The organism is Mesorhizobium sp. B2-4-6 (assembly GCF_006442775.1).
Lineage (GTDB): Bacteria > Pseudomonadota > Alphaproteobacteria > Rhizobiales > Rhizobiaceae > Mesorhizobium.
Genome location: NZ_VFVI01000009.1, coordinates 57495 through 114443 on the forward strand (window position 1 = coordinate 57495; position 56949 = coordinate 114443).

The 56949-nt window shown below is 61.1% G+C and carries 54 protein-coding genes and 1 pseudogene (2 of these 55 running past the window's edge); 38 read left to right on the forward strand and 17 right to left on the reverse strand.

The annotated features are described in order from the left end of the window. The 14 genes from FJ957_RS21590 to FJ957_RS21655 all read left to right on the forward strand — a co-directional run. Positions 1-18, forward strand: partial view of a zinc-binding alcohol dehydrogenase family protein gene (locus tag FJ957_RS21590; protein WP_140834870.1) — the final stretch only. The gene continues 1008 nt to the left of window position 1, outside the view; only the last 18 of its 1026 coding nucleotides appear in the window; the start codon falls outside the window, past its left edge; it ends in the stop codon at positions 16-18. Between the two features lie 4 nt (positions 19-22). Continuing rightward, a complete protein-coding gene (locus FJ957_RS21595; RefSeq protein ID WP_140834871.1) occupies positions 23-376 on the forward strand; it encodes a cupin domain-containing protein in 354 nt (117 codons plus the stop codon). Positions 377-490: 114 nt separating this feature from the next. Further along, complete coding sequence (locus FJ957_RS21600) at positions 491-1861, forward strand: dicarboxylate/amino acid:cation symporter (RefSeq protein WP_140834872.1); 1371 nt, start codon at positions 491-493, stop codon at positions 1859-1861. Between the two features lie 85 nt (positions 1862-1946). Then, a complete protein-coding gene (locus FJ957_RS21605; protein WP_140834873.1) occupies positions 1947-2522 on the forward strand; it encodes a gamma carbonic anhydrase family protein in 576 nt (191 codons plus the stop codon). After that, positions 2519-3226: a CoA transferase subunit A gene (locus tag FJ957_RS21610; protein WP_140834874.1), complete on the forward strand. Its 708-nt coding sequence runs from the start codon at positions 2519-2521 to the stop codon at positions 3224-3226. Before FJ957_RS21605 ends, FJ957_RS21610 begins: the two co-directional genes overlap by 4 nt. 12 nt (positions 3227-3238) lie before the next feature. Continuing rightward, entirely contained in the window at positions 3239-3889 is a 651-nt protein-coding gene (locus FJ957_RS21615; RefSeq protein ID WP_140834875.1) for a 3-oxoacid CoA-transferase subunit B, read from the forward strand. A 147-nt stretch (positions 3890-4036) separates the two neighbouring features. Further along, a complete protein-coding gene (locus FJ957_RS21620; RefSeq protein ID WP_140834876.1) occupies positions 4037-4309 on the forward strand; it encodes a XapX domain-containing protein in 273 nt (90 codons plus the stop codon). A gap of 50 nt (positions 4310-4359) precedes the next feature. Then, on the forward strand, positions 4360-6285 hold the full coding sequence (locus tag FJ957_RS21625) for an amidohydrolase (protein WP_246685926.1): 1926 nt from the start codon (positions 4360-4362) through the stop codon (positions 6283-6285). A gap of 157 nt (positions 6286-6442) precedes the next feature. Then, positions 6443-6871 carry a DoxX family protein gene (locus tag FJ957_RS21630; protein ID WP_246685927.1) on the forward strand — a complete coding sequence of 143 codons (429 nt, stop codon included), beginning with the start codon at positions 6443-6445 and terminating at the stop codon, positions 6869-6871. Then, entirely contained in the window at positions 6868-8499 is a 1632-nt protein-coding gene (locus tag FJ957_RS21635; RefSeq protein WP_140834879.1) for an MFS transporter, read from the forward strand. Before FJ957_RS21630 ends, FJ957_RS21635 begins: the two co-directional genes overlap by 4 nt. Before the next feature lie 154 nt (positions 8500-8653). Beyond that, entirely contained in the window at positions 8654-10261 is a 1608-nt protein-coding gene (locus tag FJ957_RS21640; RefSeq protein WP_140835028.1) for an FAD-dependent oxidoreductase, read from the forward strand. Then, positions 10258-10560 (forward strand): UBP-type zinc finger domain-containing protein, encoded by a 303-nt coding sequence (locus FJ957_RS21645; protein ID WP_140834880.1) that lies wholly within the window; start codon positions 10258-10260, stop codon positions 10558-10560. The genes FJ957_RS21640 and FJ957_RS21645 overlap by 4 nt, the downstream gene beginning before the upstream one ends. 385 nt (positions 10561-10945) lie before the next feature. Then, complete coding sequence (locus tag FJ957_RS21650) at positions 10946-11635, forward strand: hydrolase (RefSeq protein WP_140834881.1); 690 nt, start codon at positions 10946-10948, stop codon at positions 11633-11635. Positions 11636-11757: 122 nt separating this feature from the next. Next, the gene (locus FJ957_RS21655) at positions 11758-12381 is read left to right on the forward strand and encodes a hydrolase (protein WP_181180658.1); all 624 of its coding nucleotides are present in this window, start codon (positions 11758-11760) and stop codon (positions 12379-12381) included. A gap of 57 nt (positions 12382-12438) precedes the next feature. Here the strand turns inward: FJ957_RS21655 and lhgO are convergent, their stop codons facing one another. Genes lhgO through FJ957_RS21680 form a run of 5 tightly spaced genes read right to left on the reverse strand, consistent with a single transcriptional unit; the run spans position 12439 to position 18448 of the window. Continuing rightward, the gene (lhgO, locus tag FJ957_RS21660) at positions 12439-13656 is read right to left on the reverse strand and encodes an L-2-hydroxyglutarate oxidase (RefSeq protein ID WP_140834883.1); all 1218 of its coding nucleotides are present in this window, start codon (positions 13654-13656) and stop codon (positions 12439-12441) included. Positions 13657-13716: 60 nt separating this feature from the next. Continuing rightward, positions 13717-14634: a polysaccharide deacetylase family protein gene (locus tag FJ957_RS21665; protein WP_140779513.1), complete on the reverse strand. Its 918-nt coding sequence runs from the start codon at positions 14632-14634 to the stop codon at positions 13717-13719. A gap of 55 nt (positions 14635-14689) precedes the next feature. Then, positions 14690-15811, reverse strand: coding sequence for a substrate-binding domain-containing protein (locus tag FJ957_RS21670; protein WP_140834884.1), 1122 nt, complete (start codon positions 15809-15811; stop codon positions 14690-14692). 49 nt (positions 15812-15860) lie between these two features. After that, the gene (locus FJ957_RS21675; protein ID WP_140834885.1) at positions 15861-16907 is read right to left on the reverse strand and encodes an ABC transporter permease; all 1047 of its coding nucleotides are present in this window, start codon (positions 16905-16907) and stop codon (positions 15861-15863) included. A 47-nt stretch (positions 16908-16954) separates the two neighbouring features. Beyond that, the gene (locus tag FJ957_RS21680) at positions 16955-18448 is read right to left on the reverse strand and encodes a sugar ABC transporter ATP-binding protein (protein WP_210243256.1); all 1494 of its coding nucleotides are present in this window, start codon (positions 18446-18448) and stop codon (positions 16955-16957) included. 168 nt (positions 18449-18616) lie between these two features. Between FJ957_RS21680 and FJ957_RS21685 the strand changes: the two genes are divergently transcribed. Further along, the gene (locus tag FJ957_RS21685; protein ID WP_140834887.1) at positions 18617-19519 is read left to right on the forward strand and encodes a helix-turn-helix transcriptional regulator; all 903 of its coding nucleotides are present in this window, start codon (positions 18617-18619) and stop codon (positions 19517-19519) included. A gap of 61 nt (positions 19520-19580) precedes the next feature. On the opposite strand, the gene FJ957_RS21690 is transcribed toward FJ957_RS21685, so the two are convergent. Then, entirely contained in the window at positions 19581-20249 is a 669-nt protein-coding gene (locus FJ957_RS21690; RefSeq protein WP_140834888.1) for a DsbA family oxidoreductase, read from the reverse strand. Between the two features lie 97 nt (positions 20250-20346). Between FJ957_RS21690 and FJ957_RS21695 the strand changes: the two genes are divergently transcribed. The 17 genes and pseudogenes from FJ957_RS21695 (at position 20347) to FJ957_RS21770 (ending at position 38889) form a co-directional block, all read left to right on the forward strand. Then, the gene (locus FJ957_RS21695) at positions 20347-21273 is read left to right on the forward strand and encodes a LysR family transcriptional regulator (protein ID WP_140834889.1); all 927 of its coding nucleotides are present in this window, start codon (positions 20347-20349) and stop codon (positions 21271-21273) included. A gap of 131 nt (positions 21274-21404) precedes the next feature. After that, positions 21405-22595: an FAD binding domain-containing protein gene (locus tag FJ957_RS21700; protein WP_140834890.1), complete on the forward strand. Its 1191-nt coding sequence runs from the start codon at positions 21405-21407 to the stop codon at positions 22593-22595. Between the two features lie 253 nt (positions 22596-22848). Next, positions 22849-23277, forward strand: a complete 429-nt coding sequence (locus tag FJ957_RS21705; RefSeq protein ID WP_246685910.1) for a MarR family transcriptional regulator — start codon at positions 22849-22851, stop codon at positions 23275-23277. Positions 23278-23376: 99 nt separating this feature from the next. Next, positions 23377-24306 carry an AraC family transcriptional regulator gene (locus FJ957_RS21710; protein ID WP_140834892.1) on the forward strand — a complete coding sequence of 310 codons (930 nt, stop codon included), beginning with the start codon at positions 23377-23379 and terminating at the stop codon, positions 24304-24306. A gap of 295 nt (positions 24307-24601) precedes the next feature. Then, positions 24602-25528: a VOC family protein gene (locus FJ957_RS21715; RefSeq protein WP_140834893.1), complete on the forward strand. Its 927-nt coding sequence runs from the start codon at positions 24602-24604 to the stop codon at positions 25526-25528. Between the two features lie 222 nt (positions 25529-25750). After that, entirely contained in the window at positions 25751-26950 is a 1200-nt protein-coding gene (locus FJ957_RS21720; RefSeq protein ID WP_140834894.1) for an MFS transporter, read from the forward strand. 33 nt (positions 26951-26983) lie between these two features. Further along, the gene (locus FJ957_RS21725; protein WP_140834895.1) at positions 26984-28300 is read left to right on the forward strand and encodes a cytochrome c; all 1317 of its coding nucleotides are present in this window, start codon (positions 26984-26986) and stop codon (positions 28298-28300) included. A 10-nt stretch (positions 28301-28310) separates the two neighbouring features. Continuing rightward, entirely contained in the window at positions 28311-28805 is a 495-nt protein-coding gene (locus FJ957_RS21730; protein ID WP_140834896.1) for a (2Fe-2S)-binding protein, read from the forward strand. After that, on the forward strand, positions 28802-31030 hold the full coding sequence (locus FJ957_RS21735; RefSeq protein ID WP_140834897.1) for a molybdopterin cofactor-binding domain-containing protein: 2229 nt from the start codon (positions 28802-28804) through the stop codon (positions 31028-31030). Before FJ957_RS21730 ends, FJ957_RS21735 begins: the two co-directional genes overlap by 4 nt. A gap of 220 nt (positions 31031-31250) precedes the next feature. Then, positions 31251-32435 carry a PLP-dependent transferase gene (locus FJ957_RS21740; protein ID WP_140835029.1) on the forward strand — a complete coding sequence of 395 codons (1185 nt, stop codon included), beginning with the start codon at positions 31251-31253 and terminating at the stop codon, positions 32433-32435. 115 nt (positions 32436-32550) lie between these two features. Next, a complete protein-coding gene (locus FJ957_RS32325) occupies positions 32551-32703 on the forward strand; it encodes a LysR family transcriptional regulator (protein ID WP_246685911.1) in 153 nt (50 codons plus the stop codon). Positions 32704-32864: 161 nt separating this feature from the next. Then, positions 32865-33424 (forward strand): annotated as a pseudogene (locus FJ957_RS32330) (LysR substrate-binding domain-containing protein). A 158-nt stretch (positions 33425-33582) separates the two neighbouring features. Further along, positions 33583-34488, forward strand: a complete 906-nt coding sequence (locus FJ957_RS21750) for an ABC transporter substrate-binding protein (protein WP_181180659.1) — start codon at positions 33583-33585, stop codon at positions 34486-34488. Positions 34489-34564: 76 nt separating this feature from the next. Beyond that, positions 34565-35452 carry an amino acid ABC transporter permease gene (locus FJ957_RS21755; protein ID WP_140834899.1) on the forward strand — a complete coding sequence of 296 codons (888 nt, stop codon included), beginning with the start codon at positions 34565-34567 and terminating at the stop codon, positions 35450-35452. Then, positions 35449-36234, forward strand: coding sequence for an amino acid ABC transporter ATP-binding protein (locus tag FJ957_RS21760; protein ID WP_140834900.1), 786 nt, complete (start codon positions 35449-35451; stop codon positions 36232-36234). Before FJ957_RS21755 ends, FJ957_RS21760 begins: the two co-directional genes overlap by 4 nt. Before the next feature lie 72 nt (positions 36235-36306). After that, a complete protein-coding gene (locus FJ957_RS21765) occupies positions 36307-37641 on the forward strand; it encodes a M20/M25/M40 family metallo-hydrolase (RefSeq protein WP_140834901.1) in 1335 nt (444 codons plus the stop codon). A gap of 36 nt (positions 37642-37677) precedes the next feature. After that, positions 37678-38889, forward strand: a complete 1212-nt coding sequence (locus FJ957_RS21770; RefSeq protein ID WP_140834902.1) for an MFS transporter — start codon at positions 37678-37680, stop codon at positions 38887-38889. Positions 38890-39055: 166 nt separating this feature from the next. Here the strand turns inward: FJ957_RS21770 and FJ957_RS21775 are convergent, their stop codons facing one another. From FJ957_RS21775 to FJ957_RS21805, 7 genes are all read right to left on the reverse strand, one after another. Further along, on the reverse strand, positions 39056-39571 hold the full coding sequence (locus FJ957_RS21775; protein WP_140834903.1) for a DNA starvation/stationary phase protection protein: 516 nt from the start codon (positions 39569-39571) through the stop codon (positions 39056-39058). A gap of 139 nt (positions 39572-39710) precedes the next feature. Continuing rightward, positions 39711-40427: a DUF1275 family protein gene (locus FJ957_RS21780; RefSeq protein ID WP_140834904.1), complete on the reverse strand. Its 717-nt coding sequence runs from the start codon at positions 40425-40427 to the stop codon at positions 39711-39713. A gap of 108 nt (positions 40428-40535) precedes the next feature. Continuing rightward, on the reverse strand, positions 40536-41513 hold the full coding sequence (locus FJ957_RS21785) for an alpha/beta hydrolase (RefSeq protein ID WP_140834905.1): 978 nt from the start codon (positions 41511-41513) through the stop codon (positions 40536-40538). A 252-nt stretch (positions 41514-41765) separates the two neighbouring features. Next, a complete protein-coding gene (locus FJ957_RS21790; protein ID WP_140834906.1) occupies positions 41766-42671 on the reverse strand; it encodes an AraC family transcriptional regulator in 906 nt (301 codons plus the stop codon). A gap of 328 nt (positions 42672-42999) precedes the next feature. Next, positions 43000-43866 (reverse strand): AraC family transcriptional regulator, encoded by an 867-nt coding sequence (locus FJ957_RS32525; protein WP_140834907.1) that lies wholly within the window; start codon positions 43864-43866, stop codon positions 43000-43002. Between the two features lie 184 nt (positions 43867-44050). Continuing rightward, entirely contained in the window at positions 44051-44524 is a 474-nt protein-coding gene (locus FJ957_RS32345) for an AraC family transcriptional regulator (protein WP_246685914.1), read from the reverse strand. Between the two features lie 808 nt (positions 44525-45332). Further along, complete coding sequence (locus FJ957_RS21805; protein ID WP_246685915.1) at positions 45333-46625, reverse strand: LacI family DNA-binding transcriptional regulator; 1293 nt, start codon at positions 46623-46625, stop codon at positions 45333-45335. A gap of 135 nt (positions 46626-46760) precedes the next feature. On the opposite strand from FJ957_RS21805, the gene FJ957_RS21810 reads away from it, so the two are divergent. The 6 genes from FJ957_RS21810 (at position 46761) to FJ957_RS21840 (ending at position 50428) form a co-directional block, all read left to right on the forward strand. Then, positions 46761-46997: a GNAT family N-acetyltransferase gene (locus FJ957_RS21810; protein WP_246685916.1), complete on the forward strand. Its 237-nt coding sequence runs from the start codon at positions 46761-46763 to the stop codon at positions 46995-46997. A 532-nt stretch (positions 46998-47529) separates the two neighbouring features. Then, on the forward strand, positions 47530-48360 hold the full coding sequence (locus FJ957_RS21820) for a hypothetical protein (protein ID WP_140834909.1): 831 nt from the start codon (positions 47530-47532) through the stop codon (positions 48358-48360). Between the two features lie 30 nt (positions 48361-48390). Beyond that, entirely contained in the window at positions 48391-48813 is a 423-nt protein-coding gene (locus tag FJ957_RS21825) for a hypothetical protein (RefSeq protein WP_140834910.1), read from the forward strand. A gap of 125 nt (positions 48814-48938) precedes the next feature. Continuing rightward, the gene (locus FJ957_RS21830; protein WP_246685917.1) at positions 48939-49526 is read left to right on the forward strand and encodes a type IV toxin-antitoxin system AbiEi family antitoxin domain-containing protein; all 588 of its coding nucleotides are present in this window, start codon (positions 48939-48941) and stop codon (positions 49524-49526) included. Next, a complete protein-coding gene (locus FJ957_RS21835) occupies positions 49516-50025 on the forward strand; it encodes a nucleotidyl transferase AbiEii/AbiGii toxin family protein (protein ID WP_181180660.1) in 510 nt (169 codons plus the stop codon). The genes FJ957_RS21830 and FJ957_RS21835 overlap by 11 nt, the downstream gene beginning before the upstream one ends. A gap of 34 nt (positions 50026-50059) precedes the next feature. Next, the gene (locus FJ957_RS21840; protein ID WP_348642568.1) at positions 50060-50428 is read left to right on the forward strand and encodes a nucleotidyl transferase AbiEii/AbiGii toxin family protein; all 369 of its coding nucleotides are present in this window, start codon (positions 50060-50062) and stop codon (positions 50426-50428) included. A gap of 341 nt (positions 50429-50769) precedes the next feature. On the opposite strand, the gene FJ957_RS21845 is transcribed toward FJ957_RS21840, so the two are convergent. From FJ957_RS21845 to FJ957_RS21855, 4 genes are all read right to left on the reverse strand, one after another. Further along, a complete protein-coding gene (locus tag FJ957_RS21845; RefSeq protein ID WP_181180661.1) occupies positions 50770-51327 on the reverse strand; it encodes a hypothetical protein in 558 nt (185 codons plus the stop codon). Continuing rightward, the gene (locus FJ957_RS31885) at positions 51324-51629 is read right to left on the reverse strand and encodes a hypothetical protein (RefSeq protein ID WP_181180662.1); all 306 of its coding nucleotides are present in this window, start codon (positions 51627-51629) and stop codon (positions 51324-51326) included. Before FJ957_RS31885 ends, FJ957_RS21845 begins: the two co-directional genes overlap by 4 nt. An 83-nt stretch (positions 51630-51712) precedes the next feature. Next, positions 51713-56047 (reverse strand): hypothetical protein, encoded by a 4335-nt coding sequence (locus FJ957_RS21850; protein WP_140834915.1) that lies wholly within the window; start codon positions 56045-56047, stop codon positions 51713-51715. Positions 56048-56395: 348 nt separating this feature from the next. Continuing rightward, on the reverse strand, positions 56396-56949 hold the 3' portion of the coding sequence (locus tag FJ957_RS21855; RefSeq protein WP_140834916.1) for a DUF3883 domain-containing protein. It continues 295 nt past the right edge of the window; the window shows 554 of its 849 coding nt (coding positions 296-849); its start codon lies off the right edge, out of view; it ends in the stop codon at positions 56396-56398.

Sequence of the window (56949 nt, forward strand, 5' to 3'; positions counted from 1 at the left end):
CTGGTGCCGGGAGGCTGATGCCATGCATGTCGTCCGTTTCGCCGAAGCTCCCGCTTACGATGCACCCGGCCATCGCGACATGCATATGGCGCGGCTGCAAGGACGCGAGGCCGGGCCAGCCGACACGGTCTGGCTCGGCGCGTCAACCCTTGCGTCAGGTGGCGGCACGACGCTCGACGCTTCGGACGTCGAGAAGATCTACGTCGTACTCGACGGCGAAGTGACGGTATCGAATGGGCGCGAGGAAGTGCGCCTGCGGCGCTGGGACTCCTGCCGCATCGGGCCGGACGAGGCCCGCCGGCTGCACAACCATACCCCGGAACCCGCCACCATCTTGCTGGTGATGCCATTGCAGGCGACCGGACCGCCGCGCTGACGGCGACTGCGACGCCCTCCCGTCGGGCTCAGCGACCTAGCATGCCAACCATCAACCCCCGCGACGGGTGTTGCCCGTCGTCGCGATGTCATTCGTCCCAAAGGGAGGAACCCAATGGCTCATGTGCATTCCCAACGTCCGCGTAAACCCTGGTACCAGATCCTTTATCTGCAGGTGCTGATCGGCATCGCCGCGGCAATCGTGCTCGGCCACTTCTGGCCGCAAGCCGGTATCGACATGAAGCCGCTGGGCGACGCCTTCATCAAGCTCATCAAGATGGTGATCGCACTGGTCATCTTCTGCACCGTCGTGTCCGGCATCACCGGGATGAACGATCTGAAGAAGGTCGGCAGGGTTGGCGGCAAGGCGCTCATCTATTTCGAGGTCGTGTCCACGGTTGCTCTGATCATCGGTTTGATCGTCGGCAATCTGGTCAAGCCCGGCGCCGGCTTCAACGCCGACCCGGCGACGCTCGATGCAGGCGCGGTCGCGGCCTATGCCGGCAAGGCCGCCGAACAGTCGGTCAGCGACTTCCTGATAAACATCATTCCGACCACGATTGTCGATGCTTTCGCCAAAGGCGATATCCTCCCGGTCGTTCTGATATCGGTCCTGTTCGGCTATGTGCTGTCACATCTCGGCGACCGCGCCAAGCCGGTCAGGGACGTGATCGATGCCGGCTCGCACCTGGTGTTCGGCGCCATCAACGTCATCATGCGGCTGGCGCCGATCGGCGCCTTTGGGGCAATGGCCTTTACCGTCGGCAAATACGGCGTTTCCGCGCTTGGCCCGCTCGTATTCCTGATCGGCACGTTTTATCTCACCAGCATCATATTCGTGTTCGGCGTGCTCGGCCTCATCGGTTGGTGGGCAGGCTTCAGCATCTTCAAGTTCCTGCTCTACATCAAGGAAGAGATCCTGCTCGTGCTCGGCACGTCGTCGTCGGACTCGGCCTTGCCCAGCCTGATGGAAAAGCTGGAGCGCGCGGGCGTCTCCAAGCCTGTCGTCGGCCTGGTCGTGCCGACCGGCTATGTCTTCAACACGGACGGCACCTCGATCTACATGACGTTGGCGGCACTGTTCGTGGCGCAGGCCACCAACACCGACCTGTCGCTGCATCAGCAATTCGCCATCTTCGCCGTCGCCATGCTCACGTCAAAGGGTGCGTCCGGCGTCACCGGCGCCTCCTTCATCGCCCTGGTCGGAACTCTTTCGGTGGTTCCCGCCATTCCTGTTGCCGGCATGGCGCTCATCCTCGGCATCGACCGTTTCATGAGTGAAGCTCGGGCGCTGGTGAACATGGTCGGCAACGGGGTCGCGACGGTTGTCATGGCACGCTGGGAAGGCGAACTCGACTACGCGCGGCTCGACGCCGCGCTGTCGGGCCGGCCGCTCGCCGATCCCTACACGCTTGACGTCGAAGCTGGCCGTGAGGCTGTCGTCGGCGCGACCGATGGTGGACCGCTTGCCACCGCGCCGCGTTGATCTCCGCTTGCCCGGGGTCGCGCGGCCCCGGGAATCCCGGTCCGTCTTTTTGGCTTTGCGCATTGCTCCAGGCGAGAGGCGTCTCATGTCCCGTTACACACTTGACGGCCACCGGCCTGTCCAGCCCCCGGATGGCGACTGCTGGATCGCACCCGGTGCGCATGTCGTCGGCAAGGTCAGACTCGCCGAAGGGACCAGCATATGGTTCGGCGCGGTGTTGCGCGGCGACAATGAAGTCATCGCGGTCGGCGCTCGCAGCAACATCCAGGACGGCGCCATCCTCCACACCGACCCCGGTTTTCCACTGACGATCGGGCCGGATTGCACGGTCGGACACCGCACGATCCTGCATGGCTGCGCGATCGGCGCCGGTTCATTGATCGGCATGGGTGCCATCGTGATGAACGGCGCGGTCATCGGCGAAGGCTCGCTGGTTGGTGCCGGCGCGCTGGTGACGGAAGGCAAGCAATTCCCGCCTCGCTCGCTGATCCTCGGCGCTCCGGCTCGCCTGGCCAAGGTGCTGTCGGCGGAAGAGGCCGATCGGCTGAAGGCGCCGGCGCAACGCTACGTCGCCAACGGACGGCGCTATCGTGATGGGCTCCGCGCCCTTGCCGACGCAGCCGCGAGCGCGGCCAGTCAGCATGATGGAGTCGATCCATGAACAAGGTATTTTCCAGCGCGGCGGAAGCGCTCGCGGGCCACATGCGTGATGGCATGACGATCATGTCGGGAGGTTTCGGGCTCAGCGGCATACCGGAAGCGCTGATCTTGGCGATCCGGGAAGCGGGCGTGCGTGACTTGACGATCATCTCCAACAACGCCGGCATCGACGGCGTCGGGCTGGGAGTCCTCTTGGAGACGCGTCAAGTGCGAAAGATGGTGTCGTCCTATGTCGGTGAAAACAAGACCTTCGCCGAGCAATATCTCGCCGGCGAACTCGAGCTCGAATTCACGCCACAGGGCACGCTGGCCGAGCGCATCCGCGCCGGTGGTGCCGGCATTCCGGCCTTCTTCACTCGCACCGGCGTTGGCACTCTGGTCGCCGAGGGCAAGGAAGCGCGGGTGTTTGATGGCAACACCTATGTGATGGAGAGGGCGCTCTCCGCCGATCTCGCGCTCGTACACGCCTTCCGCGGCGACACCGAAGGCAATCTCGTCTACCGGTTCACCGCACGCAACTTCAATCCGATGATGGCCACGGCGGCGGCGTTCGTGGTGGCCGAGGTGGAACATCTCGTCGACGCCGGTGAGATCGATCCGGACGGCATCCATACGCCGGGCATCTTCATCGACCGCATCGTCCATGTCGCCAACCCGGTGAAACGCATCGAACAACGCACGATCCGGCCGCGTGTGGCCGCTTGAAGGAGGTTTTCCATGCCCTGGACCCGCGACCAGATGGCGGCGCGCGCCGCCAGGGAATTGCAGGACGGCTTTTATGTCAATCTCGGCATCGGCATTCCGACGCTGGTGGCCAATCACATTCCGACCGGAATGAGCGTCCAACTGCAATCCGAAAACGGCATGCTCGGCATGGGCCCCTATCCGCTTGAAGGCGACGAGGACGCCGACCTGATCAACGCCGGCAAGCAGACCGTCACATTGCTGCCGACAACCAGCTTCTTCTCTTCGGCCGACAGCTTTGCCATGATCCGCCGCGGCCATATCGACCTGTCCATCCTCGGCGCCATGCAGGTGGCGGCCAATGGCGACCTCGCCAACTGGATGATCCCCGGCAAGATGGTCAAAGGCATGGGCGGCGCGATGGACCTGGTGGCCGGCGTCAAGCGCGTTGTGGTGGTGATGGAGCACACCGCCAGGGACAAGGAAGGGCGGCCTCAACCGAAGCTCGTGCGGCAATGCGCGCTCCCACTGACGGGCGCCGCAGTGGTCGATCTCGTGATCACCGATCTCGGTGTGTTCGAGCCAGCAGCCGAGCAGAGCGGCTTCCGTCTGCTGGAGCTCGCCGACGGCGTGACCGGGGACGAGGTGCGGGCGAAAACAGACGCTGCGATCGTGGTCTCCTGAGGCTTGTCCGCAACGCCCTCGCGAAATCAGACAAAGAACCGTCCAATTCGACAAGACGCAGGCACCCACGTTTCGCACCCTGTCGTGACATGGCGCCCTTCCATCGGGATAGGTGGTCGGCTTCCTCTTCAGGCACTGGGTACGCGGATGAAAGTCTATTTGTTTTCCCTCGGCGCAGGCCTGCTTGTCGGCGTCATTTACAGCATCATCAACGTTCGCTCGCCAGCGCCCCCGGTCGTGGCGCTCGTGGGTCTCCTCGGCATTTTGATCGGTGAGCAGTTGCCGCCGCTGGTGAGGAGTCTGTGGGCCAAGGAGCCGGCGCTGCAATCCTGGGAAGATCAGGTCCGGCCACATGTCTTCGGTCACCTGCCGCGCGGCAAGCCGGCCCGGGACCAGACGGAAGAAAAGGAGAGCGCATAGTGCCGACGCGTCGCGCCGTGCTGGGCGGGCTTGCTCTCCCCGGTCTCGCCCTGTCCGCTTTCGCCCAAGGCCAATCCCAACAACCCGGAGACAAGTCGGTGACAGCAGACCTTATCCTGCACAGCGGCCAAATAACCACGCTCGACCGGACCAAGCCGTCGGCAAGCGCCGTCGCGATCAAGGATGGCGTGTTCCTCGCGGTTGGCAACGAGTCCGACGTTATGGCGCATGCCGGCCAGCAGACGAAGATCATCGACCTCAAGGGACGCCGCGCGCTGCCGGGGCTGATCGACAACCATCTGCATATCATCCGCGGCGGATTGAACTTCAACATGGAGCTGCGCTGGGACGGCGTGCGTTCGCTGGCGGACGCCATGAACATGCTCAAGCGCCAGGTCGCGGTGACGCCGCCGCCGCAATGGGTGCGCGTCGTCGGCGGCTTCACCGAACATCAGTTCGCCGAAAAGCGCCTGCCGACGATCGAGGAACTCAATGCCGTCGCGCCCGACACCCCGGTCTTCATTCTGCACCTCTACGACCGCGCCCTGCTGAACGCTGCGGCGTTGCGTGCCGTCGGCTACGGCAAGGACACGCCCAACCCGCCAGGCGGCGAGATCACGCGCGACGCCAACGGCAATCCGACCGGGCTGCTGCTGGCCAAGCCCAATGCCGGCATCCTCTATGCGACGCTCGCCAAGGGGCCGAAGCTGCCCTTCGATTACCAGCTCAATTCGACGCGCCATTTCATGCGCGAGCTCAACCGGCTCGGCGTGACGGGGGCGATCGATGCCGGCGGCGGCTTCCAGAACTATCCGGATGATTACGCCGTCATCCAGAAACTTGCCGATGACGGGCAATTGACCATCCGCCTTGCCTACAACCTGTTCACACAGAAGCCGAAGCAGGAGAAGGAAGACTTCCTCAACTGGACCAAAACCTCCAAATACAAGCAGGGAACGGATTATTTCCGCCACAACGGCGCCGGTGAGATGCTGGTTTTTTCGGCCGCCGATTTCGAGGATTTCCGTGAGCCGCGTCCCGACATGCCGCCCGAGATGGAAGGCGACCTCGAGGCCGTCGTACGTATCCTGGCCGAGAACCGCTGGCCCTGGCGCCTGCACGCCACCTATGACGAGACGATCTCACGCGCGCTCGACGTCTTTGAGAAGGTGAACCAGGACGTCCCCCTCAAGGGGCTGCACTGGTTCTTCGATCATGCCGAGACGATCTCGGAGCGCTCGATAGACCGCATCGCGGCACTTGGCGGCGGCATCGCCGTACAGCACCGCATGGCCTATCAGGGCGAGTATTTCGTCGAGCGCTACGGCCCGGGCGCGGCCGAGGCCACCCCGCCGGTGGCACGCATGCTGGAAAAAGGAGTGAAGACCTCGGCCGGCACCGACGCCACCCGCGTCGCCTCCTACAATCCCTGGGTTTCGCTTTCCTGGCTCGTCACCGGCCGCACGGTCGGCGGCCTGCGCATCACGCCGCAGCGCAACTGCCTCGATCGCCAGACGGCGCTGAGGATGTGGACCGAGAACGTCACCTGGTTCTCCAACGAGGAAGGCAAGAAGGGCCGGATCGCGGTCGGCCAGTTCGCCGATCTGATCGTGCCGGACCGCGACTTCTTCTCGTGTCCGGAAGACGAGATCTCGCACATCGCGGCCGACCTGACGATGGTTGGCGGCAAGATTGTCTACGGCGCGGGAGACTTCGCCAGCGCCGACGAGAGCGCACCCCCTCCGGCGATGCCCGACTGGTCGCCGGTTCGGACCTTCAAGGGCTATGCGGCCTGGGGCGAGCCCGAGGGTGCCGGCAAGAACTCGTTGCGGCGTACGGCGATGACCAACTGCGGCTGCGCCAACAATTGCGGCGTCCATGGCCACGACCATGCCGGGGCTTGGTCGAGTAAGTTGCCGGTATCCGATCTCAAGAGCTTCTGGGGTGCGCTCGGTTGCGCCTGCTGGGCGGTGTGATGCGCGATACGAGCCTTCCAGCGGCTTGCGGCGGGAATGTCCGCCTCGACGCCGAGACCGTGCGGTCCGTCCATCTCCAACCGCGGCCGGGCCCGGCTTGCTGCCTTGCCGGAGGCGGCGCCGGCTGCTTCACCCTGTCACGAAACGAGAGACCATGATGTCGATATCCGCTTCCACGACCTCGCCCGCGAGCAAGGCTCCAGCGCTGCGTTGGTTTGCCATGCTCCTGCTGTGCGCCGCATACATCCAGGGGCCGGTGACCAAGATCCTCGATTTCGGCAGCGCTATCGCCGAGATGAACCATTTCGGGCTGTCGCCGGCACCCCTGTTCGCCGTTCTGGTGATCGTCTTCGAGCTCGTGACAAGCGCGATGATCCTGACCGGCCGCTGGCGCTGGCTCGCCGCGCTTTGCCTTGCCGGCTTCACGCTGGTCGCCACGTTCATCGCCCTGCGTTTCTGGGAGCTGCCGCCCGGACAGGACCGGATGATGGCGACAAACGCCTTCTTCGAACATCTCGGCCTGATCGGCGGCTTCCTCCTGGTCGCGCTCGATGACCTTGCACGGCCAAGAGGAGCGGACAGTTGAGCGCAGAGGCTCCACAGCCCCCCGCTTCCAGCTTCGCGCCACTGCGACAGAAGGTCTTCGCCGTCCTGTGGGCGGCGACGATCATCGGCAATGTGGGCAGCTTCATGCGCGATGTCGCCAGCGCGTGGCTCGTCACCGATCTCTCCGGCGCCCCGGCCGCGGTCGCCATGGTGCAAGCGGCGGCAACGCTGCCGGTCTTTCTCCTTGCGATCCCCGCTGGCGTACTCTCCGACATCCTCGATCGCCGGAGGTTCCTGATCGCCGTCCAGCTTATGCTCGGGGTGGTGAGCTTGTCGCTGATGTCGTTGTCGCTGAGTGGACTTCTCAGCGTGAGTTCGCTAGTGGCATTGACCTTTCTCGGTGGCGTCGGCGCCGCGCTGATGGCCCCTACCTGGCAGGCGATCGTACCCGAGCTTGTGGCCAAGGCGGATCTCAAGAGCGCGGTCGCGCTGAACTCGCTCGGCATCAATATTGCGCGTGCGATCGGACCCGCTTTAGGTGGCCTGATCCTGGCGGCATTCGGAGCCGGCATCACTTATGGCGCCGACGTGGCGAGCTATATCGTCGTCGTTGGCACGCTGATCTGGTGGCGACGAGCGCCTGATAACGACGATGCGTTGAGCGAGCGCTTTGGCGGTGCCTTCCGTGCCGGACTTCGCTACGCGAGGGCCAGTCGCGAGTTGCACCTGGTGCTGTTGCGCGCCGCGATCTTTTTCGCCTGCGCAAGCGCGGTCTGGGCGCTGCTGCCGCTCGTCGCGCGCAACCTGCTCGGCGGCGGCGCCAGCTTTTACGGCGTGCTGTTGGGTGCGGTCGGAGCTGGCGCCATCATCGGCGCGATCGTACTGCCGCGCTTGCGAGGCAGCTTGGACGCCGACACGCTGCTCCTGCTGTCGGCAGTCGTGACAGCGGCTGTGATGGCGGCGCTCTCCTTCAGCCCACCGCAATGGCATGCGGTCGTAATACTGCTCCTGCTCGGCATGGCCTGGATCGTCGCCCTCACAACACTCAACGGTGTCGCCCAGGCGATCCTGCCCAACTGGGTGCGCGGGCGCGCATTGGCGGTCTACCTGACAGTCTTCAATGGCGCGATGACCGTCGGCAGTCTCGGCTGGGGTGCAGTCGCGGAAGCCGCTGGCATCCAGGGCACCCTGCTGATCGGGGCGGCCGTGCTGTTCGTTGCCGGCCTGATCATGTACCGCGTCAAACTGCCAAAAGGCGAGGCCGATCTTGCTCCCTCCAACCACTGGCCCGAACCGCTCGTCGCTGCTCCGGTCGAAAACGACCGCGGGCCGGTTATGGTCCTGATCGAGTATCGCGTTCCGAAGACCGAGCGGGAAGCGTTCTTAAAAGTGATTCGCGCGCTCTCCGCCGAGCGGCGGCGCGATGGGGCCTATGGCTGGGGCATCACCGAGGATTCGGCCGACCCGGAAAAGCTGGTCGAGTGGTTTGTGGTGTCGTCGTGGGCGGAGCATCTGCGCCAGCATCGCCGTGTATCGAAAGCCGATGCCGATCTGCAGAGCGAAGTCGCGCGTTTCCATGCCGGACCGGGCGCCCCGGTCGTGCGGCATTTCATCCATCTGGATTCGCCGCATCGGCCCGGAACTCCCAGACAAGGGGCAGAGGTATGACAGGAGTGAAGCCCGGCCGGGCCGGCAGGTTCTGCTATTCCTGGCTTTCTCCGAGGGCGAGCCGATAATACCCGCGCCGCCGCCCGCCGACCATGAGGAGACTATTCGGGTGACCAATCAGCAGGCAAACGTTCCCGACGCGCGGGGGCACCAGATGTTCCCTGTCCTTACCCGAATCCAGGTCGAGGCCACGCGTCGTTTCGCGAGCGGCCCGGCCAAAGACTTTGCCGCAGGCGCTACGGTTTTCGGCACGGGGGAGCGGGATGTGCCGGTCTGGCTCGTACTCGATGGCTCGATCGATGTCTTTCGACGCGACGGCCTTGACCAGGAAACACCAATCATTACTCACGATGCAGGACAATTCACCGGCGAAGTCAGCCAGATCGACGGTCGCGCTACGATCGCTTCGGCGCGGGCAGGCCCCGATGGCGCGACCTTGCTTCCGTTCGATGCGCCGCATCTGCGCGCGCTGATGATCGGGTCGGCGGAAGTGGGTGAAATCGTCATGCGCGCGCTCATTCTGCGCCGCGTCAGGCTGATTGAGCAGGGCGGCTCCGGCACGATCTTGATCGGCGCACCGGACGACGCCCATCTCCTGCGCCTTCAGGGCTTTCTGACCCGGAGCGGCTACCCCAATCTTGTCATGGACTCCAAAGTCGACGGCGTGGGCCACGACTTCGTCGAGCGCATGACGTTTCCTCCCGCCGACCTGCCGCTTGTGGTCTGCCCCAGCGGCAAGTTGCTGAAGCGGCCCACCGAGCGCGAGCTGGCCGCCTGTCTCGGCATCATCCCCAAGATAGATCCGCGGAAGATCTACGACGTCGCCATCGTCGGCGCGGGTCCGGCCGGGCTGGCCGCGGCGGTCTATGGCGCCTCGGAAGGCCTCTCGACCATCGTCCTCGACGAGCGGGCGATGGGCGGCCAGGCCGGCGCGTCGGCGCGGATCGAGAATTATCTTGGCTTTCCCACGGGCATATCGGGACAGGCGCTCGCCGGCCGCGCCTTCAACCAGGCCCTCAAATTCGGGGCGGAAGTGGCCATCCCGGTCGCCGTGGAACGGCTCGAACGGGTCGGCGACCGGATTGCCATCAGCCTTTCGGGCGACACCATCATTGCGGCGCGCACCGTCGTGATCGCTTCGGGCGCGACATATCAACGGCCCGCCATCCCCGATCTTTCCCGGTTCGAAGGGGCAGGGGTTTCCTATTGGGCATCGCCGGTGGAAGCGCGTTTGTGTGCCGGAAGGGATGTCGCCCTTGTCGGCGGCGGCAATTCGGCCGGCCAGGCAATCGTCTACCTCGCGTCGCACGTGAACCGGCTTCACGTATTCGTCCGGCGCGCCCTGTCGGAGACGATGTCGCGCTACCTGATCGACCGCGTCTCGGCGCTTTCCAACGTGGAGATCCATGTCGGCGCGGAGGTGGCCGAACTAGAGGCCGATGGCGACGTGCTTGTCGGGGCGGTCGTTCGTGACCGCGCCACCGGCGCCGCCGCGCGATACGATATCAGTCACCTTTTCCTGTTCATCGGCGCGACGCCTCATACAGACTGGCTGCGCGGCACGGTCGCCACGGACGACAGGGGTTTCATCTCTACCGGTGCACCGGCCCTGCCCCTCGAAACCAGCATGCCGGGGGTCTTTGCAATCGGGGATGTCCGCGCGGGCTCCACCAAACGGGTCGCGGCCGCGGTCGGCGACGGAGCCGCCGCCATCGCCCAGATCCATGGCTATCTCAGCAGATTGCCGAAGGAGGTCCAATGAGAGCCTGCGAGCACGTCAGCGCAATCCGGGATGTCGTGCCGAGCGCACGCGGCTGCGAAGAATGTCTCAAGCTGGGCAGCCCCTGGGTGCATCTCCGCTTGTGCCGAACCTGCGGCCATGTCGGCTGCTGCGACGATTCCCCTCTCCGGCATGCCAGCGCGCATTTCGAGCAAAGCGGGCATCCGATCATCGAAGGATATGACCCGCCCGAGGGTTGGGGATGGTGCTACATCGATGAGGAAGTGGTGAGACTTCCCAATCAGACGCCGCAACGGGGACCCATTCCACGCTTCGTTTGACGAGCGGGCATCTACGGTGGCGACAGATCGTAGCCGGAGGTTGGCCGCGCCCGTTCTGTATGGGTGATGATCAGGGCTGCGGTTTGGCACGTTGGCGGATATCCAGATTTGCCGACTCCCGGACGGCCCGTCGAGACGCCGCCGGCGACCACAATTTGTGTTTATTGCAGAGGTCGCCGGGAAGGCTGATGGCACCTCCTTCGCTCTGGCTGGGTGACCGTCTGATTTTCTCATTCGGTGCAAACAAACTTTGCACAAATCGACAATCCGCGATGCGGATATGCAAGCCGAGAACCGCATCTCCTCCGACAATGCAGTCGCCCGGATTGATGCCAGATACAGCATCCAGCATTTCTGATCAGAATATTTTCATTCGGAGAGGGCCATGTCGAAATACTTGGAAGTCCTGACGCCTCAAAACAGCCAGCTCATCATCATCGACCAGCAGCCTCAGATGGCATTCAGCGTACAGTCGATCGACCGGCAGACGCTGAAGAACAACGTAGTCGGCCTGGCGAAAGCCGCGAAGGTGTTCAATATCCCGACGACGATCACCACGGTCGAAACCGAGAGCTTCTCGGGTTATGTGTTCCCTGAACTCATGGCGGTGTATCCCGAGCACAAGATCCTTGAGCGAAGTTCAATGAACTCCTGGGACGATCAGAACGTTCGCGACGCCCTGGCCGCGAACGGGCGCAAGAAGGTCGTCGTGGCGGGTCTTTGGATCGAAGTCTGCAACCTGACCTTCGCGCTTGGTGCGATGCTCGAGGGTGATTACGAGATCTACATGGTCGCCGATGCTTCCGGCGGCACCTCGCAGGACGCTCACAAATACGCCATGGACCGAGTGGTGCAGGCCGGCGCCGTTCCGGTGACCTGGCTGCAGGTGCTGCTTGAATGGCAGCGCGACTGGGCGCGCAAGGAAACCTACGAAGCCGTGACAGCGGTCATAAAGGAGCACTGTGGCGCCTATGGCATGGGCGTCGACTACGCCGTCACAATGGTTCACAAGGGCCCCGAGCGCGTCGCCCACGGCGAGCGCATCGGGCCAAACCCGGCCAAAGTCTCCTCCTGAGCCGCACCGCCCCTGCGAGCGCGTCCAACACGCTCGCAGGGGCGACGAACGTCAAACCATTCTGTGGCCACCGGCGATCGCACGGGAGCCATGCGGATCGGCAGCCCGAAGGAATCATGATCATGATAAAGTCTCTTCTCGACGGCGGTAACTGTGCACTCGTCCTTGTCGATCAGCAGGCTGGGCTGGCCTTTGGCGTCGGCTCCGGCGATCGCCAGAAGCTCCTCAACAACGCGGTGGCGCTGGCGAAGACGGCGAAAGTGTTCGCACTGCCGATCATTGCTTCGACCTCGGCCACCAAGGTCTACAGCGGTCCGATGATGCCGGTGCTGCAGCGCGCTATCCCGGACGTCGTGCCGTTCGACCGACGCAGCATGAATGCCTGGGAGGACGAGGCGGTCCGCAACGCCATCGTCGCGACGGGCCGCAAGCGGCTCCTGATCTCGGGGCTGCTGACCGAGGCGTGTGTCAGCTTCACCGCGTTATCCGCCGCCGAAGAGGGCTATGAGGTCTACGTCGTGGGCGACGCCTGCGGAGGGCTCACGCCCGAGAGCCACGACTTTGCGTTGCGGCGCATGCAGTCGTCCGGCATCCGGACGACCAGCTGGATCCAGGTGCTGCTGGAACTGCAGCGCGACTGGACACGCCACGAGACCTATGACGGTGCGCGCGCGGTCGTAGAGGAGTTTGGAGGCGGCTACGGCATTGGCCTGGCCTATGCTCGCGACATGATCAAGCCAGTCTGACGGCGGCGCATTGGGACCGCTGAGTTTGGATCGGCGGTCCTTGGATTGGTCCGAGGGTCAGGCGCGCACCGCATCGCGCCAGCGGAAGTGTTTCGCCGCGCGGTCAATGAGTTCACGGGCAATCGGAATGGCGGACGTGGCTGCGGGCGAGGGCGCGTTGCAGACATGGATGCTGCGGGCCGTCTCCCGGATCAGGAAATCATGAGCCAGCGTGCCATCGGCGAGTACGGCCTGAGCACGGATGCCGGGTCGGTGGGGCTGGAGATCGCGCACGGTCAGTTCCGGACAGTATCGCTGACAAAGGGCGAGATAGGCGTGCTTGTTCAATGAGTTCCACATTTCCGACAGGCCGGAGCTCAGGTTTTTGCCGACGAGGCGGCGGAAGCCGCGATAGGTCAGCGTTTCGGCTAGGTCGCGCAAGCTGACATCGCCGAAGCGATAGCCGTCGCGGGCAAAGGCGAGCACCGCATTGGGTCCGACGGTAACATAGCCGCCTATCATTTTCGTCAGATGGATGCCGAGGAAGGGCAGATCAGGATCGGGGATCGGATAGATCAAGTGGCTGACGATATCGTTTCTGTCGGCGCCCAGTCGATAGTATTCGCCGCGGAAGGGCACGATCCGGAAGTCGAGATCGAGGCCGCCGAGACGCGCTATGCGGTCGGCCATGATACCGGCGCAGGCGATCATGTTGCGCGCCTTGATCAACTGCATCCCGGCGCCAATCGTCAGACCTGGAGGTTCCTCGCTGATGCGGTCGACCGTTGCGCCGAACAGGATCTCGACACCGCGCTCCTTAAGCTCCTTGGCCATGGTACGCGCAAGGAGGCCGTAGTCGACAATGCCCGTCGTCGAGACGAAGAGGGCGCCGACCCCTTGTATATGCGGTTCGCGCGCGCGCAGTTCCGCGGAGCTGAGACGCTCGACAGGCAGGCCGCTGGCGAGGCCGCGCTCATGAAGTGCGGCCATGCGGTCAAGCTCGCTGGCTTGCGTCGCAACCAGCATCTTGCCGCATTGCTCGTAAGGCAGGTCATGATCCTTGCAGAAACGAATCGTTGCCTCGACGCCTTCCTTGCACAAGCGCGCCTTCAGGCTTCCAGGCTGGTAATAGATACCAGAATGGATGACGCCGCTGTTGCGGCCAGTCTGATGCAGGGCAACGTCGTCCTCGCGCTCGAGGATGACAATCGAAAGGCCAGGAAAACGACGCGTCACCTCACGCGCAGTCGCTAGCCCGACGATGCCTCCGCCGATGATTGCAAGATCATGGCTCATGGATGAATTCCGCGCGTTCGAGGATGGCCCGGCCGGGTGCTTTCTGCCGGCCCGTCGATGTCACACGATAGGCGCGATCTTCTGCTTACCGTGCTTGCGCTCCCATTCGGCCCAGGCATCGTGCTCGTTGACGTCGCGCAACGGTTGAGGATCGGAATAGATGATCTCGGCGATTTGATCCTTGCGCAAGAAGGTCACTCCTTCGTGCTTGCTTGCATATTCCAGGAACCTGGCTAGCGACCGGACGCGGTAAGGGCGGCCCTGGATGCGGTCGTGGGTGGAGATCGCCATCATGCGCCGGCGCATGGCGCCTTCTTCGTAAAGCTGGTCGAATTCGTCCTTCAACTGCTGTTCGTATTCTCCGGTCGAGAATTTGTAGGCCTCGAACTGGATGATGTCGTTGAGGTTCAGCGAATAGGGCACGATCGCCATGTCCTTTTCACGCACCTTGATGAGGAACGGTTCGTCGCGGCTGACATCGTCGATGAAATATCTGAATCCCAGCTCCTGGAGGATCTTCAGTGTGTTGATCGTGCCCCGCATCGCAGCGCCGTTGTAGCCGACCGGCACCTTGCCCGTCGCGCGCCTGACGCTGTCGATATTGTCTTGGATGAATCTCTTCTCGGCTTCGTAGTCGAGGTCGTATTGTTGTACCCAATCGCGGCCGTGTGCAGCGGCCTCGTGACCTCGCTCGACGATTTCCTTCGCGACTTCGGGCGCACGGTCGACGGCCGACCCGACCATATGCGACGTCACCTTGATCCCGAAGCGGTCCCAAAGATCCAGCATGCGCTGGATGCCTTCACGATATCCGTACTTGTACCAGGACTTCGTTGGAAAATCGGGATAGCTGGGGTCCATATCGATGAAGCCGGAAAAGGGTCCGCCCGGTCCGTATGGGGCTTCGCCACCGGCTTCCATTTGCATCGAGATGGAAATGACAAGGCGGCTTCCATCGGGCCAATAGGCTTTGCTCATGATCTAACTCCATATTTTGGGAAATGCGGAGGCCAAAATCGGCCTCCGCGAGGTCTCACTTTCCGGTCCAGATTCTCTTGTAGGCATCGCGATAGCCATTGTCGGGATCGTAGAGGTTCTTGGGTCCGCCATCCGATCCGATGTTGGCTGCAGTCACCAAGTGGACCGGGGCGACGAAGCCGGATGCCGCTTGTCCGGCAAAGGCGCGGTTGAGCTCGTCGACAGCCTGCCAGCCGTGCAGATGAAGCGGTTCGGCCACCGTTCCTGACTGATAGAAGCTGGTGCGGATGCGTTGAAAGGCGGCCTCGCTGCCGTCGCCAGCAGAGATACTTCTGGGGTGGCCATCCTGCGCCACACCAGCCGAGGCCAAAGAGGCCGACATGAAATCGAAGGTCAAATCGTTGATGCTGAGTGCATAGGTCCATTGATCGCCAAAGCGCTGCAACAGCGACGTGGTAAGCTGCGGGATACGTGTAGCGGCTTCAGCAAGCGGCGTGTCTTCGACGCTGAGAACCTTGCATCCGCCGCAGTCCTTGACGACCTCGGCCATCGCGTCCGACTTCGCGATGGCAATCGCGTAGGTGGAGTCGGTGAAGATCACGACTCCGGCTTTGCCCTCCGAGTCCGCGACCGCGAAGGAAGCGGCGGCCTTGGCGACATCAAGCGGATCGGTGGCGATGTTGGTGAAGAGCTTGTATTCTTGTGAAGGGCCAGGGTTGGTCGCCGAATGCCAGCCGACGATCTTGATGCCGGCACCCACGGCTTGACTGATCAGCTCGGCCTGCTCTTTGGCATCCACAGTCCCGAGCACGATGCCGTCCGGGTTCAGTGCGATCGCTTGTTGCAATGCGGAGGATCGACCTGACACCGTTCCCTGACCGTCGATGACACGCACCGACCACCCGATTGCCTTGCCTGCTTCTTCTACGCCTTCGGCGACGCCAAGTGCGCCGCCATTGCGCTGGTCGGCAGAGACGTAGACGATGGTCTTGTCCTTCTGGGCGCTGGGGCCGGAGGTTGGGCCGCTCCAAGGCGGATTACTTTTCGTGACTGAGACGATGTAATCCTGAGCGGCTTTGACATTGCTGTCCTGAGCATAGGCGCCAGCGGCTGTTGCCAGCACGCCGGCAAGTCCAAGGACAAGGAGACGGGTGTTCTTCCGACGGATCGTTGTCATGCGGTTTCCTCCTGATATGACGTGTTGCAAGCTGGTAAGCTCGGCGGCCTCAACTGCCGCTCTTCTGAAGAGGCTTGGTTCGGCCGATGGACCGATTTCGTTGCGAGTAGCCGGCGATGCCGATGGCAACGAGAAGTGTCATGCCGTTAAAGAGCGGCTCGACGTAGAAGGCACCGCCGAATTGCTGGATGCCGGAGATCCCGACGGCGAGGATCGCCACCCCGACGACTGTCCCCCAGACATTGACGCGCCCAGGCTTGATGGTCGTCGAACCAAGGAACGCGCCAACCAGCGCCGGCAGCAGAAATTCAAGGCCGACGCTTGCCTGCCCGATCCGCAGCTTCGCGGCAAGGACGATGCCCGCGAAGGCACCGAGCACGCCAGACGTGACGAAGGCGCCGATGACGAAGCGTCGTGTGCGGATACCGTTCAGTGAGGCGGCACGCTGATTGGCGCCGATCGCATAGAGCATTCGACCGATGGGCAGATATTCGGCGACGATCCAGAGGACGACGCTGATCGCCAGCACATAAATGGCCGCAATCGGCAAACCGAAGAGGTTTGTCGCGTATATGCCGGTGAATTCTTTCGGGAGTGCACCGATGACCTGACGACCGCCGGTATGCCACAATGTCAGTGCGTAGAGGACGGTCCCCGTGCCGAGGGTCGCAATGAAAGAGTCGATCCGGGCAATCTCGACGAGCAGCCCGTTTACCAGCCCTAGCACCGCGCCGAGTGCAAGCACGACCAATACGGCCGCAAACCAGTTGAGGCCGTATTGCGTTTGCAGGCTGATCGCAAGCACGTGCCACATGACGATGCCGTAGCCGACGGTCAAATCAACGCGGCCGGCCATCATCGGTACCATGGCGGCGAGGGCCAGGATGCAGATGATCGATTTGTCCCCGAGCACCGAACGGAGATTGAGCATCGTCGGAAAGGTTGTCGGCAGTGTAACGCTGAACAGGATTATCAGCGCGACAGTCAAAATCGGCAGACCGTAGACCGGCAGCAACCGAATGCTGCGCTGCAGGCGGGAAAGCCCCGCCAGTTCCCGTAGCGTCGGCTCCAGGGCAGTCGATCGAATGGATTCCATGACGTTCTTCCTCTCCGCCCCATTTTTATGCGATTGACGTGGTTCCGTTAGGCAGCAGGTGACAGCGACGCAGCGCCAAGCAGGTTGGCGATCGACAGTTTGTCTTCGGATAGTTCCGCGACGATCCTCCCAGCTCGGAAGATGAAAGCACGGTGGCAGATGGCGGTGACCTCCTCGAAGTCGGTGGAAATCAGCAGCACGCTGAGACCATTCGCCAATGCATCCGCCAGCAGGCGATAGATTTCAGCCTTGGCGCCCACGTCGACTCCAGCGGTCGGATCCTCAAGCACGAGCACTCTGCCGCCGATCCGCATCCAGCGAGCCATTACAACTTTCTGCTGGTTGCCGCCGGAGAGTGTTTCAATCGGTGCCGAGGGAGCGTTTGGCCGCAAACTCACCCGCGCGCCGAGTCCTTCGGCTTCCTCGTTCTCCAACGCTGGGAATCGCGGACTGAAGAGCCCCCGACCGGCGGCGACCGGATTGAGGAACATGTTTTCGCGCACGCTCATCCCCTGAGCGATGGAGTCGGTATTCCTGTCTCCAGCCACCATCAACACGCCCTTGACGATGGCGTCGAACGGATCGCGTGGCACATAAGCCTCGCCGAAAAGCCGGATCGTGCCGGCAGCGATAGGTTCGATTCCGAACAGCGCCTTGCCGATGGCGTCTTGGCCCGCCCCGCGCAGACCGACAAGGCCGACGATCTCACCGGACCCCAGTTTCAGGTCGACTGGGCCGACGGTCCCGATTTCTGTTGCCTCAAGGCTTATGACGGTCTGCGGTTCCTGCGGTTTTGGTGGACGAATGAAGACCTGATCGTGTGGTCGGCCGATGATCGCCTGAACAAGAGATTCCGGGTTGATTTCGGCGGCCCGAGCTGTCGCGGCAACGATACCGTCACGCAGGACAACGACGCGGTCGCATAAAGCATAGACCTCGTCGAGGCGGTGGGAGACGTAAACCATGCCGACTCCCCGCGAGCGCAACTGCCGTAGGACATCATGCAATCTTTCGACCTCGGCTTGCGGCAGGCTTGCAGTCGGTTCATCCAGAACGATCAACTCGGCGTTGCTCGCCAGCGCCCTGGCGATGGCGACAAGCGACTTGTCGGCGCGGCTCAACGTCTCGATACGATCGTCAGGGTCGATTTCACCGCCGATCTCGATGAGTGCCAGTCGTGCCCGCTCTCGGCTCGCCCGCCAATCAATCAGGCCCAGCCGACGCGGATAGCGGCCGCCGAGCATCATATTCTCGGCGACCGTCATCCAGGGAATGAGGCCAAGATCCTGATGGATGAAGGCGATGCGGCCCGCTTTGGCGGCCGACTGAAGCGAACCGCCTTTGAAGCTCAGCGAGCCGGTATCGGCTTGAAATACGCCTGCCATGATCTTGATCAGCGTCGATTTCCCTGCGCCGTTCTCGCCCAGCAGGGCAATGATCTCGCCGGCGGCGACGGAAAATGAAACGTCCCGCACCGCGACCGTTCCGCCGAACCGCTTTCCGATACCCGAGATGTCGAGCAGACAGGTCTCAGCGCGTATTCCCGGGCCGCCCAAAGGAGCGGATTCATTCTCGGATTTGGACATGCTCCTCCGGTGGCGTCTTCCTGGGCGCTTACACGCAACCTCTTGCAGCGTTCACGATTGCACTTTACGAAGAGGCCGTCATTCGAAAATAGGCCATATTTTTTCTAAAACCGGACAGAGGTCATGAATCTAATTCCACAAAGTAGGAATGTGACTACCAGCCCTGATACGGATTGCCCCCTCGGCGGAGTCGGCACCAGCCTATCCCAATTCGTGCTCGGGCCGAGGGACGACCGGTTCGCCGTCAATCACAGCGATCCAAGTCACGCGATCGAAGTCGACGCATTGTCCTTCGATGCAAGTTCCGAACGTGAGGCTGGCGGGATGCTGGTCTGTATCCATCAGGGCGAAGCCAGACTGTTGGGGGCCGCGGGACGGTGGACCTTGCCGGCTGGCCATATGGTGTTCATTCCCTCGGAACGTTCCTATCGGTTGGCGAGCGCGCGACCAGTCCTCCTGACCCTGGTGAAGTTTACCCGCTCCGAATCCATCTGGCGCCATCCAGGCTGCTGGGCTGTCCTCATGTCTCCGCTGGCGATTGAAATGGCATCGTTTGCGCGGCGATGGGGACCGGACCGCGATCCAACGGATACAATCGCCAGTGACTTCTTCCGAACCATGGGACAACTCCTCAGCATCTGGTTCGATGCCAAACGGAAGATGTGGACTCCCTTCAGCAATGATCCGGAGATGGCACATGCAATCGCTTTTGCCCGGCAAAATCTGGAAACGGCGTCGATCACAGAAGCTGCGCATGCCGCCGGCATGTCTGAACGTACGCTACGCCGGCGGTTCAAGGACGAATTGGGCATAAGCTGGCGGGAATTCATCAACGAGGCCCGCATGAGTGAGGCGATCAAGCTTTTGCGCGAAGGTGCTTGCAGCGTGACGCAAACAGCATATGCGGTCGGGTTCAACAGCGTCGGGGCCTTCTCGGTTGCATTCACGGCCTACACAGGCTCAACGCCGAGGAGTTTCGCGCGCCGATATTTGACCAGTCATCAAGAGGAACGCTCGATGGCGTGAGCGGGGACATCGCGGGCAGCTCTCGCGCTGTGCCGCAAATTGAAAGCGATGTTGCCGGGACCTAAGCAAGCGTGCAGGCACCCGCGTTGCAAGCACTGCTCCGTTCGCCGGCGCGGCGGAGAGTCGCTTCGAAGATTTCGACTGGTTGCGCGCCAGAAACGATCTCGCCATCAATGTCAAAGCTGGGAACGCTGCGTACGCCTCGATTTTGGACGTTGAGTTCCAGATCGCGGACAGCTTCGGTGCCACCGCCTCCCGCCAGGAACGCGGCTGCCTGTGCACGATCCATGCCGTTTTCAGCGGCTATGTCGGCCAGGACGTCGGGGTTGCCGATATCGCGGCCATGCTCGAAATAGGCGGAGAAGATTCGGTTGGCGATCGATGTCGCGCTGCCTTGCTCTTGAGCCAACTGCATCAGGCGATGGGCGGATAAAGTGTTGGGAGTCCTTTCGATGGCGGGATAGTCGAATGCCACGCCGTCGCCCTTCGCGGCCTCCATTGTCTGTGCATCGAGCAAGCGGCTGCGTTCCCAACTGCCAAATTTGAGCGAGCGGTAGGTCTTCCTGTCCATACCTTCCGGTCGCATGTCGGAATTGAGCTCGAACGGTAGCCATTTCAACTCTACGTCCATTCCGCCAGGGAGACTATCAATAGCCTTGCTCAGGCGGCGCTCGCCGATCAAACACCAAGGGCAGATGAAGTCGGACGTGATGGTCACGGTTATGGTCATGGTTGGGCTCCTTTCGGAACGAATTTGTCTCATGAACGATCCGATGATAATTGATCACTATTCGAGATGTTCATTGCACAGCACGCAACGGTGATCGATGGACAAGTTTACCGCGCTGAACGCGTTCGTAGCCGTGGTCGAACATGGGGGCTTTGCGCCCGCCGCTCGCCGTATGGGCCTCGCACCTTCCTCGTTGACAAGGCAAATCAATACGCTTGAGGAAGCCCTCTGCACCTTGCTGATGAACCGATCGACACGTAGCGTAACGCTGACGGATGCCGGAGCTCGCTATCTTGAGGATGCCCGTCGCATTCTCGATGATATGGAGAACGCCGATCGCGCCATAAGTGAAAAGGGCGGGCCGCCCAGCGGATTGTTGCGCATATCCGTGCCGGTTGCCTTCGGCCGGGTGCATGTCGGGCCCGCTCTTCCGCTCTTTCTCAGACGTTTTCCAGAGATGCGGCTCGATGTCTCGCTTTCGGATACGGTCGTGAACCTGGTCGAGGAGCGGATCGATATCGCCGTCCGCCTGGGCGCACTGACTTCCTCCAGTCTGATCGCCCGCAAGTTGGCGCCGCATAGGCGGCTGATCTGTGCCAGTCCGGACTATGTTGCGGAACATGGCGCGCCGGAATCTCCCGGCGATCTTTCACGCCACAATTGTCTCCTGTTCGACTATCTCACCGGTGACACCACTTGGACCCTGGCCAAGGATGGCGCGCGCGAGCGGATCTCCGTTTCAGGAAACTTACGCGCCAGCGGCTCGGAGCTTTTGCGGGAAGCGGCGATTGGCGGCGCCGGGCTGATCATGATGCCGACATGGCTGGTCGGCCCCGACCTTTCCGAGGGTCGGCTGGTGCCCGTTCTGGAAGAATGGTCCGTCAGCCCCGGTCCGGAGGAAGGCGCCGTCTGGGCTTTGTACCTGTCCAGCCGACGCGGATCGCGCAGGGTGAGCTGCTTCCTGGACTTTCTGGCAGAACATTTCGGATCACCGCCTTACTGGGATCCGACAGCCGGACGCTGAGCGACCTTCCCTACTCCCCCTCCTGATAGCGCCGATCTTTGCGCTCAACGCAAAGAAGAGCGCCGGCATTGTTGGATTATCGCTTCATTCGGGGACGTCCACATTGATTTCATCAAGCAAGGAGATGACATATGCGGGACGCGTCAAAAACAACGAACTCCGCCGCCAAGACGCGCCGCGCCATCGTCATTGGTGGTTCGCTCGGCGGCCTGTTCGCCGGCAACATGCTGCGCAGCGTCGGTTGGAATGTCGATATCTTCGAGCGCTCCGCCGGCGATCTTGACAGCCGGGGTGGCGGTATCGTGCTCCAGCCGGACGTTTTGGAGGTATTCCGTCGTTCTCACGCCACAATCGACAAATCCGTCCTCGGTGTCCAGTCGCGATACCGGACTGTCTTTCGACCGGATGGCTCAATCGAGTCGAAGCACATCGCGCCGCAGACGCAGACCTCCTGGTCGCTGATCTATACAACGCTGAAGGCGGCCTTTGGCGAAGAGCACTATCATCGGGCGAAAACCCTGCTGCGCGTCGAACAGGATGAAGCCGCACGCAGCGTGACCGCGATTTTTAACGACGGCACCCGGGAAACCGGTGATCTGCTGATCGGCGCGGACGGCGGAAATTCCACAATACGACGCCAATATTGGTCGGACATACAGCCTCGATACGCCGGGTACATCGCTTGGCGTGGGCTGCTGGCGGAGGACCGTATGCCGCGGGTCTCTCGCGACACGCTGCATGGGGATTTCGGTTTTGCCAACAATAAGGGCTCTCACATTCTCGGCTATCTTGTGCCGGGCGCCGACAACGATGTCCAGCCCGACCACCGGATCTACAACTGGGTCTGGTACCGCGTCGTCGACCAAAAGTTGCTGGCCGAGGTGATGACCGACCGCGACGGAAAATCACGTGGTTATGCGATACCGGAGGGCTTTTTGGCGGACCGCTGGGTCGAGCACGTTCACAGAGAGGCGCAGAATCTTCTGCCGCCCGGATTTCGCGATGTCGTGCAGGCGACACCACAACCCTTCGCCCAGGCAATCCGCGATCTGGCCTCGGATCGGATGGTCTCCGGGCGCGCGGTCATACTTGGTGATGCGGCCTCGATCCCACGTCCACATACGGCCGCCAGCACGTTGAAGGCCGCCGCCAATGCTATCGCGCTTGCCGATGAACTCGCCGCGTCACCAGATGACGTCGATGCCGCGCTGGCGCAATGGGAGCCGCCCCAAGTGCTGTATGGCAAATACCTCGAAAAACAGGGCATCGAGACTGGGAATTACCTTCTCTTCCGTAACTCGGCAAGGCAGGTCAGCGGTTAGAGATCGCGCCATGTCCGCTGCTCGCCGGCGCCGTGCCCGACAATCCACGATATTCCGCCTTCGCATCAGAAGACGACCGGTCCGCGTCCTGGCGCTTTTCACGCGACCGTCACGACACACTTGCAATTGTTGCACGATTGTTTATCGTGCAACATATATATTCCATGTCGGGTGCTGGGTGCTATAGAAGTTCACTTATGATGGATCAGTTGGGATGCTAAGCGCATCGTCCAACGGTTAGCAGGTGCAGGGAATGCTCTCGCTCGAACAGCACATTTGCTTCGCGGTCTATTCGACTGCTCACATGTTCAATCGCTTGTACCGCCCCATGCTCGACGAGCTTGGACTGACTTATCCGCAATATCTGACACTCGTGGTGCTAAGCCAGGAGGGGGCTCAATCCGTTGGCTCTATCGGAGACCGATTGAAGCTGGAGTCGAGCACGCTGACGCCGATGTTGAAGCGCCTTGAAAAGGCCGACCTGATCATCCGTCGACGGGATACGAAAGATGAACGCGTCGTGCATGTGGATCTTTCGCCGGCAGGTCGGGAAATTCTGGAGAAGATCCCGCCGATCAATGTAGCCATTGCCGATGCGATTGGTGAGACGGATGAAGATCGAGAGGAAATCCGGCGCGCGCTCGTCGCCATCCGTGATCGACTGGAAGCGGCGATTGGTTGAATTGCTCTGCTCGCGGCGAACTTGGGCTTAGGTTTCAAAAATGGTGTCAGGGCCTCGGGATGATTTGAATTTTTCCGGCATGCCCACAGGCGGTTTGTCATGCTCATGAAATCGTCGACGACCAAGGAAAAACTGGGCTTTTTCGGCCCGCGCGTTTCCGAGCATTTCGGGATGCCCGGAAGATCGATCATCGAGTTTCAACTCGACGGAGAGTTGGGGCTGGCCGCAACCCATTTGTCCTGCGAACGCCGTTTCAGGGACCGGACCGGTCCGGCGCCCTGTGAGGATGCGTTCTTGATCTTGCATCAACTCGACGAGCTGGAATGCCGTTCCTGCTGGCTCGGCGGCCATCATCACAGTTCGGGCCGGGTGGAGGCCAAAGAGGTTGACGTGCTCGATCTGCGCGATACTCCGCAATGGCAATTTCGAGGCCGCTTCGAGGCGTTACAATTCTACATTCCGTTCCGAGCCCTTTCGGCATTCGCCGATCAATATGGTAGCCGACCGATCTCGACCTTGCGCTGGGAGGCCGGAGTTCCCGACAGAATTCTGGGGGGATTGTCCGACGCGCTGATTCAGGCCGCTGCCGTAGCCAGTTCCAACCAACTGCTGATTGATCAGCTTGCAATCAGCCTGCTAACCCATTTTGCAGAAGCTTATGGCGGGCTCGATACCGCTGCCACCCAGCCTGGCCGTCTGGCGGCGTGGCAAGAGCGCCGAGCCAAGGAAATCATGACGATGCGCCTCGCTTCCGCTCTGACGATCGCGCAGGTGGCGAGCGAATGCCGATTAACGCCAAGCCACTTCGCGCGTGCATTCCGTCGAAGCGTGGGCGTGGCACCGCATCGATACCTGACACAGTTGCGTATCGGTGAAGCAAAGAAACACCTCGCCGCGCAACATTCCTCGCTTTCAGACATAGCCCTGATTTGCGGCTTCGGTGATCAAAGCCATTTCACGCGCGTGTTCCGACAATTCACGGGTGTCAGTCCCGGCGCATGGCGTCGACAAGTTGGGAATAGCCCGTAGCGACGCCAGCAGACATGCTGCCATGGTCGGCAAGCACCAATCTTTCTCCCGCACAAATATCATTGATCTTTGCGACCTCGCAGCTTTTGCGGGTGGGCATCGGGCCATACATCCGCTATTGGCATCGACGCCTAGCGACCGGCCGAACGCTCCAGTGCAAATTGCAGTAGAATTGGCCGATGCCCGCATCAACCGGGTCATGGAGGACGTGTATGAGACAACGGGCTTCGGACCGAATTGCCAGCCGTCGTGAGCGCTGAGAGGAGGCGCTGCTACGGAGCAGGGGACGTCAAGCATGATTGGGCGCGGCTTACACCATGTCACGGTGATTGCGACGGATGCGGCCCGCAACCTTGATTTCTATTCAAGATTTGTCGGCTTGCGTCTGGAGAAACGAACCGTAACACATGAGGATCCGGGCGCTTATCACCTCATCTACGGGCGTGGCGATGGCGCACCTGGAGGTCATTTGTCCTTCTTTTCCTGGGCCAGCGCGACAGCTGCTACGAAGCAATCCACGGATGCCGAACTCATTTTGCTCGGAGTTGCTCCCGATGCCCTCAATTGGTGGGAAAGTCGTCTTACACGCTGCGCCATACCCTACAGGCGCGAACGTCTGCCCTTATGCGGGACGGGGCTGATCTTGGAGGATCCCGACCATACGCAACTGGCGCTTGTGGCCGCGGAGCCAATGTCAAGAGCCATGCGGCGAACTCACGGCTTTCCTGCGGCGTTTGCTGTCAATGGTCTGGTCGGCGTCTCTCTCAGCATCCAGGCAACGGGGCTGATGGGGGAGCTTCTGACCGACGTCCTGGGGTTCACGGAAATCGGCCAGGAAGGAGATTGGATCGGGTTCTCTGCCCACGATGGGCCTGGTGGAAAATTCTACCTGCACCAACGACGCGGGGAGCCCCGCGCCAGACTAGGGGCGGGGGCAATCCATCACATGGCGTTCAGGGCAAGGGACGAAGCCGACCAGACGGTGATGGCCGAGATCCTGATGGAACGTTTCGGCATTGCCGCGAGCCCGCCCAAGGACCGATACTATTTCCGTTCGATCTATTTTCGCGGGCCGGATGGCCTGCTGATCGAGATATCCACCGACAGTCCGGGTTTCCTTCTCGACGAGACGCAAGAACAGCTGGGGACTCGCCTTATCTTGCCTCCGGGGCTCGCCGACCGCCAAGAAGAACTGATGCGGCTCCTGCCACCACTTGACTGATCCGTCGCGCTGCCATCGCAGCGATATCGCGCGTCAGGACACGCCATCTGTGCAGGCACCGCTCATCGCGATTCCATTCAAGCGACGATGCAAATCTGCAATCCCGGACCGCCGGTAATGAATTACCCTGCGAGCACACCGATGCCATTGGGCAGATGAGCGGATACAGCCCTCATCGACCTCTCCGATGGCGCGCAGACCTGCTTCAGGAGAGGCCGACCGATGAAACAGGAGGATATCGCTGTCCCGCTCCCATTGGTGTTGCGAGGCTCGGCAATCTATGCCCTGGCGTGTGCCGCGGGCATCGCTGTGGCGAATATCTACTACAACCAGCCGATGCTCGGCCTCATCGAGGAGGCATTGCCCGGCCGGCTGACGGGATTGGTCCCGACCGCAACCCAACTCGGCTACGCCTGCGGACTTTTTCTGCTTGTCCCGCTAGGCGACATCGTTGAACGACGACGGCTGATCGTGCTGCAGTTCGGCTTTCTCGCCATAGCGCTTGTGCTGGCAGCAATCGCCCCGAACGCATTGCTCGTCGTCCTTGCCTCTCTCGTCGTGGGGCTCTCGGCTACGGTCGCTCAGCAGATCGTTCCATTGGCCGCACATCTCTCACCGCCGGAGCGGAGAGGAGCGGTTGTCGGCACGGTCCTGGCGGGCATTCTGACCGGCATCCTTTTGAGCCGGACACTCGCCGGCTTCGTGGCAACCCATGCGGGGTGGCGGGAAATGTTCTGGCTGGGCGTGCCGATGGCGCTCGCGGCGGGTGGGTTGATGTGGCTGATCCTGCCGCCCACGCCGCCTGAATCTCATCTCGGCTATGGAAAGTTGCTGCGCTCGATCTTCGGTCTATGGCGCGAATTTCCGGCCTTGCGGCTTGCGGCCATGACTCAGTCACTTGTCTTCGCGGCCTTTACCGCATTCTGGACGGTGCTCGCATTGCGGCTTCAGGCGCCGCCATTCCATCTTGGAGCGGATATTGCCGGGCTGTTCGGTGTCATCGGCGCTGTCGGCATCCTGGCAGCGCCGCTGGCCGGTCGGTTCGCCGATGCACGTGGCCCCGCGCCGGTCGTTGCCATGGGAGCGATTGTGACTTTGGTGTCCTGGATCGTCTTCGGGGCCTGGACCTCGCTCCCCGGATTGATCGTCGGTGTCGTGCTGCTCGACTTCGCCGTGCAGTCCGCTCTGGTCTCGAACCAGCACATCGTCTTCGCGCTGCGACCTGAAGCGAGAGCGCGGCTCAACACTGTCCTGATGGGCGCAATGTTTCTTGGTGGGGCGCTCGGCTCGGCAGGAGGTACGACGGCTTGGCAACTCGGCGGCTGGACCGGCGTGGTCGGGCTTGGTCTGGCTTTCGCCCTTGTCGCGACAGCGATGCAATTTGCGAGCATCGCTCGCGGCCTGCGCCGGCGGGGTTCCTGACGTTCGCCGGCGAAGGGGAGCAGCTAGCTGATCATGCGTCTCAAAACCATCCTCGGTATCGGCGTCGCTTTGGCCGTATTCGTCGGCGCCGCCGCGCTCGTCTATGCTTGGCGCTCCGAGATCGCTCCGATCGCCACGCCCGCGCCGGCGGGCTTCGATCCTAAGCTCGTGGCCGAGGGAAAGGAGCTGGCCCTCATCGGCGATTGCCGAACCTGTCACACGGCTCCCGCCGGCCGTGTCTTTGCTGGCGGCCTGGCAATGCCTACTCCTTTCGGCACCATCTACTCCACCAACATCACGCCGGACCGGGAAACGGGGATCGGCGCCTGGTCGGAGGCGGCGTTCGCGCGGGCGATGCGCGAGGGCGTCGACCGGGAGGGCCGTCATCTCTATCCTGCTTTTCCCTATGACCACTTCAAGCTGACGAGCAGCCAAGACATTAGGGCTCTCTACGCCTACTTCATGACGCGAGAGCCGGTGAGCGCCAAGGCCCCCGCCAACGAGCTTGCATTCCCCGTCAACATCCGGCTCGTTCTGGCTGGCTGGAAGCTGCTGTTCTTTAACCAGAAGCAGCAGCAGCCCGATCCCACCAGGGACGAGCAGTGGAATCGCGGCCGATATCTCGTTGTGGGGCTCGGCCATTGCGGTGCCTGCCATACGCCGCGGAACCCGTTGGGGGCGGAAGACAAGTCGCACGCCTTCGAGGGCGGCGAGGTCGAGGGCTGGCGCGCCTATGCGCTCGGCAAGGCCTCCGAGGCGTCGATACCGTGGACGGCGGATGCGCTGGAGAGCTACCTCGCCGAAGGCTTCCATCCTGATCACGGTGTGGCCAGAGGGCCGATGGCCGCCGTGACGGAGAACCTGTCCCAGGTATCGCGACAGGAACTGGCCGCGATGGCAGTCTATCTCGCTTCGCTTGAACCAGTCGCCTCGTCCCCGTCCAAGCCTGCAACCGTCGCTTCGCCGCCGCCGCCGCAATCCACCGGCTTCCAGACGGCAACGCCGCCGGCGCCATCCGATCCCGGGGCGCGGCTCTACGCCAATGCTTGTGCTTCCTGCCACGATTCGGGCCGGACACTCCCGCTGGGAGCAGTGCCGCTTCGTCTGTCGACGGCGGTATCGGGAGAAGGTCCGGAAAATCTGATGACCTTGATCCTGAATGGCATTCCGGCTGCCAGCAATGGCACGGCCCCCGTTATGCCTGCATTTGGTGATGCCATGACCGACGAACAGATCATTAGCTTGGCGCGCTATCTGCGCCGAGATATCGCAGCACGCTCCGATTGGCCCTCGCTGGAGGCTAGCCTCCGACAGGCCCGTGCCGCACGGACTGTCAGCCGGGCGAGATGAGGAGGATATGATGGCTACTGTGACGATCAACGGCACGCCCCACATGGTCCAGTCCGCGCCCGACACGCCGCTCCTTTACATGTTGCGCAACGAGCTGAAACTCAACGCGGCCAAATTCGGTTGCGGCCTCGGCCAATGTGGTGCCTGTACCGTCATCGTCGAGGGCGAGGCCGTGTTTTCCTGCGTCACGCCGGTCGAACTGGTCGAGGGGCGTGCCGTGACGACGCTCGAAGGGCTCGGCTCCAGGGAGAAGCCCGGCGTCCTGCAGCAGGCCTTCATCGACGAGCAGGCGGTCCAGTGCGGCTACTGCATTCCGGGCATGATGATGCGTGCGCAGGCGTTGCTCCAGCGCAATCCGCGCGTCTCGGATCGTCAGATCCGTGAGGCGTTGGAGCCGCATCTCTGCCGCTGCGGCACGCACATGCGCATCCTGCGGGCGATCCGCCGCGCAGCCGATCGCCTGGTGGAACAAGCCACGCCGGCCGGGACGGGAGGCCGCTCATGAGCACGATGCTGTCGAGGCGCGCCGTCCTTTCGGGAGCAGGCGCCCTCACGCTGGCGTTCAGCCTGTCCGGCGCGTGGGCCCAGACGGCGGCCGGGCAGGGCGATATTTCGCCGAAGCGCAAGCTCCCTGGCAGCCTTGAGGGCACGCCACGGCTCAACGCCTGGATCCGTATCGACGCAGCCGGGGCCGTCACCATCCTGACTGGCAAGGCCGAACTCGGCCAGGGCCTCAGGACCGCGATCCTCCAGATCGCGGCGGAGGAACTCAAGATCCCCTTCGACCGGCTCACGCTGGTGACGGCCGACACTGGCCGGACCGCCAACGAGGGCTACACCGCCGGCAGCCACTCAATGCAGGATTCTGGCACCGCGATCCGCAATGCGGCCGCGCAGGTGCGCGAGATTCTGATCCAGGAGGCAGCGTGCCGGCTGTCGGTTCCAGCCGAGACACTTCATGCGGCCGATGGTGCGGTCGTGGGTGCGAACGGCCTCCGCGTAAGCTATGGCGACCTGGTCAGCGCCGAGCTTCTGGAGGTCGAGGCCCAACCGACCTCGAAGCTGACCGCCACTTCCGAATTCACCGTGATGAACCGCTCGGTTGCGAGGGTCGACATCCCGGGGAAGGTCGCCGGAGGCGAGGCCTATGTTCAGGATCGCCGCCCGGAGGGCATGGTGCACGCCCGGATGATCCGGCCGCCGAGTTACGGGGCCGGCATCATCCAGCTCGATTCCGCTTCCGTTGAAGCGATGCCCGGCGTCTTGAAGGTCCTTCGCGATCGCAATTTCCTTGCCGTCGTCGCTGTCGATGAATGGACGGCTATTCAGGCAATGCGCCGTCTTTCGACAGTCGCAGCCTGGCACGAAGAGGCTGAATTGCCTGACAGCACGAAGCTGGCGGACGCGCTCACGGCGCTGCCCTCGCATGACACCGTCATCCTTGATACCGGCAAGCCCGGCGCATCAGGCAAGGTCGTCGAGGGGCGCTTCGTCAGGCCCTATTTGGCCCATGGCTCGATCGGCCCGTCCTGTGCCATCGCCGAAGCCGGCGACGGGGCGGTGACGGTCTGGACGCATACACAGGGAGTGTATCCGTTGCGTCAGGCCATTGCCGGCATGCTGAAGCTGCCGCTCGACAAGGTGCGATGCATTCATACGGAAGGTTCCGGCTGCTACGGGCACAATGGCGCCGACGATGTGGGAGCCGATGCGGCGCTGATAGCGATGGCCGTGCCGGGCCGGCCGGTGCGCGTGCAATGGATGCGCGAGCAGGAGCACTCCTGGGAGCCCTTCGGACCAGGCATGGTGACGTCGGTGCGCGCGGTGGTAGACGATGCGGGAGCCATCGCGGACTGGCACTATGATGTATGGAGCCAATCCCACATGATGCGGCCCGGGCAGCCGGGCACGCTGCTGGCCGCGCGCGACAAGAGCGATCCGGCCCCGCCGCCTCCGCCCATCGAGGTTGCGCAGCCGGAGGGCGGCGGCGACCGCAACGCGATCCCGCTCTATCGCTTCCCGAATTCAAAGGTGGTCACCCATTTCCTGCCCGAGATGCCCTTGCGCGGATCCTCGATGCGCTCCCTGGGCGGCTATCTCAACGTTCTGTCGATCGAAAGCACGATGGACGACCTGGCCCACGCGTCGGGACAGGATCCGGTCGACTTCCGCCTGCGTTTTCTCGAGGAAGATCGTGCTCGGGCCGTGGTGGAGAAAGCGGCCGCCGACCTCGGCTGGAGCAGGCGCCCACCGCTTCCCAGCGGAGGCGGTTACGGTTTCGGTTTTGCCCAATACAAGAACCTGGAGGCCTATTGCGCCATTGCGTTGGAGATATTCATCGATCCGGAAGCGGGCGACGTCCGCATCCGCCGCGTCAACGTCGCCGTGGACACCGGTGAGGTCGTCAACCCTGACGGCATTAGGAACCAGATCGAGGGAGGCATCGTCCAGTCCGCAAGCTGGACGCTTTTTGAGCAAGTCACATTCGATCGCAGGCGCATCACCTCGTACGACTGGTCGTCCTATCCGATCCTTAGGTTCTCCAGTGTACCCGAGAGGGTTGACGTTGCGATCATAGACAGGCCTGGCGCCCCTTTTCTCGGCGTGGCCGAAGCCGCGCAGGGCCCGATGGGCGCGGCACTCGCAAACGCTATCCGCGATGCCTGCGGCCAGAGGCTGCGGCAGCTTCCGTTCACGCCGGCTCGCATCCGGCAGGCATTCGCTCAATGATGGGGCGGTCGGTCCACCCACTGCGGACCGGCGGAAGATGACATCTGCCGACCTGTCGATTTGTGCTGAACGAAAATTCGTTGCGTCTTCCGGCACGTGCCAGCGCATTCCAAGCAGACACGTCATCCCTATAAGCGTCGGTTATGAACTCATACCCCACCTTTGCTGTTCGCATCCTCTGGTCTGGTCTATCCATCGACCAGTTCCAGAGGAATTTACGATGCAAGATCTGACACGTTGCGTTCATCACCCCGTCGTTTCCCAGGAAGGTTTTGCGAGCCTTGCCGTGCCCACCTATAGGGCATCGACGATTGTCTATCCGGACGCGAAGTCATTCTCCAATCGCGGCAAGCGCGGCTTCGATGGCTACACCTATGGTCTTCACGGCACGCCCACGACACGAACGCTGGAAGCGCAACTGAGCTTGCTGCATGGCGGCGTGAGGACCGTGCTGGTGCCGTCGGGACAAGCCGCCGCCTCGATGATTCTGCTCACCTTCCTGATGCCCGGCGAGCGGGTGCTGATCCCCGACAACGTCTATTCGCCGGTCCGCTATTTCTGCGCCGATTACCTCAAGCCGCGCGGGATCGACTATGGCGTATACGATCCCCAGATCGGCGCCGACATTGCGGCTGAAATCGACGACCGCACCAAGCTTATATGGATCGAGTCACCCGGCTCGGGAACAATGGAGGTTCAGGATGTGCCGGCCATCATCCAGGCGGCGAAGGCCAGGGGCGCGCTTGTCGCCTGCGATAATACCTGGGCCTCGCCGCTGCTGTTCAAGCCGCTCAAGCACGGCGCCGATTTCGCGGTCGAGGCGCTGACCAAATATATTGGCGGCCATTCCGATCTGCTCCTTGGATCGATCACGGTGGCCGACATTGAACTGCGCCAGCGCATAAAGCTGGTGCTGCGCGACATGGGCATCGGCGTGTCCCCCGACGAAGTGTCGCTGGCCCTGCGTGGGATCGAGACGATGGGGGTGTGGCTGCGCCATGTCGGTCGCGTATCCGAGGAGTTCGCGCAGGCGCTCCAGAAAAGTGATGCCGTCGAACAAGTCCTGCACCCGGCACTCCCTTCTTGTCCCGGACATGAATTCTGGAAGCGCGACATTGGCGGTTCATCGGGTGTCTTCAGCGTGGTGCTGAAGCCGGGGGCAGAGGCCAATCTGGAAAAGGCAATGACCGAGCTGAAGATCTTCGCCATCGGCGCATCCTGGGGCGGAACACGCAGCTTGATCGCCACGACCGCCTTGAAGGATGAAAGAACGGTCAAGCCCTGGACCTCGAAGGGCACCGTGCTGCGCATCTGCATCGGACTCGAGGACGAACAGGACCTCTGGCAGGATCTGTCGGCCATGCTGAGCAAGCTCTCGGCCAAGCAATTCACGGACGGAGCTTGAGGACCCTCGGCCCCGACAGACATTTGGAGCGTACTGCCGCTCTCGTCGAAGGGCGGACGCATCCTGTATCTTGGCGCTTGGCGGCGCTTGCAATGTTCACATAAAGTCCGGGCCGATGAACTACCGCCAGCTCGAAATCTTCGCCGCCGTGATGCGGACAGGTACGGCATCGAAGGCGGCTGAGCTTCTGGGCATCACCCAGCCAGCGGCGAGCCGGGCCCTGGTGGAGCTCGAAGGCAGTCTGGGCTTTCACTTTTCGACAGGGTAAGGCAACGGCTCTTGCCCACTCCGGAGGCATGGCAGCTTTACCGGACGGTCGAGGCTTCGTTTCGAGGCCTCGACACCGTGAAGGCGGAGGCCGCCCGGATCCGCGACCAGGGCACCGGCAGGCTGAGGATCGCCTCGCTTTCGCTGCTGGGCTCGACACTGGTGCCGCGGGCGATCGGGCGCTTCCGGGCGCACCATCCCGACATCAGCGTCACCTTCCATGTGCTGTTGTCGCGCGACGTCCGGGATCTCGTGGCGTCAGGCCAGTTCGATGTCGGACTGGCGGCTGATGAAATCGATACCACCGGGATCGCACATCAGCTGTTCCTTTCGCCCAACGCGATGATCGCGATGCCCGTCGGCCATCCGCTGTCGGAACGGTCGGTCATCAAGCCGGCAGCCTGAGCGGCCATCCTTTCATCGCCTATGTCCCGGAGGATCGTGCCCGGCAGCGCCTGGAAGCAATCCTTGCCCAGGTCGGCGTCAAGCTCAACATCGTCGTCGAGACCATCTACGCCTCCACCGTATGCTCGCTTGTTGTAGAAGGTATCGGCATCGGGCTGGTGAGCCCGTATGTGTTGAGCTCGCTGGACAAGTCGCGGATCGTCCTGAAGCCCTTCGAACCATCGGTCCAGATCCGAACTCTCCTGGTTCTGCCGCCGGACAAGCAGAAATCGTTGCTGGTACGCGATTTCATAACGGCGCTCATGGAATCGCGCTGATCGCGGCCACACTTCATAAGCCAGGTGCATGATCTCATGAGGCGCATCCCATTGTCCGGGCCGGGGCGAACCATACTATCGGGGCAATGCCAGCGACGCCGCCACAAGCAGACAGCGAAGCGATTGGCAGGTTCTTCCAGACAAGGGAACAAAAAACCATGTTCATGAAAAGCAAGCAGGCGATCCTATCCGGCTTCGCTGTCGCGGTCCTTGCTTCGAGCCTGTCGATCTGCACGCTGAACGCGCGGGCGGCAGACGATTTCGATGCTTCGACCATCGCCAAGGATTCGGCGCTCGCCTCGCGCGTGCCGCAGGACATAGCCGCCAAGGGCGTTCTGTCGATTGGATCCGATACGACATATCCGCCGGCTGAATTCCTCGCCGGCGAGGATGGGCAGACCCCTGAAGGGATCGACGTCGATCTTGCCAAGGCGATGGCCCAGAGGCTGGGGCTGAAGCTCGAGTTCGTGACCGCACAGTTCGACAGCATCCTGCCGGCAATCGGCCCGCGCTACGACCTCGGCATTTCCGCCTTCACGATCACCAACGAGCGCTACAAGGCCGTCGACTTCGTCAGCTATTTCAATGCGGGCAAGCAGTGGGCGATCCAGAGCGGGAATCCGGCGAAATTCAACCCGGATGAGCCCTGTGGAAAGACTGTCGGCGTCCAGACCGGCTCCACCGGCGAGAAGGCCGTCAAGGTGTTCAGTGACACCTGCGTCGCGGCCGGCAAGCCGGCAATCGAGACCGTGTCGATGCCCAAGCAGACAGATCTCATAACCCGGCTGATCAACGGCGCGGTCGAGGCCGTCTATGCCGGTTCTACGAATATCGGCTACGCGGTGAAACAGACCAATGGGCAGCTCGAGACCATTGGCGCCATCACCTATCCCTCTCCCAACGGCATCGCCGTCGCCAAGGGACAGACCGCCTGGGCTCAGCTTGTGGCCGACACAATCAACGGACTGATCGCTGACGGCACCTATGCGAAGATCCTGGCGAAATGGGGGATTGGCAGTGCCGCCGTTGCCAAGGCCGAGGTGAACCCCGCAGTTCAAGAATGAACCCGCTTGGCGGAGACGCAAAGGTCAAGCCTTGCGTCTCCGCACCATTTCCCGATTCGAAACAAGAAAGCACAGCATGAGCCGCAGCAAACATGCTTCGATTGCGCTTAACGATCCCGTGCCGGTACGCCACTACGGCCGATGGGCCTTGACCGGATTGCTTCTGATCATCGCGGTAGGCATCGCGCACAGTGTGGCGACCAATCCCAACTTCCATTGGGACGTCGTCAGCCAGTATCTTTTCGACCGGCAGATCGTGCGCGGTGTGGGATGGACGCTGGCGCTCACCGTAGTGGCGATGGCTCTTTCCATCGCGATCGCGGCAGGACTGGTCATCATGCGCGATTCCGGGAACCCAGTGCTTTCCACCATCAGTTGGCTCTGGGTCTGGTTCTTCCGCGGCACGCCGGTCTACACGCAACTGGTCTTCTGGGGACTGCTCGCGGTCCTCTATCCAAGCATCTCGATCGGCCTGCCCGGGTTCGGGGACGTCGTCAGTGTCAAGACCAAGGACGTGCTCACGCCGGCCATCGCGGCGATCGCCGGCCTGGCCTTCAACGAATCCGCCTATCTGGCCGAAATCTTCAGGGCCGGCTTCAAGGCGGTGGACGCGGGCCAGACCGAAGCGGCCGAGGCGCTCGGCATGCGGCGTATGAAAGCGTTGTTCCGCATCGTCATTCCCCAGGCCATGCGCATGATCATCCCGCCGACCGGCAACGAAACCATCGGCATGCTGAAGACGACGTCCCTCGTGCTTGCCGTGCCGTTCGCCTACGATCTGACCTTCGCCGCCAACACCATCTCGAACCGGCTTTACCTCCCGATCCCGCTGCTTGTGGTCGCGGGTCTCTGGTACTTGACGATCACGTCGATCCTGATGTGGGGCCAGTCCTATCTCGAACGCTATTTCGGCCGGGGCGTTGACCGGACCGCGGCGCCCATCCTGCCCAAGGAAAGCCAATGATCCCGCAAGAAGCATCCACGGCGACGCCCTGCGTCGACATCCGGGGCGTTCACAAATTCTTCGGCGAATTCCAGGCGCTCGATGATGTCAGTCTGACGATCAAGCGCGGCGAAGTCTGTGTCGTGCTCGGTCCGTCCGGCTCCGGTAAATCCACCCTGCTGCGTTGCATCAACAATCTGGAGACGATCGGCGCCGGGCGAATATGGGTGAATGGCGAATTGATCGGCTATCAGGAGAAAAATGGCCGCCTCTACTGCCTGAAGCCGAAGGCGATCGCCGCGCAGCGGCGCAATATCGGCATGGTATTCCAGCGGTTCAATCTCTTCCCGCATATGACCGCGCTGGAGAACATCCTCGAGGGACCGGTGCATGTCAAAGGCCAGACCCGCAAGGCAGCGGAGCCGCTGGCTTATTCGCTGCTTGATCGCGTCGGGCTTCGCGAAAAGGCCCATCAATATCCGGCGCAGCTCTCCGGCGGGCAGCAGCAGCGTGTCGCCATCGCTCGCGCCATGGCCATGGAGCCTGACCTGTTGCTGTTCGACGAACCGACATCGGCGCTCGACCCCGAACTCGTCGGCGAGGTGCTGGACGCGATGAAGGGCCTAGCCAGGATCGGCATGACCATGGTCGTCGTCACCCATGAAATCGGCTTTGCACGCGAGGTGGCGGACACGGTGGTTTTCATGGACCAGGGCCGGGTCGTCGAAAAGGGCATGCCCAGCGAGGTTCTTGCAAAGCCGAGTAACGCGCGGACGCGGGCCTTCCTCTCGAAGGTTCTCTGACCTCGCTCTCGCCGATTAAAGCGCCGACCAGTTCATGCCGGCGCACCTCCGTCAATCCAAGAGGCATTCTCCATGCAATCACAGGCAATTCCTTCGGCATCTCCAAGCGAGACTGAGACCGAGGCCATCCTCTTCGTCCGCGATCTCATTCGTATCCGTTCCGTCAACACGGGAGATCCGCGGACCATAGGTGATGGCGAGGCTGTCGCGGCGGCCTACATTCGAGACCGCCTGAGCGAGGTCGGTCTGGCCTCTACCTATATCGAACCGGCACCCGGACGCGGCAATGTCGTCTGCCGGATCAAGGGCAGTGACAACGATCAGCCGGCGCTTATCCTGCACGCCCATCTCGACGTTGTGCCGGCGGACGAGACCGAATGGTCTGTGCCTCCCTTCGCCGGCGAAATAAAGGACGGGATGCTCTACGGCCGCGGCGCGGTGGACATGAAGAACATGGCCGGCCTGATGGTGGCGCTGGCGCGCTCGCTCGCGCGCGATCGCTTCATCCCCAAGCGCGACATCATCTTCATGTGGTTCTCCGACGAGGAGAACGGCAGCGTCTATGGTTCGCAATGGCTTACGGAGAAGGAGCGGCATCTGTTCGACGGCGCTTCGGAAGCCATCAGCGAAGTGGGCGGATTCTCGATCACATTGCCCAACGGCAAGCGGGCCTATCCGCTCGCCACTGCGGAAAAAGGCGTGGCTCGAATGAAGCTCACGGCACGGGGAACCGCCGGTCACGGCGCCCTGATCAACGGGGACAACGCGCTCACGCGTCTTGCGGCGGCTGTCGAGCGTATCGGCACCCACAAATTCCCGATCCATCGGACGCCGCATCTGAATGCGCTGATCGAAGGGCTGGAAAAACTTCTCGGCAAGAAGTTCGATGACGAGAGACTGGATGAGCAACTCGACGAGCTCGGCTTCTTCTCATCGACGATCCGGGCTTCGTTGCGCAACACCGCCAATCCGACAATGCTCAACGGCGGCTACAAGCGCAACGTCATTCCCTCGACCGCCGAGGCGGTCATAGATGGGCGCGTGCTGCCAGGCACCAAGGATGAGTTCGTCAAACAGGTTACCGAGATCGTCGGGCCGGGAACTGACATCGAGTGGACATTCGGCTGGACGACCGAGTCGCCGGTCGAAGGTCCGCTCATGGACAAGATGCGTGCCGCGATCGAGGCAGAGGATCCGGAGGGCACGGTGATTCCCTATCTCCTTCCGGGCGGCACGGACAACAAGCTGCTCTCGAAGATCGGCATCAACGGTTACGGCTTCGTGCCGATGAAGGTGCCGGCGGATTTCGACCTGTGGGGACTGTTCCACGCGGTCGACGAATGTATCCCCGTCGATGCGCTGACGTTCGGCGCGCGCGTCCTCGGCCGCCTGCTGCGGGATTCCTGACCCTCCGCGTAATCGATCACACAGGCAGACTTTGTCATGCAAATCGTACAACCGCTGCGGGACCGGGCATTCGCCGGGCTTTGGCTAAGCTACTCCGCGTCGGTCCTCGCGACAGCAATCCTTCCAACAGCGCTTACGCTGATGATACTGGACTGGGAGAATGGGATCGCCGATCTCGGCATAGCGCTCTCGGCGCGGACATTCGGTTTCCTCGCAGGCGCGGTGGCCGGCGGTTATTTCGCCGACAACTGGCCGCGCCAGCTGGTACTTTCAAGTGCTTCGGCTCTGCGCGGCCTGGCCGTGCTGGCCATTGCCTGGGTCCTGCACGCAAACATCCTCGCCGTCTCGTGCTGCCTGTTTTTCTCGGGTGCGGGCGAAGGAACATTCAGAAGCGCCTACCAGGCAAGCATGGCCGATCTGGTTCCCGGTGACCGACTTCAGAGCGCAAACGCGCTGACGACGCTCAGCATGCGAATAGCGCTCACGATCGGGCCACTGATTGCCGTCGGCCTGCATGGTCGCTTCGGGCCCTTCTTCGGTCTGCAGCTGGCAGGTGTGTTGTGGGCTCTGTCGGCATTGATCACTCTCACCTTGCAGAGGCGATTGCCTGCCTCCGAGCGGGCAACCCGAGTGCGCGGGACCAACATCGTGGCTGACTTCTGTGCAGGCCTGGCCGAGGCGTTCCGGCATCGCTGGTTCGTCGCCGGCTTGGCGGCGTTGCTGGTGTGGCTCGGCCTTGGCAACAGCGTTCAGCAACTCATGCTGCCGGTGATCAGCCGCGCCCATCTGGGCGGCGAGGCCTTCATCGGCATCGCGCTTGGCGCCTACTCCATCGGCGCCCTGGCCGGTGGCATAGCGATGGGCAGCATCAGGATGCGACGGCCGGGTGCGCTCGCCTTCTGCGGCCTTGCGCTCTTTGGACTTGTGCCACTCGCGCTTGCCACGCACTCAGCCATCCTGATCATTTCAGCCTATTTTCTGGGCGGCGTCGGCATCGAGCTGTTCAACATCCCTTGGTTCACCGCAATCCAGAACGAGGTGCCGAAGGAAGTGCTCGGGCGCGTTTCCTCTATCGACTTCCTGATCTCCTACGGCGCGGCGCCTCTGGCGCTTGCCGCGATGCCTGCCGCACTGGCGGCAATCGGGCCCGGCAACGCACTGGTTTCGATTGGGCTAATCGTCGCGACGGTGCCGATCATCGCCCTCCTTGTTCCCAGTGCGCCTGAATTCAAGGAGCCGAGGCGCTAGGAAATTTCGCTTGGTGATGGACGCTGTTCGGCACCGCCTCGCGCGGACGATCTCATCGTCATCGGGGCATGCTGGCAAAGCTGGAGCATGGCGGTGCCGATGCCAAAATGCTCCGACGCATGAGGAGAGACGGGAATCTCCGACGCCTGGCTCGCTACCGACGATCTCAGTTCGACGCGCGAAGAGTCTCGAACAGGAACCACACCCGCTGTTCGGCTTCGTCGATCCAGTTCTCGAGCAGGCTCGCGGTGGCGACGTCGCCGTACTCATCGCAAAGATCGTGCATGGCGCGCATGCGGGCGGCCAATGTGCCGTTGTCCTCGCGCAGTTCCGCCAGCGCCTGGTGCGGCTGGACGAAGTCGGCGTCGTTGTCCAGGAATCGCTGGCGGCGGGAGATGTCGCCGATCGAGCGGATAGTGGTGCCGCCGAGCTTGCGTACCCGCTCGGCCAGCGGATCGGTGATGGCCAGAATCTGGTCAGCCTGATCGTCCAGCAGCAGGTGATAATCGCGGAAATGCGGTCCTGACATGTGCCAGTGGAAGTTCTTGGTCTTCAGATAGAGAGCGAATATGTCGGCCAGCAGGACCGTCGCCGCGGCCGAAATCTCGTGCACTGCTTCGCTGGAAAGGCCTGATGGGGTGTGCAATGCCGCACTAGCGCGCGATTTTAGGCTGTCTTCCATTATCCATACTCCTCGGTTGAAATTGAGTTTCCATGCCCACTGGAACCGGCCCCGGGGTTCAGCGGGTCGTCGTCGGCAACCGTCTCGGGAGGTCTCTTCCGCCGGATTGTCGTTGTTTCAAGATGTGCGGCAGATCCTGTTATTCGGTGTGGACCGCATTCGCAGGCGCTGCGGTGCTTGCCGCTTCGGGAGAGCCGACAGGTGCAAAGAAACTCAAGGCGACCAGGACCACCGGAACGGCAAAGCACCAGGTCCGCGACAGCAGGAAAGCGACCGCCGCGGCAGCGCAGCCAAGCGCGAAAGCCACGACGCTGGCGCTCATCCGCTTGAGCCGCTCCTTGACCGGCTTGAGATCGCCCGGTGCCGTCCCGCCAATCAGGTCCGCCAGGTCGAGCATGATCTGGGTCGTCGTACCGGTCATGAGTGTCGTGGGCGGCATCTTGGACAGGTGAACACGGTGAAAGGCATTCTGGATCGCCATCGCCGATACCAGGACCATGCCAATGGCGAACGCCGCGAGACTGTTGCCGTCGTCGAAAGGGCCGTGGATCTGGGCAAAGGTGGCGGCGATGATGAAGTGGATGAGCTTCAACCACAGCAGAACGGTCATGACGGGCTTGCGGCTACGCTCGAGCCGTTGGCTGAGGAGCCGCACCAGCAGGATGACGATACAGAAGACCGGCAGCGCCAGCAGTTTGGAAAGCGCGCCGCCTGTCCCGAGCGCGATCGACGCCCCGAGGGTCACGAAGTTGCCGGTGACATGAGCCGTGAACAGCCCGGCGAGCGCCACGAAGCCGACAGTGTCGACATAGCCACCATTGAAGCTCAGCAGGATGGGAAGGGGCAATCTCGCCATGTTCGTCTCCGCGAAGATCTATTCCGGCTTACCGCCGAATCTCCATTGCCTGCAAGACGAGGCGTGGCGAAAGGAATTTCGCCACGCCTCCGCCAGTCAATTGCTCGATCAGCCTTTGATGAAGGCCAAGAGATCGGGGTTGATGACATCCGCGTGGACGGTCAGCATACCGTGCGGATATCCCTGGTAGATCTTCAGGGTTCCATTCTTCAGCAGCTTTATGGAGAGCTTGGCCGAGTCGTCGATCGGCACCACCTGGTCGTCATCGCCGTGCATGACGAGCGTCGGCACCGTGATCTTCTTGAGGTCCTCGGTCTGGTCCGTTTCCGAAAAGGCCTTGATGCCGTCGTAATGCGCCTTGGCGCTGCCCATCATGCCCTGAAGCCACCAATTCTGGATGACGCCCGGGTAGACCTTCGCGTTCGGCCGGTTGAAGCCGTAAAACGGGCCGCTGGCGAAATCCAGGAAGAACTGGGCGCGGTTGGCGGCGACTCCGGCGCGGACTCCATCGAGAGCCTCGATAGGCAGGCCGCCCGGGTTGGATGCCGTCTTCACCATGATAGGCGGAACGGCGCTGACGAGGACAGCCTTGGCGACGCGGCCCTGCGGCTGGCCGAACTTGGCAACATAGCGGGCAACTTCGCCGCCACCGGTGGAATGGCCGATGTGAACGGTGTTCTTCAGGTCGAGATGCTCGACCACCGCCGAGGCGTCGGCGGCATAGTGGTCCATGTCGTGACCGTCGGAGACCTGAGAGGAACGTCCATGGCCGCGGCGGTCATGGGCGATCACGCGAAAGCCCTGGTTGACAAAGAACAGCATCTGGGCGTCCCAGTCGTCCGACGACAGCGGCCAGCCGTGATGGAACACGATCGGCTGAGCTGCTTTCGGACCCCAGTCCTTGTAGAAGATTTCCACGCCGTCCTTGGTCTTGATGTAGCTCGAATTCATGGAGCGAGTTCCTTTGTTGTTAGCAGGGGTGGTTTTTTGGCTCGCGAAGGCGGGAAGGGCCATCGCGAGCGAAACAGTCGCGCCCGCCACGAGGGCCTGCCGACGCGAGAGGTGAATTAGGTCGGTGTCAGTCATGCCAAATTCCTGTTGTGGGCGTTCGGGACAGAGTGGAGGCTTTCCTCTGTCCTGGCGCTTATCCTTTCAGAAACCAGCCGGTCCGGCTTGTCGGTTCCGATCGCGTTTTGAACAAAGGAGCTGACGCAGGCGGCATCGGTCGCGACTGGCGTTTCCCGCGTGCATTCGCAGTTCGCTCGGCGACCAGAGCGGTATCGCGAAAAGGAGAGGCAACCCGACAGGATGGGCCGCCCCGACCAGCGGATATGCGATTCAGAAGCGCTGGTTGCGCCGCCATGCCCCCGGAGGTGCGCCTGTTTCACGGGCAAAGACGCGCGTGAAATGGCTCTGGTCGGCGAAGCCACAGCTTCGGGCGATCTCCCCAAGCGACAGGTTTGAGTTGAGAAGCAGGCCGCGCGACCTCTCGATACGTCTCTTCGTCAACCATTGGTGCGGGGTCTTGCCGGTCGTGTCGCGAAAGGCGCGCAAAAAAACCGCCGATGAAAGATTGCAGGCCGAGGCCAGGTCATCGACCGCGAAATCGCCGTTCAGCTTGCTGTCGATCATTTCTACCACTGTTGCGACACGACGCGAGGACAGACCATATCGCCGATCGGCCGCCATGGTTTTCCGACAGCCATATTTCTGCAGGAGGTGGACGCCGATCGCGACTGAAAGTTGGTCGACGAACAGTGCGCTTCGCTCGTTCGGTTGCCAGCCTTGGGAGAAGAGCGCGCCGAGCAGGCCCGCAAGGACGCGATCGGCCTCATGCACGCCGCGCGACAGGTCGGCGTCGTTCGAAACGCCGTCACGATCCGACATGCGCATGAGCGCCGCGTTGCTGACTTCCAGCACGATGAAGTCGAAAGGCCCGCGCAGATCGGCTTTGTAAGGCTCGGCGAAGTCGCGGATGTAGACACTGTTCTCACCGAAATGGTGTACGGTCGCGGTTTTTCCCGTCAAGATGCTGCGCCTGTGGCCGCCTGTCGCCGAAAGCCCGATCAGGAAGCCCCGGTTCGTTGCTGGTGTTTCCACGCGTGCGATCGCGCCGGAATCCGACGCCTTGCGGTAAAATGTCACGTAATCGCCAGCGATCTGCCGACTGCTACGCAATTTCGACAGCGGACAGCCGAGGTCGTCCAGGGCACCGTTTGGACTCCGATCATCCGCTTCGGGCATATGCAGCTCCCCTCGTTTTCAGCCTGCATTCAACCCCAGCGGGCTCCGCTCTTCGAGAACACGAGGGGTTGCCGTGGAGGAAGGCGCGATCCGATCGGCGGCCGCGCCAGGAGGACAGTCGCTTGAACGGGAGTGCTTGTATTGCACGAAAGCCTCATGTCTTGGACACCTTTGCCGTCGCGAGTGGCAAAGCAGGTTTCCGCCGCGGCTTCCACGTGCCGGCTCGTGCAGAAGATACATCTCCGCAGCTGCAGACGACGAAAGAATGTCGCCTATATCCCGCTGTTGCCACCTCCGTTTTGCGGGTCTGGGGCGAACACCAGCCTTCTCAGCCGGTGTTGCCCCGGACGATCTGGGCACTTCGGCGGAAACGTCCCGGCGAAACACCGACAATATCGGTGAAGACGCGGGTCATGTGGCTCTGGTCCGCGAAGCCGCAGGCGATGGCGATCTCGGCGATGGGCATGTCGAAGCCGAGGAGATCCTTGGCTCGGGCGATCCTGTATTCGGTCAGCCAGCGATGCGGCGTGCGTCTGAAACTCTCCTTGAAAGCCTTGATGAAATAGCTGCGTGATAGTTCGCAGGCCGTCGCCAATTCGACGATTGAAAAAGGCTCGCCGACATGGGCGACCAGAAATTCCGTGGCCTGCTCCTCCTGCCAGCGAGCCAGGACGCCTTTCTTGCTGGAGGGAAAATGCACCCCGCCATAGATCTGGGTCAGATGCGCCAACATCGCCAGATTGATCTGCTCCAGGAAAAGAGGATGCGCCGTCCGCGGGTGCTCGAGCGAAGGAAGCAGCGCGCGCGCCAGGCCAAGCATCACATCGTCGTTGGTCCCTGGAGGGCAGGACAGCGCCCGGTATTCCGGCCGCCCAACGTCTTCAACAAAGGATCGCAGCGCAGCAAAGGGTATCCGGAAACGCACATTGTCGAAGGGCGTAAGGTGCTCGCACTGCCACTGGTATCGCAGGTCGGTGATTGCGAGATCGCCGCTGCGGTGACTGCCGTCGAAAACAAGTTCGCCATCGCGCCACAGCCTGTGTCGCTCGAAATTCTTCAGTTGTACAATGACGTTGAACGCCTCGCTGCAGGGCACCGCCTCTGCGCGACCGAGATCGTGGTCCTCGCGGAAGGTGCGGGTTATCTCGATGTCGTCGACGGTGAGAGATAACCCGGTCGAGGCGTCGACCGCAATTCCTCAGCCGTCTCCACTCGCGGGTTCATAGTCATCGAACCGTCCCTTCCGATGTCGCATAGGCGGGAGTTGGGGTGCCGATGGTGTCCGGAGTTGCGAAATGATATCGCAAAGCCCGACAAAGGACAGAACTCATCGCAAGGTCCTCCCAGCAAGTCAGCCCCTACTCCAGGACCGATACGGATCAATGAAACAGGCCACGCCGCCAAACGTGCGGCGTCGTTCCTGTCTGGTCGAGAAACACGTTCTTGAATTGCAATTCATCGGCAAAGCCGCATCGCACCGCAATTTCGGCGATCGTCAGTCGGCGGTCGCCAAGGCAGTCCTTGGCCCGCTGGATCCGGAGCAAGGTGAGCCATCGTTGGGGGCTGATGCCGACCGTTGATCCGAAGGCGTCGACGAAGTCGGGAGACGACATTCCGATCTTTTCAGCGATCTCGGCAATTGCCACGCCCTCCTGCAGATGGTCGACCATGAACTCCTTGGCGTCCTTCTCCTGCCACTCCGTGAGCGGCGCCTTGCTGCTGCCCGCCATCTTCCTCTGGTAGTGCTGGACGAGGTGGACGCAGACGGCGACCGCCACCGGGCGCAACACAGCGTCGACGGAGCCATCCTGGTGTTCGAACAGCGGCAGCAGGGCGCAGCCGATGTTCCACATGATCTGATCGCCGGCGCCGCGCAGACACCGCAGCGGCACGGCCTCAGGTGCATGGGGGATGCTGCCGACCTCGCGAAGAGCCCGTAGGGCAGGTGAAAAGCGAGCGCGTCGAGATCGCTATGCAGCCGGATGGACGCGCCGCCCCGCAAGTCGACCAGACAGACCGAGGCCTTCCTGTAGCATCGCACCACCGTCTCCACGCCGTCCGCCGCGATGTCGCAATGATCGGTATCGCGCAGGTAGAGCATCATGAAATAGGCTGGCTGAGCCGGTAGGTGGATTGCCTGGAGATTGCCGGCGCGCGCCGGCCGGCAGAGGTGGGTCACTGAGAAATGCGCATTGCCAACCGGCCGTACCGACATGAACGGAGCGGTCGCGACCCCGAAATGGGCGCCGACTCCCGTGTCCATGCAAAAATCCTGATGCACGTCTTTCTCCTGGTTGCGCCTTGCGCCTGGGCGCTTCCTGACTCAATTCACGAGCGGCGCGCTAGGCCCGCTCCGCCTTTGGAGGAAATAGCGGGCGACCGGGGACCGTCGGCACAGTTCACGTGCCGCGAGCACCATAGTCTTTGTCGCCAAGTCAATCTTGCATGTCTGGCTCGTCTTTTTTCCGTTTTTGCTGTCTCGCCACTATTGGCCTACCGCTTCAGCGTGAAACGCAGGCCGCCGATTTCTCTGCGGAATGCGTCTGGGCGTTGGCATGGCCTTGCGGGCTCGAAGCCCGTCAAGTCATCCTGAATAGACATGCGGAAATCGCAACTGCCTCGCAAGGAGAGGGGAGACTGCTACGGACTGGAACTGCCTTGTCAGGACGGCCTTGGAGCAGGTTTCGCCGTGCTTTCTCGGACAACAAGACTAACCGGTAGAACCGTTTGCAATGGGACGTCGTTGCCAGTGGCTGGGTTCATGAGGCGCAACAGCATACTGGCGACCGTCTGGCCAGCTTCAAACTGCTGGATTCTCACCGTGGTCAAGCGAGGCTTGATAAGACCAAGAAACGGCATGTCGTTGAAGCCCGTCACCGAGACATCGTCGGGACACCGAATGCCGCGCTGGCGGAGCTCTTCAATCGCCCCTAGCGCAAGTCGATCATTCGCACAAAGTATGGCTGTAAATTGCTGGTTCGAGTCCAGCAAGCTCCTGGCACAACGGGCGCCTTCCTCTTCGTCGAAACGGCTCGCGGTGGCGACCAGATTCGGATTGAAAGTCAGAGCCAATTTGCTTGCTGCATGGCGGAATGCCGCCAGGCGGGCCTGGCCGGTGGAGAGATCCTGCGGGCCTGCGAGATGGGCGATGTCGCGGTGGCCAAGATCCCGCAGATGCCGCAGCATCTCATAGATACCGGCTTCTTCATCATTGACGACATAGGGGATATTCGACGGCTCGACTTTGCGGTTCAGTGTGACGACCGGCAGTCCCTCTTCAGCAGCCCTCGCTATCGAGGGGTCGCTCCTGAATGCGGCTGCATGGATGATACCATCGACGCCTCTGTCGCGCAGAACGTCGACGAGGCGGCTCTCGCGTTGCTCGTCACTGTCCGTGTTGACGATTATCGAAGCGTATCCGACCGGCTCGAGCACGTTTTCAATACCCCGCACGATGGGCGGGAAAATGACGTTCGTGATGTCCGGGATCATCACGCCGACCGTCATCGTGCGACTGGTGCGCAATCCGGCGGCAATTCGATTGGGTCGGTATCCAAGCTCTTCGGCTGCCGTCCTCACGCGCTTTGCGACTTCATCGGTAAGCAGTGTGTATCCGACCGGGTCCAGGGCCCTTGACACAGTCGACGCGTGGACGCCCGTGTGCCGGGCAATATCCTTGAGTGTGACCCTTCGTTTTTGCATGCCGACCTCGTGATTCACGTGAACATAATTGACGAGAGCCGCAGGTGCAATCGATTGCGAAAGGGCATTTGACTCGGGTTTCTGCCGATGATAGGCATCCACGCAATCGATTGCATTAATTGATATTGCTGATCCGGCAGTTTGAGGAAGGGAAGCCCGAGCGTCATTACCGAACGTGCCCTGTGGATTGAGAAATGCGAAATTCGTCTGGTTGAATAGGTAGAGAGGCGAGGAACGACGTGGCAGAGGCATCGGTAACCAAGCGCCTAACCTCTGGCATCTGTCAAAGAGCATGCCCATGGATGACCTAACTGTGATCTTACCGATCATTCTTTCTCGGAAGAGATGATTTTTTGGAATCGCCCGTCAAAGAGAGGCAAAGAAATCGTGAGCAATGCAGTTGTCGAGCGCCCGGAATTGCATCGCTTCGAACTCGCGGTTGACGGCGGCGCGGCCGCTGCCTACTACCGCGTCGAGGAAGGCCGTGTGGTGCTCATTCACACCGAGGTTCCGCAGGAGTTGTCGGGGCGCGGAATCGGGTCACGCCTGGTGAGGAGCATGTTTGACCTTATCAGGGTCAGCAACCGGAAGGTCGTCATTCGATGCCCATTTGTGGCGGCTTAGTACGCTAGACATCCGGAATATGACGACATCGTCGAAGGATGACCATGATCTGGGGCAATGCTGAAATCCTGAAGGGACCACCGCGCGATGCCCAGGCCAACCACGCACATGGGAGCACGAAAAAAAGCGCCCTGAACAGTTAGGGGAGAGCCGCATATTCCAACCTATAGCGCGACGAAAGCCACTATTTCTGGACTGGTCCAGGCACTGGCGCTTAAGTAGGCGCCCCGCTCCATCACTGTTAACTGCGTCGCGCGAGGCGAGATTGAGACAATGCTCGAGGGACGGCGACAGGTTGCGGCCCTGACCAACGCGCCTCCTGAGGCGATCCTTCAGGAACTCGTTGAAAAGCACATTCCGCTACGCAGGCTCGGTCGCGCAGATGAGGTTGCGAAACTCATTGCATACTCGGCCTCACACGAGGCAGCATATATCACAGGCCAGACGCTGGTTCTGGACGGCGGCCAACTTTTGACCTGAGGCCCTCAATCTGCCAGCAAACTCGACATTGGCGTTCGAATAACCTTTAAAAATGAAATCTGAAATCCGAACCTTCACCCGGCGGGAACTCTACGAACTGGTCTGGTCGAAGCCGCTTCAAAAGCTTGCAGAAGAGTTCGGCATCTCCGACCGTGGCCTTGCCAAGATCTGCATGCGGCACAGGGTGCCCAGTCCGTCACGCGGGTATTGGGCAAGGCTTGCGGCGGGTCAGAAAATCAAGCGGCCGCTCTATCGAGAGTTGAACGACCCCTCACTGGATCGCATTGAGATTGCCGCGACGGTTTCGGCATTGCCGGATGAGACCCGCGATATGCTCAAAAAGGCCAAGGTCGAACGGGCCGAACGCAGAGAGAAGGCAGCCGAGAGCGATGCAGCCATTCAAGCGGGTCCGGTAGAAAAACCGCATCGCGCCATTGCTGCTACGGCGCGTGCGCTTCTTAAGGGAAAACCTGATGCGTCGGGCGTTATGTCGGCAACAGGTGCCGACATGTGCGGCGTGATCGTGCATGCCGAGCGCGTTGAGCGTGCGGTCGCATTCCTTCATGCACTCGCCACTGCGTTGGAAGTGGATGGTCTCGAATTGCAGCCGGATGGCCCGCGCATGAAGGTCGTAGTCGGCTCGGATCAAGTGACATTCACGTTGGCAGAGCGCAGCAAAAGGGAACCGCATATCCCGACTGACAAGGAGCGCGATCTCTATGAGCGCCAACAGGAGCGGCGTAGTCGCGCCCAGGATCGGGGAAACTGGAACCTCTACATGTCTCTTCCATATGAAAAGCCATGGCCTGAATACGACACGGTCTATTCCGGCCAGTTTGTGTTCGCGATCGATGGATGGGCACAAGGTCTGCGAAAGACCTAGGCTGATGGTAAGACACAGACCGTCGAATCCATGTTCGAGAGCATCGTTGTGGGGTTGAAGGTCATTCTTACCCACAACAGGACCGAGCGTGAGCGCCGCGAGGAAGAAGCGCGGCAGCGCGCCGAGTTCGCTCGGCGTCGCGAACTGGCAAAGCAGCGAAAGGAACGTGAGCAGGCACGCGTCGACTATCTCCGCAAACTGGTGAAGCTTCAGCGGGAAGCGGCCGATATCAGAAGCTGGCTTGCCTCGCTTCCTGCACATGTCAGCGCTGAGACAAGCACGGAGCTTGGCCGTATGCTGATTTGGGCAAGAGAGCGGCTGGCCCATCTGGAGAGGCGGACAACGGTCGATGCCGCGGCTGTCGAACTCAAGGGCAAGTCGCTCTTTCCCGAAGTCGATGAACTGCATGATCCGCTCGGCGATCCACCGGAGCCTAAAGGCCATTATTGGTAGGACCGGGGAGGGACAGCTTGCCGATCGGTCTTAGTTTGGTGTAATAAAATGTCGGAACTTATATGCAATTGCCGACGGTTTGATACATGGCCGAATCCGTTGAAATCTCTCAGCGCGACCTTGCGGTGAAGCTGATCGAACGCCAGGGCATCATGCGCCTGTCGGACCTGAAACGCCGAGGCATCAATCCGGCCACGCTTGCTCGCCTGGTCGACGAGGGCATCCTCTATCGCCCCTCGCGCGGGCTCTATGAACTCGCAGGCGCGGAAGTCGACATTTCTCATTCCCTGGCAGAGGTTGCAACGCGTGTTCCGAAGGGCGTGATCTGCCTCGTATCGGCCCTCCAGTTTCATGAGATCACGCTGCAACTTCCACGAAGGGTCTGGATCGCAGTCGGCTCCAGGGATCGCAAGCCGGCGATCAGCTATCCGCCGATAGGTGTCGCTCGCTTCAGCGAGGAGGCACTCACCCTTGGCGTTCAAACCCACTCCATCGATTCGGTGCCTGTCCGGATCTTCGATCCGGCCAAATCGATCGTCGACTGCTTCCGCTTCCGCAACTCTGTCGGCCTCGACGTCGCGATGGAAGCGCTGCGCATGGGCTGGCGGTCCAGAAAGGCCATGCCCGACGACATTGTCCGATATGCACAGGCGCTGCGCATCTGGAGCGTCGTGCGTCCCTATCTCGAAAGCGTGGTCGCCGATGAAGGATAGGCCGTCCAACCTTCCTGCATCCGTCCTTGCCCGGCTACGCGACATCGCACGGGAGAAGGAGACGGACTATCAGCTCATCCTGAGGCGCTATGCCATCGAGAGGTTGCTCCATCGGCTCAGCATCTCCCCGCATCGCGACCAGTTCGTCCTGAAAGGCGCGATGTTGTTCACCGCCTGGCTTGAGGACGCATTTCGCCCTACGCAGGACCTCGATCTTCTCGGCTTCGGCGATCCTGCCGTAGTGGCGATGAGGGCCGTGTTCGAAGCGATCTGCCAGATCGAGGCCGAAGATGAGGGACTGGTGTTCGACACGGACGGCCTGAGTGTCGAGCCGATCCGAGAGGACCAGCAATATGGCGGCGTCAGGGTGAAACGACAGCATTTCTCGGAAGGACCCGAATCCCTGTGCAGGTCGACGTCGGCTTTGGCGACGCCATTACACCGGCGGCGCAGGAACTGGAGTTCCCGTCGCTTCTTTCAGCCGAGGGTCCTCGACTGAGAGCTTATCCGAAGGAAGCCGTGGTCACCAAAAACTGCAGGCGATTGTCGCGCTTGGCCGTGCGAACAGCCGCATGAAGGATTTTTACGATCTGTTGGCGCTCTCTCGGCTCTTCGAGTTCGATGGCAAATTGCTGACGCAGGCAATTCGAGCAACCTTTGAACGTCGCAACACACCACTGCCGAGGGAGACGCCACTTGGATTGAGCGCGGCATTTGCCGAGGACAACGAGAAGGCGAGGCAATGGTCGGCATTCGTGGGAAGGGAACCGCTTCTGTTGCGGCCATCGAATTTCTCCGCTGCGATCATCGGCATTGCTGAGTTCGTTCTCCCGCCACTCCATGCCTGTGCCTTCGACGAGGGGTTCGAGCGCCGTTGGACGGCCGGCGGGCCTTGGACGTAAGGCTCGATAAAGCCCTGACAGCCCGCCATAGGAAGTTGGAAGGTGCCGGCCTGTCGATAGGGCATCGCGAAGTGCATTTTCGGTGCTTTCGGATTTACTCTTCGAGAGCATAGGATATAATTGACCTGAAAACGTGCATTTAAGGATTTCTAAAGCATAAATCCTTGTTTTTCAAAAGCTTAAGTTTTTGACGGTCTTTTTGACGGTCTCAAAAAATATGAAAAATTATTCCCATTTGAAATCAATACTTTGAGTGTCTAGGATATAATGGAGTGGGCCGGCGGTGTGCAAACGGCGGCAACATCGTGGTTTCGGTGGCATTTCCTCGCAACCATCCGGGCTCAGGAGCGATGGCGGTCACGCTTTTTTAAGCTCCGCCGGGCCAGCGCGGCCAAGAAGTGAATGCGCAATCTAAAAAGGAGATGTGAGAGCCGGCTGCCTTTCGGCGGGATTGCTCCCGCCTCGGCGAAACGCACTAGGTCTCGTCTGAATTCCTGCCATTGCCCTTTGCTCTTTAAGAATTGGACCCCTTCCTGCTGTTCATGATGCTCGGCCCATTTGTAGAGGTGGGCATCATCGACATGGGATTCCAAATGTCCTTTCGGATTCCTCAGCACGTCAGCCATCGGGAGAACATCGTCAGGGGACGCTCGGTTCTCATGCTCCCGGCGTAAATGCCACGCCAGCATGTCCGCTGCTTGGAGCGGCGGCAGCAGTTTGTCATTCTCAAAGGCAGGGACGCCGCTGATAAGATTTCGGGCTCTGCGCGGGATATTGCGCTTCATCTGGTGGAACAAGAGGGGCATGTCCGAGCTCACGCCGTCTTGTTCGTCAAAGATGTATTCGATTCGAGTTTTGGCTTTGGTCTCTGCGACGTAGCGCGCGACGCCGGATATCACGCTAAAGCAGCAGGTGAAGTGCGGGCTTCCCAGACCGCGAGGCGAGACGGGGTAAGAACGCGAAAATGCTCGCCGCGATTGATCGTGAACTGGAAGGATAGGGGCTCGAAATGGTTGATAACGCGCGCCAGACCTTTCAGCTTCTGATCGCGGGCCTCCTTCGTCCATCCTTTGAACTCACCGCGCAGGTTGTTCGCTTCCACCATTCGCAAGTACGCGATCGAGGGCAGTGCCTGTAGCTCCTCGCGCCATGCCTCGGAAAAGAGCTGCCATCTATCGGCTCGGTTGAGATAGCCGGCCATGAACAGCCGCTTGTCTCCCTTGTCACTGGCTGAGTCGTCACAGAACGCCTGAAGGAGGATAGGGCTTCGTCTTTCCCACATATCTACGCAGCTCTTTTTAGGAGGTCTATGCCGATGACCGTGATCTCATCTACGCCCGGAAATTCCGGTGCAATTTCTTCCCAACGATTCTGAAGCGCTGCAATCAGACCTTCAAAATCAACCCGGTTAGCTCCACCCGGAACATCCCAGCCAGCCTTTTCGCCCGTGCGTACCAGAACGAAAACGCCGCGTGCCGACCTGTTGTCGCGCAAATAGTCGCCACAGAGCTGGTTCTCCAACCGCTCGAACAGTTCGGGGCCAGTCCACTTGTCGGCCAGCTTCAACTCGGTCGGTACGGGTGCATCAAATCCCATCCCGTGGAACCTGATGTCCGGCTTCTTGGCATCTGCAAACTCCTCCTCTTGCGGGACGGAATAGCGAGCGGACGCCTTTTCACGAAGCTCACGTCCGATATATTTCCGCATATCGGTTTCAAGCGTCGCGCCTGCTTTGAGTATTGTCGCTATGCTACTGTCCCCGTTCTCAAGATCATCTTTCAAATCGAGGAACCGCATCACCGCAAGCTCCGCTAGCTCTCGATGATTGGCCGGCGTTCGTTCCAGCTTGTCATGGAAGTCGCGGACCTGTGCAGGCATCCACGGCGCGATATCCGAGTCCTGCTCGGCCTTCACCTTTGCCAAGTGGGCGAACCATGGACGGGATTCCGCCTCCGGGTGGGATCGCGATATTTCTTGCAGGGCCAAGAAGGCTTCCTTGCCGGGAATCTTGTTCAGCAGATCAAATAGCCCGTTCCTTGAGTCCTGCGCCTTGTCGCGCAAACCTGGCGAATAGACCCCCTTGCCGGCGCGATCGATGTCCTCGCTTCGCCGGATATGACCATGCATCAGCAGGTAGAGAGTCTTCAAATGCCGGGGTGTTTGATATCTGGCCCTGGTGCTGGCTGCGCTTCTGCGGCCGCCCCATAGGTTTGTTACAAAGTTCATCGCGAATTCCGTTCGCGCCTCGCCCTGCGGCAAATCTTCAAAATAGGCTGCAAGGTCGGGAATTGCGGCTTCTGGATCGACGCCCACCCATACGGCGTACCAGTGAGCCACATGCTGCGGGGGGTGTACCGACCGGACTTTTTGCGACGCAAACACGGCTATTTCCTCGTCGGACAGTGCCGACCCCTGCAAAATCTTGAGAAGCTTGTCCAACGTGGCTGCGTTCGCAGGTTCGGATTCCTTCAGCAGATTTGCGATGTGCGGGCCGAGGGTGGCCCAGCTCCATTCACCTGACCAGCTAACGTCACTGAGGACGTAATGATCCTCCTTCTCAGGTGTCGCTTTCGAAAGCTCGAAGCGAATCTCCTGAAGAAGGAAATCTGTGACGATGCTCGTATGCACCTCGAAGAGCTTGGGAAACCAAGTTGGGAAACCGTTCAATTCGAACGAGGCATATCGGCAGGCAAGCTCGATGTCTGCTTCGCTGAGGCTTTGCGCCCAATTTGGTGTCTCCTGCGCTTCGATTTCGAGTCCGGCCAAGCCCAGAATTACCGAAATTGGCGTCGAGTTTTCTGGTGCGCCTTCCGAACGAATAGTCGGTCTCTCACGCCGCCAATAAGCAACAATTCCATCACGGAACGCCTGCGCGATATCCTTGCCGAACTCGGCTTCCAAGTTTCTCCAATTGCCATGGGTCCACCGACCAGAGCGATCGCTATCACGGCGCATGCGGTCGTGAAGGTAGGTTAAGCCGTTGAAGACATAGCCAGGTTTGGTCAGACTCGGGTCGCGCAATTTGTCGAGATTTTCGCCCAAATACTTTTTTGAGTCTGCGAGATTCTTTTCCTCTTTTCGCTTTCTTTCTTCGGAGCGTCTTTTCCACTGCGCTTCCTGACGTTTCCAGGCGCGGGCGTCTTTTCCTTGTGCTGGCGGATTGAGGAACTTGTCCAACTCATCCGACAACTCCGTGTTGCCGGACACAAGTCGCTTGAGCTTTTCACGCCACAAACGCGGTCGGTCGGTCGTGATGTAGAGTCTAAAAGCCAACGATAGCGCGACAAGCTTGTCGTCTTGGAAGGGCTGAGTTGCAATTTGCTCGGAGACATAGTCGAAATCCTCCGCGCCAAAGCGCCAGAATGGCTCCATGACAAAAACTGGCCAGAAATCGGTAAGCCGTTCGGTACGTTTTTCGTCTCGCCGTTCTCTCGCGAGGTTAATTTCATACCAAAACAGGGCTCTATTCAGTTCCGGCCACTCTGGCAAAAGGGTTGAGAACTTCGTTCTCGCATCGTTGAGTTCGCTGTCGAGATAGTGACGTCCCATTCCGAACTTATCGAGGATGGCCAGCACGGCGGGTTGCAGAGACGCTGCATGACGGGCTTCGATGAGACGCTCGACCGCCTGGGATGCGGGCGTCATCAACCAAGTAAATTTCTGCGATATCTCGCAAAAACGTCTCTCGATCACTGGGGGTGTGTTGAGCAATTGATTAAAGCCGATAAGCAACTCGGGCAGTTGATCGAGGCCGGCGGCCTGAACGAAGGTGCTCACAGCGTCAGAAAGGCGATCGACGCTGTACCGCTCGTTCTCTTTCGTTTTGCCCAAACACTCAAGCAGCCACTTGATCGTGTCCTGTGTCGGAGCAGTTTCTTTCGTCAATTCGGCAAGCCAGTCGCGATCCAGTTCTGCCGCTTCTGCGAGAAAACTGTTGCGGATTTCTTCTTGATCCTGCTCGGACCCAACTGCCCGAACTGCTCTAAACCCGGTAATGCGTGTGTACTGTGAAGCGGAAGGTGAAAGCGCGATCTGCTTTGCCTCGGGCAATACACCGGAGAGCTGGCCCAGCCAGACCATTCGGAGCAGAAAAGCCTCCAGTTCGTCATTGGTCGCATACTTGGCCAGAAGGCTGCGCACATCGTCCGTCAGATCGGGATTGGAGAAGCGTTGTACAGCCGCATAGTCGGTCATCGAGCGGCCTGATGTTCCGCTCGCCAGTTGTTCGCAGACTTCATGGAGAATGAGCCTTCGGGTCTCCAATGGTAACTGGCTCGGATCGCCCCCTTCAAAAACCACATCAGGGGCAACTTTTCGCAATCTCTCTCGAATCTTGGGATCGAGAATAGCCAGCCAGGGCAAGATCGGACGGAGCGTGGGGACGATGATGTCCAGCCCATACTGATTGGTGAAGAAGAGGGCTTCGATCTTTCGTCTTGAGGTTTCTCGGCCCAACAGATCAGCAAACCATTCGGCCGCGAGATATTCACGGACGGAGCGATGATGGAAGCGCACAGTTCCATAGATTGCTTCGTCGAATATCGGGCGGGACAGCAGCGTTGAGCGTTCTCTATCGTCCCAATCGGGAAGCACGTCGTGGAGAGCGATGCCTTTCGAATTTTCCGCCCCATCCGGAACTCGAATAGTCGAGTCTTGCGCCAAGGTGGTCGCTGCGGCTATCAGCCTTGCTCCTTGCAAAGCCTTCTGGGGAGCAAGCGGATATACATCGATGCGCTCCTGATCTCTCTCCTGGAGACGCCGCGATATGCTGTTGCGCATGATTTCCAGGCGGCCTCCGATGCGGCCCTGATCAAGCCAGAATTCCGTCAGCTCCATCAAATCCTGCGGCCTTGAGGTGAAAGACCATGCGTCGGCGCGCTCGATGGCCTCAACGAAGGCTTTGGTGTCATCGATGCCGCGGGCTCTAGCAAACGCCTCGATTTGGGCACGAGACAGGTCATCCAACGTGACGATCTTAAAGACGGGTTGGGACTTTTCTGCCGGTCTATCTGAAGTCTCAACTGCGTCCTCGACCGTGTCGTCGATGTCGGAGGCCTCGTCCTCGTTCGCTGTCGTTGTGACAGGCGTGAAAGGCAGATAAGTGACGCAAAGCGCGAGATCGGTTTTGGGACGCCACGCATTGGTGCGTCCGGTGATAACAATGTGCGAGCGATCCTTCGCCGTTGCGATCCGCCTTCCAAGTTTCCTGATTGCGAGCGCAAAATCTCCTGGATTGCGTAGGCGCGCCTCGTCAACGGAGTCCAGCAGGAGCCACCCTTCGTCATTGGATGCGAGCCACGACTGAAACTCTTCAAATGTCCCGACCTCGAATCCGTCCTCGAAATCGTTGGGTATATGTTCGAGGCGGATGAAAAACGCTGACTTGCCTTGGGCACGTAGATTTAGAGCAATATTGCGAATTTCAGCAGTTTTTCCTGAACCCGCTTCCGATAGAATAATGACACGGTACCACTCAATTAGGTCCGACCAAGAAAGCCGATCACCGACACGAAACGCATGATTTAAGTCGAGCTCATCGTCCTCGTTGGCGTACTTGGACAGCTCATGAAACGTGCGGTTCAGCTCTATGAACTGATATTCGGAGTCGCTTTCGATCATCTTATTCCATTTGAGACGCGGGGTGGCATCTTGCTATCATGCGCGGGAGAACAAGAGAAGAACCACTGAGCAGGCACGATGCCTCTCATGCCGCTGAGCGGGCCTGTCAACGGGATCCTACAGGCCGCCCCAAAATGTTCGCGTCGGAGGCAGGACGGGTGATAGGAAAAGCGGCTGTCCTCGATCTAGTCCGTCGCCCTCATGCACATTCCGTCTCTCGTCAACGTCATGATGAATGACGGACCGTAAGCCATCAGTGACACGTTCCTGGATGGGCTTCAGATTTACGCTCCGAGCGTCATATTTGCCTGATCAGAGAATGAAAGCTGTCAGTTCGCTGTCGGCGTCTTATAGGAAATCGGCCTGATAGCTGTTTGCCATCAGTGACACATGCGCCTCTAACGGCGGCCGTAGCTCGAATGCCCGTGGCTCCCGCGCGAAATTCCACAACCTCACTAGCCGCCAATCCGCGCGGCGTTCCTCAGCAACGGTCAGTTCGTTACGCGTAATGTGAAACGGCGTTCGTTCCCAGCCTTTGGTCGTCTTCACCTCGATCAGCCGATCGCGGCCATCGGGATCGAAGCTAAGGATGTCGTAGCCGGCACCATCGCCATCAATCTGCGACACCCAGCGGATGCGGCCTGCGAGATCGCTTCGGCCGGCGGCAAGCAGGTTGGCGCGCTCGTGGGCGAGAATCCGCTCCTCGCCTGCGCGACCTAGTGCGCGATTGCGGGCATCACGCTCGGCCACATCGTACTTCCGGGCGATAGCTGTCATCTGCTCGAGTTCGTTGGGCGGCGGCGCATTGCTGTGCGTCGGGGGCGGGCCGATCCATAGCATCGCCTTTTCCTGAAGCGCTGACGGTGACGGATTCATGGCCATCCGTGCGGTGGATACGAGCC

Excerpts from the sequence above, each read along its gene's own strand:
- FJ957_RS21755 (WP_140834899.1), top strand. The coding sequence starts at position 34,565 with ATGAGCCGCAGCAAACATGCTTCGATTGCGCTTAACGATCCCGTGCCG.
- FJ957_RS21835 (WP_181180660.1), top strand. The coding sequence starts at position 49,516 with ATGAAGGATAGGCCGTCCAACCTTCCTGCATCCGTCCTTGCCCGGCTA.
- FJ957_RS21675 (WP_140834885.1), bottom strand. The coding sequence starts at position 16,907 with ATGGAATCCATTCGATCGACTGCCCTGGAGCCGACGCTACGGGAACTG.
- FJ957_RS21620 (WP_140834876.1), top strand. The coding sequence starts at position 4,037 with ATGAAAGTCTATTTGTTTTCCCTCGGCGCAGGCCTGCTTGTCGGCGTC.
- FJ957_RS21770 (WP_140834902.1), top strand. The coding sequence starts at position 37,678 with ATGCAAATCGTACAACCGCTGCGGGACCGGGCATTCGCCGGGCTTTGG.
- FJ957_RS21785 (WP_140834905.1), bottom strand. The coding sequence starts at position 41,513 with ATGACTGACACCGACCTAATTCACCTCTCGCGTCGGCAGGCCCTCGTG.
- FJ957_RS21775 (WP_140834903.1), bottom strand. The coding sequence starts at position 39,571 with ATGGAAGACAGCCTAAAATCGCGCGCTAGTGCGGCATTGCACACCCCA.
- FJ957_RS21600 (WP_140834872.1), top strand. The coding sequence starts at position 491 with ATGGCTCATGTGCATTCCCAACGTCCGCGTAAACCCTGGTACCAGATC.
- FJ957_RS21595 (WP_140834871.1), top strand. The coding sequence starts at position 23 with ATGCATGTCGTCCGTTTCGCCGAAGCTCCCGCTTACGATGCACCCGGC.
- FJ957_RS21700 (WP_140834890.1), top strand. The coding sequence starts at position 21,405 with ATGCGGGACGCGTCAAAAACAACGAACTCCGCCGCCAAGACGCGCCGC.
- FJ957_RS21730 (WP_140834896.1), top strand. The coding sequence starts at position 28,311 with ATGGCTACTGTGACGATCAACGGCACGCCCCACATGGTCCAGTCCGCG.
- FJ957_RS21630 (WP_246685927.1), top strand. The coding sequence starts at position 6,443 with ATGTCGATATCCGCTTCCACGACCTCGCCCGCGAGCAAGGCTCCAGCG.
- FJ957_RS21710 (WP_140834892.1), top strand. The coding sequence starts at position 23,377 with ATGCTCATGAAATCGTCGACGACCAAGGAAAAACTGGGCTTTTTCGGC.
- FJ957_RS21820 (WP_140834909.1), top strand. The coding sequence starts at position 47,530 with ATGAAATCTGAAATCCGAACCTTCACCCGGCGGGAACTCTACGAACTG.
- FJ957_RS21665 (WP_140779513.1), bottom strand. The coding sequence starts at position 14,634 with ATGAGCAAAGCCTATTGGCCCGATGGAAGCCGCCTTGTCATTTCCATC.
- lhgO (WP_140834883.1), bottom strand. The coding sequence starts at position 13,656 with ATGAGCCATGATCTTGCAATCATCGGCGGAGGCATCGTCGGGCTAGCG.
- FJ957_RS21720 (WP_140834894.1), top strand. The coding sequence starts at position 25,751 with ATGAAACAGGAGGATATCGCTGTCCCGCTCCCATTGGTGTTGCGAGGC.
- FJ957_RS21705 (WP_246685910.1), top strand. The coding sequence starts at position 22,849 with ATGCTCTCGCTCGAACAGCACATTTGCTTCGCGGTCTATTCGACTGCT.
- FJ957_RS21645 (WP_140834880.1), top strand. The coding sequence starts at position 10,258 with ATGAGAGCCTGCGAGCACGTCAGCGCAATCCGGGATGTCGTGCCGAGC.
- FJ957_RS21690 (WP_140834888.1), bottom strand. The coding sequence starts at position 20,249 with ATGACCATAACCGTGACCATCACGTCCGACTTCATCTGCCCTTGGTGT.
- FJ957_RS21605 (WP_140834873.1), top strand. The coding sequence starts at position 1,947 with ATGTCCCGTTACACACTTGACGGCCACCGGCCTGTCCAGCCCCCGGAT.
- FJ957_RS21715 (WP_140834893.1), top strand. The coding sequence starts at position 24,602 with ATGATTGGGCGCGGCTTACACCATGTCACGGTGATTGCGACGGATGCG.
- FJ957_RS31885 (WP_181180662.1), bottom strand. The coding sequence starts at position 51,629 with ATGGCCGGCTATCTCAACCGAGCCGATAGATGGCAGCTCTTTTCCGAG.
- FJ957_RS21615 (WP_140834875.1), top strand. The coding sequence starts at position 3,239 with ATGCCCTGGACCCGCGACCAGATGGCGGCGCGCGCCGCCAGGGAATTG.
- FJ957_RS21765 (WP_140834901.1), top strand. The coding sequence starts at position 36,307 with ATGCAATCACAGGCAATTCCTTCGGCATCTCCAAGCGAGACTGAGACC.
- FJ957_RS21695 (WP_140834889.1), top strand. The coding sequence starts at position 20,347 with ATGGACAAGTTTACCGCGCTGAACGCGTTCGTAGCCGTGGTCGAACAT.
- FJ957_RS21735 (WP_140834897.1), top strand. The coding sequence starts at position 28,802 with ATGAGCACGATGCTGTCGAGGCGCGCCGTCCTTTCGGGAGCAGGCGCC.
- FJ957_RS21725 (WP_140834895.1), top strand. The coding sequence starts at position 26,984 with ATGCGTCTCAAAACCATCCTCGGTATCGGCGTCGCTTTGGCCGTATTC.
- FJ957_RS32345 (WP_246685914.1), bottom strand. The coding sequence starts at position 44,524 with ATGTGGAACATCGGCTGCGCCCTGCTGCCGCTGTTCGAACACCAGGAT.
- FJ957_RS21655 (WP_181180658.1), top strand. The coding sequence starts at position 11,758 with ATGATAAAGTCTCTTCTCGACGGCGGTAACTGTGCACTCGTCCTTGTC.
- FJ957_RS21610 (WP_140834874.1), top strand. The coding sequence starts at position 2,519 with ATGAACAAGGTATTTTCCAGCGCGGCGGAAGCGCTCGCGGGCCACATG.
- FJ957_RS21670 (WP_140834884.1), bottom strand. The coding sequence starts at position 15,811 with ATGACAACGATCCGTCGGAAGAACACCCGTCTCCTTGTCCTTGGACTT.
- FJ957_RS21850 (WP_140834915.1), bottom strand. The coding sequence starts at position 56,047 with ATGATCGAAAGCGACTCCGAATATCAGTTCATAGAGCTGAACCGCACG.
- FJ957_RS21750 (WP_181180659.1), top strand. The coding sequence starts at position 33,583 with ATGTTCATGAAAAGCAAGCAGGCGATCCTATCCGGCTTCGCTGTCGCG.
- FJ957_RS21740 (WP_140835029.1), top strand. The coding sequence starts at position 31,251 with ATGCAAGATCTGACACGTTGCGTTCATCACCCCGTCGTTTCCCAGGAA.
- FJ957_RS21825 (WP_140834910.1), top strand. The coding sequence starts at position 48,391 with ATGTTCGAGAGCATCGTTGTGGGGTTGAAGGTCATTCTTACCCACAAC.
- FJ957_RS32325 (WP_246685911.1), top strand. The coding sequence starts at position 32,551 with ATGAACTACCGCCAGCTCGAAATCTTCGCCGCCGTGATGCGGACAGGT.
- FJ957_RS21685 (WP_140834887.1), top strand. The coding sequence starts at position 18,617 with ATGAATCTAATTCCACAAAGTAGGAATGTGACTACCAGCCCTGATACG.
- FJ957_RS21640 (WP_140835028.1), top strand. The coding sequence starts at position 8,654 with ATGTTCCCTGTCCTTACCCGAATCCAGGTCGAGGCCACGCGTCGTTTC.
- FJ957_RS21650 (WP_140834881.1), top strand. The coding sequence starts at position 10,946 with ATGTCGAAATACTTGGAAGTCCTGACGCCTCAAAACAGCCAGCTCATC.
- FJ957_RS21790 (WP_140834906.1), bottom strand. The coding sequence starts at position 42,671 with ATGCCCGAAGCGGATGATCGGAGTCCAAACGGTGCCCTGGACGACCTC.
- FJ957_RS21780 (WP_140834904.1), bottom strand. The coding sequence starts at position 40,427 with ATGGCGAGATTGCCCCTTCCCATCCTGCTGAGCTTCAATGGTGGCTAT.
- FJ957_RS21760 (WP_140834900.1), top strand. The coding sequence starts at position 35,449 with ATGATCCCGCAAGAAGCATCCACGGCGACGCCCTGCGTCGACATCCGG.
- FJ957_RS21805 (WP_246685915.1), bottom strand. The coding sequence starts at position 46,625 with ATGCCTCTGCCACGTCGTTCCTCGCCTCTCTACCTATTCAACCAGACG.